This window comes from Anabaena sp. UHCC 0451 (genome assembly GCF_034931405.1).
GTDB lineage: Bacteria > Cyanobacteriota > Cyanobacteriia > Cyanobacteriales > Nostocaceae > RDYJ01.
The window spans coordinates 1-40,611 of sequence record NZ_JAYGHA010000033.1 but is presented as its reverse complement, the minus strand read 5'-3'; the positions used below and the strand labels follow the sequence as shown (position 1 = coordinate 40,611).

The window sequence follows — 40,611 nt, the reverse complement described above, 5'->3', positions numbered from 1 at the left end:
TTACACCGAATGCTTCGCCCTTACACCGAATGCTTCGCCCTTACACCGAATGCTTCGCCCCTACAGATGACAAACCTATCTATAATAATCTTTGGAATAAAGCACCTGCGGCTAAACCTGATAGTGCGAATATGGATGTAAACCAAAAACCTAACTCTCCTTTGAACTCAGATGATTGAAAGTCTATCTTGGCTAAGATAGTCGCTGAGAGGATGAGTAAAGTATCCAAAAATATCCGAAACCATGCAAGCATCAAAAAGAATAGGAAAGCCGCTAAAACGGTGATTCCAAAACTCCTGATGTTGGATTTAAACAAAATACTGTAATACTCTGCTATTTTTGACCAAGGAGTAGTTAAACTGGCAAGTAACAGTAAGATCGAAAATACAACTATTAACCACACAAACCAAAGGGGTTTGGTTTCGGATATTACCCAGCCCAATGTACTATAACTGAGAAGTACGAGTGCTAGGGAAAACCAAGGAATTCTTTTCCAGATTGACATAGATTGGTGTTCCCAGTAATGAGTATAGTTATTTCACAATTTCAAAAAGGTTATAGAGAGTAAGAAATTTTACGCCTCAAAACATTTAGATAGATCCTTGATTTGCCAATCAATCGCCGATATACAGCATATTGCAGCTACATGAAGTATAAAAATTTATACTGACGTTCTGGCTTAACATCTCTACATGATCCCTAAATTCTGCTATATCTCCTAGCCAAGAATGAATTAAATATAAGTGGGTAAATGCTGGATATTTATAGTTTTTTTAACCAAAATATGAATCAACTGTCAATCTTCCCGGATGATTTTGTAAAAATTAGTTAAATTATGATCTTAAACATTTGTAAACTATTAGCAGTCGAGTAGCCGCGTGTCATATTTTAGGAAAATTAAGGACTGATCATGAGAAAACTTTTTATCATTGAGCGCGTATGCCTGATTGGTCATATCGTGTCTATGGTGTTTGGATTAGTAGGGATATTATTAGTTATTCCCAATGCGGAAGTAATTTTCAGCTTATCTGAAATCGGCCAGACTGTCATGCAGTGGAGTATGGCTGGTGGTGGCGTGGCTTATATGATTTTGGGTGCTATAGGTGTGTTCCTGTATGCTTACCGGACTTTGGGCTTAGGCCGTACTTTGTCTTTTCTGCTGCCTTCCTTGTCCATTTCTTTGACGAGTGAGTTATTAGGAACTAGCACAGGTTTTCCTTTTGGTCACTACAGTTATCTGAGTGGGTTAGGTTATAAAATTGCAGGTTTAGTACCGTTTACAATTCCCTTGTCCTGGTTTTATGTAGGATGTGTTTCCTACCTGTTGGCACGTGTGGGTTTAGAGGTAGATAAAAAACCTAGTTTAGTACGTCATGTAGGTGCGATCGCTTTAGGTGCGTTATTACTCACCTCTTGGGATTTTGTTCTTGACCCTGCCATGAGTCAAACTTCTCTTCCCTTCTGGTATTGGCAACAACCAGGGGCTTTCTTTGGGATGCCTTACCAAAACTTTGCTGGTTGGATGGGTACTGGTTCAGTGTTTATGATAGTAGCGGCGCTATTGTGGAGAAATAAACCAATTCAATTGGAGAGATCGCAACTCAATATTCCTTTAGTAGTTTATTTGGCTAACTTTGGTTTTGCGACAGTGATGAGCTTGGCTGCTGGCTTCTCTATCCCTGTATTGCTAGGCTTGTTACTTGGTGTTGCACCAGCAGTAGCATTGTGGCTCAGAGGACCTGTAGCATTGACTCCTGTAGCTGTTGAGCCAGCAACTAAGGAAGTTTCTGTTGCCAGCGTCAAAGTTGCTTTCAAGTAACCTCAATAGTTGACCCACCGTAACGACAGTTCGCACAACGCGGGAAACCCCCGCAAGCGACTGTCTCCTTAGTCTTTTTTCCCAAGAACTCACTACACATCTTAGATAATTGCCTCAACTATCAAGCATTGAAGGAGAACAAACGTGATCTTATCTCGTGGTCGCAGGATTTTAGCCAGTTTATTGTTGTCTGTCTTACTACTCACTACCGCTTGTACTGCAAAAGCACCTAATCGTTTTGATCAGGTACAACAGGAAAGCACAAAACAAAAAAGCGGTCAGGCGGTTTCTAAAAATGCAACTCAAGGTAGCAAATTAAATAAATTCTTTCCGACTGGTGAAGACGACTATGATCGCATCTATACCCAAGAGAAGAAAGGCTTTTCGGAAGCGAATTTGAAAAAGGACGGCAAAGTTGTCGCTCAATTAGCTATTTCTGATACCACCAGCACACCAACAGTCGCTTCTAAATATGCCAACAGCACTAAAGAAATTGATGGTTATCCCGCTGTAGAACTTGGTAAAACTCAAACTTCTGTTTTGGTTGGTAAGTATCAAGTCAAGGTGATTTCTAAAGATCCATTATTTAACTCTAGCGATCGCGAAGATTGGATAGAAAAATTCGATCTTGATGGCTTGGCTAAATTGAAATAACTTGTATTTTCCACCGCAAATAATAAACTATCAATTAGGAGATTTGTGTGAGTAAATCAATATTTGAGTTAGTTGATCAACTACCAACCAGTAATTTGACTGTTTCCATGTTGAATGCTTTGGATTTTGTGGCTCCCGGTGAGTGGCAAAATACTGTGGGCTTTGTTAATACTATTAAAACCGTAACTGGCGAAGATGATGAGGATCTAATTCAGCAAATTGGTGAACGGGCAATTTATCTTTTCAATGACAAATCTCAAGGTTATCAAACCGCTTTATGGCTTTATCAAACTGTAGATGCTACTGATAAAGCTTTAGGTGCAGCAGCTTTAGCTAATAAAGTTGGTGAATCAATCCCTCTATTCGGTTTTTTAAACTCCCTGACTCCCAAACCAGACAAAGCTCAAACTATTGACTTAACTTTGAAAGTTGTGGCTGAATTAGTCGCTTTTTGTCAAATTAATGGTATTCCTGGTGATAGTATTGGCGATTTTGTTAGCTCTTTAGGTGAATATAGTGGTGAGTCAATGATTCGGATGGTGGCTTTAATTTGCGTCGATGGTTTAATACCCCTTGGACCTGATTTCATCCAAAAATCTTTATCTATGATGAGTCAGATGAATCCCCAAGAATTAGACCAAAATTCTACTTTCAAAGCCATGAGCAACTTCATCCCTGGTAGCAGTACCGGTGGTAAACTAGATTTTATTGGTCAGAGCCTTGATTCAGTTAAAGGTTGGATGAATGGCATAGTTTCTGCTAATGCTTTAACAGCACAGAAAGTTCTTGGCAATTTACAAGGCTTTCTCGAATTTAGTGATGACAAATTAGACTATGTAGCGGCGTTTCTAGATGTGGCTACCAATTACTATGAACATACTGGAACCCAAACTTTAGCTCGACGCTTAATTGAACGCGCAGTAGCGGAAATTTAGCTCATCTTGAAGCCTAAATACAAATAGCAATTGTTCATACCCAGATCCCCGACTTCTAAGATCAATTTATCATTTATGGACACAATAAATAACAGAAGTCGGGGATCTTCTCGCCTTACCTGAATTCTTACTTATGGGATTTTCTCTGTTCTACTGAGTTCTGGTAATTTCAATGCTAATTTTACCGTTAAAGTCGGGGATTGGTGCAGATGGTTTGATTACAATAACTTGTACTTGTGTGACGATATCATGCTGTTTAAGAATAGCATCTGCGATCGCACCTGCCAACTTTTCCAACAAATCAAACTTAGATGTCTTCACCAAATTCTGAACTAAATTAATAACGGTGCGATAATCTAAAGTATCTTCAATAGCGTCAGTCTCAGCAGCTTTACAAAGATCCATCCACAATTTCAAATCTATCTCAAACCATTGTCCTAAAACCTTTTCTTCTGGTAAATAACCAATATAACCATAGCAGCGAATCCCTGTTAAATGAATATAGTCCATCATAGTTTGAATATGAATTTTGCCTTTTAGATTTTAAATTAAATAGCTCACAAAAAATCTAAAATTAAACATTGTTTTACCTCTCTATCTTGATTTATATTGATTGAATGCAGCTTACTTTTAATAATGTTAATCAACTTTGGTCTTATGTGATAACAGCAACCCTTAAAAATCTGGGTTTAAGTTGTGCTGTCTTATGTCCTGGTTCTCGTTCTACTCCCTTAACGGTAGCTTTTTCTAAACAAACACCGGATATTGAAGCTATTCCCATTTTAGATGAACGTTCTGCCGCTTTTTTTGCATTGGGAAGGGCAAAAGCAACAGCAAAACCTGTAGTTTTGGTATGTACTTCAGGGACAGCAGGAGCGAATTTTTATCCTGCGGTAATTGAAGCTAAGGAAAGTCGCGTACCATTATTAATATTAACCACAGATAGACCCGCAGAATTGCGAGAGTGTCATTCTGGACAAACTATCGACCAGGTAAAATTATATGGTCATTATCCCAATTGGCAAACTGAGTTAGCTACACCTTATGCAGATAGGAGAATGTTAGCTTATTTGCGACAAACGGTAATTCATGCTTGGGAAAGTTGCCAATTTCCTACAGGGGGAAGTGTACATCTAAATATACCTTTTCGTGATCCTCTCGCACCGATTCCTGATGGTACTGATTTTACATTAGATTGCGAAGATTTTTTTTCTGGGATAGTTTCAACTCCATTACCAATTATCCATTACCAATTACCTAAAGAATGGCAACAATGTCAACGGGGTATTATTATTGCTGGAGTAGCACAACCCAAAGAACCTGAAGAATATTGTCAAGCGATCGCTCGTCTTTCTCAAACTTTACAATGGCCTGTTTTAGCTGAGGGACTTTCCCCAGTCAGAAATTACGCAGACTTAAACCCTTATTTAATTTCTACCTACGACATCATTTTACGTAATCCAAAACTTGCCCAAGCATTAGCACCAGAAATGGTAATTCAAATCGGTGAAATGCCAACTAGTAAAGAATTGCGTAATTGGTTAATTACTACTAATCCTCAACGATGGATAATTGATAATAGTCCTACAAATTTAGATCCTTTACATGGAAAAACTACTCATTTAAAGATAGCTGTAGAAAATTTGGACAATGGGGAATGGGGAATGGGGAATGGGGAATGGGGATTGTATTTACAAAAATGGTGTGAAATTGAAACGAAAATCAGAGCAATTATTGATGAGACTTTTGAAAATATAGAGGATTTAATTGAAAGTAAATCTGCTTGGTTGATTTCGCAAATTCTACCCCCACAAACACCATTATTTATTTCTAATAGTATGCCGGTGAGAGATGTAGAATTTTTCTGGAAACCGAATAATTTAGGGATCAAATCTTGTTTTAACCGGGGTGCAAATGGTATTGATGGTAATCTTTCCACTGCTTTAGGAATAGCACATCATCACCAAATTAGTGTAATGTTAACGGGAGATTTAACCCTATTACATGATACCAATGGTTTTTTAATTAGAAATAAATTTATTGGACATCTAACAATCGTATTAATTAATAACAATGGTGGGGGAATTTTTGAAATGTTACCTATTGCTAATTTTGATCCACCTTTTGAAGAATTTTTTGCCACTCCCCAGGATATTGATTTTGCTCAGTTATGTGCTACATACAATGTAGAATATGAGTTAATAAATTCTTGGAAACAGTTACAAGAAAGATTAAAACTGTTACCAAGTCAAGGAATACGGGTTTTGGAAATTAGGACAAACAGAAAAAGGGATGCTCAATGGAGAAAAGAATATTTGAGAAAGTTTAGCCGTGATTTGTAATTTTTTCCCAAAGATGTGAATGCTTGTACTAAAATTTATCCTTCATTCCCCGAATTTTAGCAAAAGTTTGTACAGGATCGGTACTGTTTACAGCTAATTGTAATGAAGATTGATCCCAACGTAAAAACGGATTTGTCTGCTTTTCAATACCCAGCAGAGAAGGTACTGTAGCTTCCTGACGTTGACGCATAGCTGTTACTTCTGCAAATCGTTTTTGTAAATCCTGGTTTTCACTATCAACTGTTAATGCAAAGCGCAGGTTACTTAAAGTATATTCATGGGCGCACCAAATACGAGTATTATCAGGTAAAGCCCGAAGTTTGCTTAAAGAGTCTAGCATTTGCGCTGGTGTACCTTCAAATAAGCGGCCGCAACCACCAGCAAATAGAGTATCACCACAGAATAACTCTCCTGTCTCACCAGGTGTTATGGGTGGGAAGTAGTAAGCTATATGAGCGCGGGTATGGCCGGGTACAAAAAATACTTCAGCTGTGCGATTGGCAAATTGTACGCGATCGCCCTCTTGCAAAAATACCTGTTGTCCAGGAATCCTACCCCGATCTTCAACTCCAGCATATACTGTTAATTGGGGAAATTGCTGGATTAATTCCTGATTAGCACCTACATGATCATGATGATGATGTGTGTTAAAAATTGCTACTAAATTGCATTTTAGTTGTGCAAGTTGCTGTAAAACTGGGTTAGATTCAGCCGGATCGACAACAGCAGCAATATTGTGCTGTAAATCGTATAGCAAAAATATATAGTTGTCAGAAAGTGCTGCTAGACGGATTACTTGCATGAGTTTTACCTCTGGCATAAATGAATGCTTAACATTTATTTAGTCATCCCATACCCTATTAGGAAAATGGGCTATCATGACAGTTTATATTATAATTACTTGTATCTTGTTTATCTTATTGGTTAATTTTTTTATATGCTATAGTAGTATAATAACACACAGACCACAGAACGCGTCTATGAACAAATAAGTAATTCCTATCTGAATTCAGTATTGTGTAGGAATGGTAGGGATAGTTTCTAGATTTTAATCTTCCAATCTAATAACACTACTTACATCTAAGTACATACATAAATCAACACAAGTTTTACTTACGCGAGGAATAATTGGCAGATGTCTCCACTTGTATCAATTATAGTTAACTGTTTTAATCAAGGTCATTACCTGGAGCGTTCAGTTAAAAGTGTTTTGTCCCAAACATTAACAGATATCGAATGTCTAATTATAGATGACGGTTCAACTGATCATACTCGTCAGGTAGCTGAAAATTTGATGAGTCAAGATAGCCGAGTTAAATACTTTTTTAAAGAAAATAGTGGACTACCATCTTCTCGAAATTTTGGTATTCAACAAGCTCAAGGGGAGTGGGTTCAATGTCTGGATGCAGATGATTGGATTCATGAAAATAAAATTAGATTTCAGTTGGGCTATTTACCAACAGAAAAAACTCACGAAGATATAGTTTTCTACTCAGATTATGAACGTGTATTCTTAGATGATGAAGATAATATTATTAACTCTCAGGAAAATATTATCGGTTCACTAAGTAAAGATCAGCTAATTGAACGTTTACTGCTACCTGACTTTCTCACAACTTCACCTCATCCTTGTCTTCAGCAAGCTATGCTGATGAAAAAAAGTATCGGCAATAAAACGAAGTTTCCTGAACATCTCAAAGCACTAGGAGATAGATATTTTGCAGTAGATATTTTAAAAGCGGGTGCAGAATTCATTTATACTCCTATGATTGGTGCTTACTACACAAAACACCAGACTAATCGCACTAATAACTGGAATTATATGAAAAACTACTATACGGTTTTTTACGAAAATATAACTAAGAATTATCCTGAATTAAACAAACTTTGTCAAAGTGGAATTGAATGTTTACTGGAGGAAGTAATCAGAGAGAAAGATAACCATCTTTTTGATAGACTGGCAGAAATAGTTCCAACACCAGTTTATTTAGTCGATAAAAAGCTAAAAATAAATAATAAACTTTCTCTAAAAATATTGAATGCAGTAAGAAAAATTATGCCAAATTTCTTACTATACGACAAGTATCGAGGACCAAGAACCAAAAAATTGCTATTTTTTATAGCAAATAAGTTACCATCAAATCAAGAAAATTAGTATTTAACTTATTTAAATATTGTTCACTTAATAAATACTTGAACAAGCTTGTAAAATTGTTTTATTGGCGACTAATTAAAAAAATTATTTAGCAATTATGTATGAAAGTTTCATTAGTTGTTAGCGATCTATCTGGTGGTGGAACTGTCCGAGCTTATTTACTAGCTCAAGTTTTAAAACGGCTGGATTATGAAGTAGAAATTGTCGGATTTATTTACGGAAAAGAAATTTATGCAATTCCTCCATCCGGGATAAAAGTTGTTTCTGTCCCTGGTACAAATTATCCTAATTTTTTAGGATCTGTTCAGCAGATTTTAAAGAAAATAGATGGGGATATTATCTATGCAGTCAAACCTAAAGCAACAAGTTTTGGTGTTAGTCTACTTAAAAAATTGAGTAGTTCCCGTCCTTTATTATTAGATATGGATGACTGGGAACTGAGTTGGCATGGAGGTTTTGAATGGAAATATCATCCTGGGATTAAGCAACTTTATCGAGATATTTTCAAAAAGGATGGCGCATTGAGATTTCCTGATCATCCACTTTATCTTCAGTGGATAGAAAATTTGACCTCTTTTGCCAATGAAATTACCATAGATACACAATTTCTTCAAGATCGTTTTGGTGGTGTTTATGTGCCTAATGGTAAAGATACAGAAATGTTTAATCCAGATAAATATAATCCTCAAACTAGCAGAGAACGTTATGGTTTAGGATCTTACCGAGTGCTGATGTTTCCCGGCGCTCCCAGACCACACAAGGGAGTAGAAGATGTATTAATGGCTTTAGATTATCTCAATCAAGAAGACTTTAGATTAGTAATAGTTGGTGGTAGTCCTTATGATGATTACGATCAACGATTGATTGAAAAATGGGGACGTTGGATTATCAAGTTACCAAAGTGTCCTGTAGAGGTGATGCCGGAAGTTGTCGCTGCTGCTCATATCGTAGTTGTTCCCCAAAGAAATAATATTATTGCTCGCGCCCAATTTCCTCTAAAATTAACAGATGGTATGGCTATGGCTAAACCTGTCTTATCAACTAAAGTAGGAGATATACCCAAAATTTTAGACAAAACTGGTTATCTAGTTGATCCTCAATCACCTGAACAAATTGCCGAACAGATTAACTTAATATTTCAAAATTTAGATGCTGCTAATGAGCGTGGAGTTAAAGCAAGAAAAAGATGTGTAGAAAAATATAGTGTTGATTTTATGTCTACTGTGCTTGAATCAGTTATCGCCAAATTGTAATTGAGTGATGATAATTAATTATCATCTGCTTCTTTGTTAAAAAAAACTTTGTTTTCATGTGATCACAACCAATGTCTACAAGAAAGATACTACTAAGATTTGCTAAACCTTATCCAAGGTTAATTGTGATAACAATATTGCTCGGATTTTCTGGAGCTTTATTTAATGGTTTTAGTACCGCTCTAATTGTTCCAGTAATTTTAAGAATAGTGGGACAGGAAGTAAATTTACAAGGCGCTCCTGGTATTTTACAAGTTATCATCAATCCATTTGATGGTGTTCCAGAAAATATACGTGATGGAGTGATGGCTGGCGCAATTTTAGGTATAATCACCTTAAAAAATTTAGCCAATTATGTTAGTTCATTAACATCAAGTTCTCTCAGTCGGGTCATAACTTCCGATATGCGAGAAGCTGGAATTAGTATGTTATTAAAAGTTGATATAGATTACTATACCAAGATGAAAGTTGGCGATTTAATTAACCGTATGGGTGGTGAAATCGGTCGTGCATCTACTATTATAAGTAATACAATTAAGTTAATTACTTTATCAATTACAATACTAGTTTTTGTTGGTTTATTATTGTCAATTTCCTGGCAATTAACAGTTGCGGCAACGGCTTTAATGCTGTTAGTAACCCTGATTAATCAGTATTTTATTAATCGGGCTAAAAAGTTGGGAAAACAACTTAGTGAGTTGTCTAAAGGTTATTCAATTGCTGTTTTAGAAGTTTTATCTGGCATTAGGTTAGTTAAGTCAACTGGTAACGAGATAAAAGAATATGAACGCATTAAAAAATTAATTAAAGTTCGTGAAAAAGCAGATTTTCAAGATCAGGTAAATTCACAAGTAATTGCTCCATTCAGTGAAGTCATGGGAATTGCTTGTTTACTGATAATTGTATTTTTGAGTAAAACTTTATTTTCTGAACAAGTAACGGCTATTTCTACGGTACTTCTGACTTACTTATTGATATTATTGCGATTGTTACCACTGGTTTCTCAATTAAATGGTCTTCGTAGCAACTTTGCCAGCACTGCTGCGAGTGTAGATATGGTAAGTCAATTTTTAAGCCTAGATGATAAGCCTTTTATGGGTAATGGCAAAATTCCCTACAAAAAATTAAAACAGGGAGTACACTTTAAATCTATTTCTTTTGCCTATACGAACAATGATAGACAGGTACTAAAAAATATAGATTTATATTTACCCTGTGGTACAACTCTAGCATTGGTAGGTAGTTCAGGTGCGGGTAAATCCACATTAGCAGACCTTTTACCAAGATTTTATGATCCCACAAGTGGTTGTATTACCTTTGATGGCATAGATTTACGAGAATTTGATTTAGTATCTGTGCGAAAAAATATGGGAATTGTCAGTCAAGATACTTTTTTATTCAATGATTCAGTGCGAAATAACATTGCTTATCCTAAACCAGAAGCTACAGAAGCAGAAATTATCAGAGCAGCAAAAATGTCTAATGCTTATGAATTTATTAGTAAACTACCTCAGCAATTTGATACAGTGATAGGCGATCGCGGTGTCATGTTATCCGGTGGACAAAAACAAAGATTAGCGATCGCCCGCGCACTGTTACAAAATCCAGAAATCCTGATTTTAGATGAAGCTACTAGTGCATTAGATACTGTTTCTGAACGTTTGGTACAATCTGCACTGGATGAACTGAGTCGCGATCGCACTACCTTAGTAATTGCTCACCGACTTTCCACAGTCCGCAAAGCCGATCAAATTGCTGTCTTAGATCAAGGAAGAGTAGTAGAAGTGGGAAACCATGAAGAACTACTCCAAAAAGGTGGTTACTACTCACATTTGTACTCAATGCAGTTTGCTAATAATGCTGATACTGCTGGTAACCGCAACCAAAGCTTACTCCGCATATCTTATGAAATTCGCACACAACTAAACTCACTGATTGGATTGCTACAATTATTAATTGATAATCTTGTAGATGATGCCCAAGAGCGTCAAGAATTACTTGAACAATCTTACAAATCAGCATGGAGAATTCTCAACACCGTCGATGTTTTTGATGATGTCATTAATAGACAAATTAAAGGACAGTTAGTTACAATTGCCGAGCAAAATCACAGTAGTGTTACTGCATATTATCAAAAATTTAGTTCTATATTTGATGAATTTCGATCAGTACTTAATCCTACACTGGCTTGCCTTCGCACAGTAGCAGATAACGTTACAGATAATAATGAATCCCAAAGCCAATTACTTACAGAAGCTTATGAATCTACTATTTATCTTTTGGGTAATTTACAGAAATTTGAGGATAGCATTAAAATCTAAAAATATTTAAGCTATGTCCAAGAAGATATGCGTCCACAAATTATGAGTTAACAAATGACATGATCAAAACAGTAGGTATGATTAGCAGCTATGGCGCTCTGGAATCCAGAGCAGATTGGCTATGGCAACAAACTCCTCACTCATTTGGCATTTGGGGTAATATGCAAATGCAAGCATTAGCAGAAAAACCAGATTTCTTGCTAATGTATCAGTTTGATTTTCCTCAAACATTACCACCACCATCTTTATTAGAACGGTTAAAAAAACGAACACAAAAACCAGCATTAAGTATTGATCATTTATTACGTGGTGTTAGCAAAGAACGGATTATTTATTTATTAAGAGAACCACCTTTAGCAGAAATTGTAGAAATAAATAACCGTAATTATCAACAAGCTAAAAATTATTGTGGCTATATTTCTGGTCCCGATAATTTGGCTCCTGTACCTGATTATATGCCGGCGATTTGGTATCATGCTAATTCCTTTAAAGATTTAAATGAAATGCCCTGCCCAGAAAAAGTTGCCACTTGTAGTTGGATTACTTCAGGAATTAACCGCACAGCTAACCATCGCCAACGTTTAGATTTTTTACAATCTTTACAATCTAGCAGTATGCAAATTAATTTTTATGGACGTGGTTTACAAAAATGGGTAAAAACTTCAGGAGAACTTGGTAATAAATGGCATGGGATGGCACCATATTACTATAATCTAGCAATTGAAAACTATGCTGAAAATAATTTGTATGTGAGTGAAAAACTTTGGGATAGTTTACTAGCTTGGTGTTTACCAATTTATTACGGTGGACCAGCAGCAGATAAACTTTTACCACCAGGGAGTTTTTTAAGATTACCCAGTTTAGATGATAAAGGAATTGCTTATATTCAAGAAGTAACTTCTAGTCTTGATGCTTGGTATGCTGCCAAAGATGCGATCGCCGAAGCTAGACAAATTATCTTACACAAACTAAACTTACTAGAATGGCTATCAGAATTTGTTACCAAATGTTCTTAATTTAATTTAATAAATGTAAATATTAGGATTTATATATGGATGGTATTTGTACTCTTGCTAATGACAAAGTTTATGACCAACTCATTGCTCTACTCAACAGTATAGAAGCAATTTATGGTCAGAAAATGCCTGTATGTATCTATCCTTATGATGACAATACAGAGAAAATTGCTGCTGAACTTGTTCACCGTCCTCATGTAACACTTTATAACAACCAAGATTCCATTCAAAAATGGGATCAATTTGTCAAAGATATTTGGGATACCCATCCTACCGCTCAAACACATTGGCAAAAAATAGGGAGTAGTAAATATCATCGAGTAGGAACTCATCGCCGTTATTGTGCTTTCGATGCACCTTTTGACCGCTTTGTTTATATGGATGCTGATACTTTATTAATGAGTCCATTAGATCATATTTTTAATCAGCTAAATCACAATGATTGGATAGTGTATGATTTTCAATTTAAAGATTTATCTCATGTTTACAGCGTATCATCCACTAAATTAAAAGAATTATTTGCCCCAGAAAGATTGCAAACAGAAATATTTTGTTCTGGTTTTTATGGTTCTAAAAAAGATATATTCCCTAATCAACAGCGAGAAATTTTATTGGATTACTTGCGTCAGGGAGAAGCAGAAGTTCTCTATGATATGGCTCCTGACCAAACAATTCTCAATTATATGGTAATGCGCTCAGGTATTTCTAGCTATAATTTCGCTCTCAGCTTACCTGAAAAAAACGCCACAGGTTGCTGTGTAACTTCCCTACATTTTGAAAATAGAGATCAAATTCTGTACGACCGGGGAAATAAACTTACTTACTTGCATTATATAGGTTTATCTTCCAAATTATTTAGTCGAGTTTGTGCTGGTGAAAATATTGATTTTCCTTATCGAGATACTTTTCTACACTATCGCTATTTGTACGAACCGGAACAGCGTCCAAAATTCACAACCAAAGCTAAAGCTTATAATGCTCCTCCCAGTTTAGGTACACGGATTTTGAAAAAGTTAGGATTAGCTAAAAAATAGAGGTTTAATTGAATGAACAGGGGAATTTATATCATTGCTAATGATAAGGTGACAGATCAAGCGATCGCACTACTCAATAGTATCCGATTACATGATGCTGATACTCCTATCGTCATGATTCCTTATGATGATAATTATCACCACATTGCAGATAGTCTCAGCCAAAATTACGGCGTAAAAATCTATGAAGATTTAGATTTTATCGACCGTCTTTCTCAAAAACTATATGAGACTTTCGGAGGACAATTTTTTGCGCGTCCTAATCAATTCCGCAAACAAGCTTGCTGGTTTGGTCCATTTGATGAATTTTTGTATATCGACACTGATATTGTTGTCTTTGAAAAAATTATTGACAATCTTAATTACTTAGCAAATACTGATTTTATTTGTTGTGATTATCAACATCTAGGAGGAATAAAAAACGTTTTTAGTTCTCAAGTATTAGCAGATAAAGTATTTAACGAAACCGAAGTCAAAGACATTTTTAATGGTGGTTTTTGGGGGTCTAAGAAAAACTTAATTTCGGAAGCAGAATTATATGAAATATTTGCTGAATGTGCAGCAAAAACACAATATTTTGATTTTTCCGAAAAAACCTCTGACCAACCAATTATTAACTATATGTTACTGAAGCGAATTCCCCGCCGCTTTAATATTGTGCGCCGAGAAGGTAAAGCACCTGGAAATTGGGCGGGAACTCCTCATTTTCAAACGCAGGGAAACTTTTTATTTGATCCGACAGTTAACCAACCTTTACAATACCTCCACTGGGCAGGTATTAGAATTCAACCTGGTTGTCCCTACTGGGAAACTTGGGAATATTATCGAAACTTAAATCCAGGCATCCCGACTGCAAATATTCCTGCACCTATACCAAAAAGTAACCTACAACAAACTATTGATGATGTAAAAAATAAACTAAGACAACTGAAAAATCACTTTTGAAAAATCACGTTGTGTCAGCTTAAAACTTTTTCCTTGGAGAGAAATTCAGTTTTACAGTTATTGAGCATTTGCTAAATTATGTATCATTTCAACATAATTAGGTAATAGTTTATCCCAACTAAACCGTTCATAAATAAAGCAATGACGCTCATCAAACTTAGATTTTTCTCCATCAGCGGACAGAACTTGCTTGGTTAATTCTGCTAGGCTACCCTCTTGCGTAAAGTCACCAAAATAACCTTGGTCACCAAAAGCATAACGGGTAACTGAATAATCATGCACAATGCAGGGTAAGCCATAGGACATAGCTTCTAAAAACACTCTTGCTAATCCTTCGCTCAGGGAAGCTAGAACAAATATATCTGCTACTTTGTAATAGTTTGCTACTTCATGGGGTGCTACAGTTTTAGCTTGAAATTTATCAACACCTAATAAATTATTACCTAATTCAATAATTTCTGAAGATTTTCCATCTTGATGACCTAGTAATAAAAGATAGGGGCGTGGTTTAGGTAAACTAGCCACTTCACGAATTAAATAATCCATCCGTTTATGGCTTCTACTAATAGCACCTACTGATAAAATTAAAGGTATTGTTTCAGCCAACCCTAATTTATGTCTTAAAGCCTGTTTTTCAGAAGGTGAAAGTGTTTGTAATTCAGGTGTCATCTCTGCACCATAAGGAATAACAATCTGTTTTTCCTTGGGTATTCCCGCATTCATAGCAGTCTGAAAATGCTTGGGGGCAATTTGGTGTATTAGATCACAGTTCATGAAAATAGGCTCTGTGGGTTTCACTGGTCCGCCATTAGAAAAAAGTAGTTTATACTTTTGCTTTGTCCAACTTCTCCACTTAGCTAATAGATTACCAATGTCATTATCACTAAAGTAAATTACATCGGGTTTATGACGATGGATATAAGGTAGCAAACTCAAGAAAAATGTTACTTGTTCTATAAAATAGGAACTTGTTTTTGTATATTTTGCTATTCGGCAAGCTGTTCTAGTATAGCGGGGTAAATTCCACAAAGGAATTTCTTTTGTTTTGGCTTCACCACCGCCTTTAAACAGGGTAATATCTATGGAGCTTTCTTTTGATAATTCCTGAAATACTTGTGAAGCAAAAGACTCATATCCACGCATTACATGACCAAGACCACTACAAATCAGAAAGACTTTAGTTTTCATTATTTTAATCTCTGTATACTAATACTCATGTTAATTAATTAGCGATAATAAAAATTAAAATCCTTCAATACTATCAGTTTTAAAACAAAGGAACGATAATAATAACTAATAAACTTATTTAGTTTATTAATTATTTTTTGTAGCAAAGTTTTCTGACGGCATTCAATTACTTCATGTTGTTGAAAATATACGAGTGAATCTTCTGGATTTGCTTGACCCTTTTTAATTTTTTGTCTTTCAATCCAGTCTTTAAAATAAACCAGACCATCCATAGAATCCCATCTAACTACTAATCCGGCTTTAGCAGCAGCTAATCCTATTGCATATCCTTCCGCATTATAAAAATTGTTTAATTCACAATAAAGGGCGATTTTTTCCCAATGATTAATAAATTCTCTCTCTTTACCATCTTGCTTGGTAACTACGAATAGCATCTCCATGACAAACTTAATGTTCGTATCTTCTAAGTTTAAATCTAGCTTTTTGGCAATACGATCAATAATCTCTAAATCCTTGAATCTACGTGCTTTAGATGCAGGATCTTTCACTGAACCAATATACTCTTTGTTGTGTTTCACTATGCTGGCACAACTTCTGGCCGTGACTCCAGGTAACCACTCCATATCTGGTGATACTTTCTCTAAAATCCTGATATCTGCATCTACAAATATACAGGTGTTAAAAAGTTCTAGTGCTTGGGCAATAACAAACCTTTTATCATGATAACAACCAATACTATTCTGTTGGTGTTTAAAGGCTAAGATATGAGAATAATTACTAAATTCCTGTGGTTGATCAGTCAAGACTACAAATTTAGTTCCGGGAGAATATTTTTCAATATCTTGAGCTAACAACAAAGTATGAGAACGATACCTCTTACCCAATGCTAACGTACAAAAGCAAAATTCTTGTTCTTGATTCATTTTCTTCTATAAAAACTATAGCTAGTACCGCTTCGCGAAAGTCAAAAGTCAAAAATCAAAAGTCAAAAGTCAAAACAAATACAGAGTAAGCTTTTCAGAGATTGGGAATGGTTGGTTCATTTCCGCCTTACTGTACTAGTGTACTATGTATTTAAATCAGTACCTATTGTAACATAATTTTTTCTACAGGGTAGTCTTTACTGAAAAGTTATCGAAAACTATTGATGATGTCAAAAATCAACTGAGGCAACTGAAAAATAAGTTATAATTATTGCAAAAATAATCTGGGTACTTATACTTATGAGTCAAGAACAAAAAAATTTTTGTTTCTGCACACTAGCCTTGGGTAAGAAATATCGTCTTCTTACTCAGCAACTAGCTGAAGATTTAGAAAAATACTCTCCCGGTACTTATTTGGTCATTTATACAGATGAACCTCAAGATTTTAGCCAAACTCATAATACATTAGCTTTTCAACATCAACAAGAAGGAATTCTCCATTGTTATCATGATAAGCGACTGGTAATAGCAGAAGCTTTCTCAAAATTTGAAACTGTCATTTTTTTGGATGCTGATACCAAAATCGTAGATCATATTCCAGATGATATACAGTGGAACCCAGGATTTAATGTCGGATATCATGAAAATTTGATTGCTCACGTAAGTAAATATACTCCTGAAAGATTAATACCAATCAGAAAGGTAGCATCAAAGTTAAATATAAATTTAGAAACAGCAGAATTTCTGGGAGAATCTTTGTTTATTGTAACTCAAGATCAAGGTAGAGAAATAGAGTTTCTTCAACTTTGGGATATGATTGGCAGGTATTTAAAATTAAACGGTGTTCATGCCGGTCAAGGTAATACTATGGGTTTAGCTGTTGCCAAAATGGGATGGAAGATTAATAATGATGGTTGGCAAGAACTAAAAAAAGTTACTCAACATCTAGATGCTTCCCATGCAAGTAACCAGCTAACTAGTTGGGATAAATTTAAAAAGAGGTTTGGTTATCACTATAGATTAAATAGAGCTAGATTTATGGCCTTAAAGAATTTTAATTTCTATTATATGTAGTGAATTTAGGAAGTAAATAAATAACAATTACTTCCTAAAAACTTATTTTTTCCCTGTAGGAAGTGGGAATAAATGATTATTCTTTGGTTAGAGGGTGTTTGAAAAGTCTAAATTCATACTCTCTGGGCGATTATAAAGATGCCTCCGGCACGCTTCGCGAACGCGGCTACACAGACAAAACCCACCTTCGTGGGTTCAGAAGCCTTGATTTTTCATTAGTCCACGAAGGTGGACTTCGCTTGTGTAGTAGCGAATTATATTCGCCGAAAACTTTTCAAACATCCTCTTAAATCAATTGTTATTTAAGACCAAGAATCTAAATCCAGAGATTGCATTCCTCGACTGCTGGCAAATTCCAGCAAACTGCCTAACTGAAACCACACAAACAAACAAGTTAGCAAACTCAAAGGTAAACCAACCCCTAAAGCCAGTGAAGCAGGAAAACCAAATATCTCTAACCCAGAAGACATAAATAAACAAACGCCAACCGTAATACCAATAAATGGTACTAATAATTGTTTTAAAGAAGCACTAGATTTAATAGTTTCTTGGGGAACACTCGGCCATTTTTGGACAATTACTTTTAAGGTTCCAGACAAGGCTAAACCAGAAGTTAATGCTGTGAAAAATCCAACTAAAAGTAGGATATAAGGCGGTTGCAGAGAGTAATAATACATGAAAAATCCTGATTGTTATTAAATCAATTTTTAGGTTTTTACTGGTTTTCAGTGAAAGAAATCAGAGACGGGGCTTTTGGCAAAATAGCCGCTACACCTTCCCTAGATAACTCTGTTAAAATACCAACGGCTACATCTAATAACCGATTTGGTGGTAAGTCATCTTTAACTAAATCCCACAAACGTTGTACTTCGCCGGTGTGCAAGCGATCATCTTCAGTCAGAGCCAGCACTAACTGACGACGCAGAAATTTACCTTCTTCAGATAATAGAAATTGCAACCCCATTCGCGCTGTCGGTAAAACATCAAATTCTCCATCAGTCCGCGCAATGGAAATTAAATTTTCTAGCCTCTGCCATTGAAATTTACCATCTTTAAATAGCACGTTCAATAACCGCCGTCTTAATGCTGGAGATTCCCCTGTCAATAACCGACGAGCAATGTAGGGATAACCTACTTCCACAATTTTAAAGTTGGGGTTGAGACTCAGAGCAATACCTTCCTGTGTCACCAGGGAACGAATAATTAAAGCAAACTTGGCCGGAACTCGGAAAGGATATTCATACATCAATTCCGAAAATTCATCAGTAATAGTTTTAAAGTTAAATTCCTTAACATTTTTGCCAATGGCATTACCCAAAACCGATTCTAAGGCTGGAACAATTGGGGTAATATTTGTTTCTGGAGCGAGAAAGCCCAGTTTTACGAAGTCTTCCGCTAAGTCGGTGTAATCCTTATTGACAAGATGCACCAACGCATCTACTAATGTTTCTTTTGTGGTTTGCTCCAACTGATCCATCATGCCAAAGTCGATATAAGCCATCCGACCATCGGCAACAGCAAATAAATTGCCGGGATGGGGATCAGCATGAAAAAATCCATGTTCTAACAATTGTTGCAAACCAGAGGTAACACCTATCTGAATAATTGCTTCGGGATCTAAACCTGCTTGGCTGATACTTTGAGTATCGGTGAGTTTAAAGCCGTTAATCCATTCCAAAGTTAAAACTCGGTGACTGGTATAACGCCAGTAAATAGATGGTACTTTTACTTGGAGGTCGTCGCGGAAATTACTCGCAAATTTCTCAGCATTACGACCTTCATTGATATAATCAATTTCTTCAAATAACTTAATACCAAACTCGTCCACAATTAATCTCAGATCATGTCCAATATTGAGGGGCAACCAAGGACTCAGCCAACTGGCTGCCCAACGCATTAAATATAAGTCCTTTGTAATCACTGGACGTAAGTGCGGGCGTTGTACCTTTACCGCTACTTCCTCACCACTGATTAAACGACCCCGATATACTTGACCTAAACTAGCAGCTGCTACAGGTTTGGGAGATAATTCACTAAATATCTCTTCAATGGGTCGATCAAGTTCAGTTTCAATAATGTGTTTCGCTAAGTCATTATCAAACGGTGGTAGCTGATCTTGTAACTTTATTAGTTCTGCTAAAAAATCTTTGCGGATTAAGTCTGGCCGAGTAGAAAGAGCTTGACCGACTTTAATAAATGTAGGACCCAGGTTGGTTAGCAGTTTTCTTAACTGGGTAGCTCGTTTACCCTGATTCTGCTCAACTTGATTTTGCCATTCATCCCACTTGAGGCTGATTATAAAGCCTACAAAAGAGAGTATGATTTTCAGCAGTCTGCCCCAAGCTAACCAGGGACGGTAACGATAGTAACGAGCGATCGCGTCTGGATTATACTGCTTTAGTTGAGCAGGTTGATACTGACCCACGCCTTTTTTTGCCTCTAAAACTGGGAATTTGACAATTTTGGTTGTTTGTTTCTTAACTGACAACCTGATTGTTAGTTAAGTAGTTTAGTAGTATTCAATTTTACTACTGACAAATCTGGGTAGGTTGCTGATTTTCTTTTGGTTTTGACTAAAAGAAATAATGAAGCTTTACCCATATCTAGTTACTGTGTAGCAAACCAAGTCTATATTTTGCCGAACTAGGTTTGTTTATCATTTCCTTAATTATACTTTATAAAAGTACAAATTTCTATCTTACAACTCAAGTATTTTATATTTTCTTAATGATTGATTGGCATAAATACGGGTACTTATCAATCCAAAATTCAAGATTCAGTAGTTATTGGATATAAGATAAGTGGCCATTATTTTGTTATCCTCATACAAATTCTATGCGAGGTTGTGCTACATCAATTCGCTTAGCTTAGTTATTTCCTTTTTATTTAGGTATAAACCTTTTTGTGCTAATTATTTACATTTATAGTAATAATTAAAGCAATTAGTAGCAACTTTTCTTGCCATCATAGCAAGTATGTTTATTAAGTGCTGCAACTCAAATACATATAGCTAAACATTCATGAGTTCATATAGATATTAATACTCACAAAACTTATAGTCAAACAAAAAATCAACTTTGCGACTTGGTGCAAAATAAAAACTTTACCTAAAAATGGCTTAATTAGGACTTACGCAAGTGTCACACCAAAAATCTGTTGTAGGGTGCGTCAGATATCAACAATCTGTTTATTTGCAGGATTTATGCAACCTGACGCACCCTACCAATGTGCCAGTTGCGTAAGTCCTGTTAATAAATAACCCCAACCAAAAATTAGTAGTCCCAATAAAGCAAATTATCGACATAATATTAAGCCTTCAGAGGGAACAGTGAACAAAAAAAATTCATGTTTAAAAACATGAGATTGAAATAATGACACTGTTTTTTCCTGCTACGCATCTTTTAAAAACATCTTTTTTTTGACTGAAGCTCTCAACTCAGAACTAAAGTTTCTTATCAGCTAAACACCTGACTAACATCTAAAAAACTAACTATGTTTATTAATTAGCAACACCAGCAAAAGAGAAACCATGTTTTTATAAATCATTTTTTTTAAGAAGTCTGGGATTGTTTATCAAATTTTATATATGCTCATATCATCAAGTTTTTTTGAAAATGACATAATATATTTTTTTATAAATCTGTTTTTTATAAATTGGGGAACTCTATACGAATTTTGAATCCTGAATTATTATAATGTATAAATTATAAATTCTGAACTATTATGGCCGTTGCGACACTCCACGTAAATTCTGTCATAGGTAATGATACTAATACTGGCTCTCGGTTGAGTCCATTCAAAACTATCACACGTGCCTTAAAAGCTACTACAGCACCTGGAATTATACAGTTAGGATTAGGAACTTATAGCAGTTCTACTGGTGAGGTTTTCCCGCTGATTATTCCTGGGGAAATGCTAGTTGTAGGTAACGAATCTGACAAAGGTCAGGGAATTATCATTTCTGGAAGTGGTAAATATCAAAGTCCCAGTTTTGGGATGCAAAATATCACCCTGTTATTATTAGGTGATGCCAGTCTGTTAGGTGTAACTGTGAGCAATCCTGTTTCTAAAGGTACTGGCATTTGGATTGAATCAACAGCACCGACTTTAGCCAATAATACTTTCAGTAAATGTGGCCGAGAAGGGATATTTGCCACGGGTAAAGCCAAACCTGCAATTTTAGATAATTTGTTTGTACAAAATGCTGCTAGTGGGTTAATGATGGCACGTTATAGCAAAGGGGAAGTGTTGAGAAATGTGTTTGAAAATAACCCTGTAGGGATAGCTCTGAGCGATTTTGCAGCCCCGCTACTGGCTAATAATAAACTTACCAATAATCGGATAGCAGTTGCCCTATCTCGTGATGCTAGTCCCGTATTACGACGAAATTTGATTCACCAAAATACCCAAGGTGGTTTGTTGATAAATGGTAATGCTGTTCCTGATTTGGGTAAACCTCAAGATCCGGCTGATAATATTTTTCGTGATCAAAAAGACTTTGATATTCAAAATTTATCATCTCAAAAAATCACTTCTGTAGGAAATCAGTTGAGTCCTACCCAGGTGAAAGGGTTGGTAGAATTTCTCGCTGCTACAGCTGATACTCCTAGCCAAATTATTAGTACCAGTTTTTCAGATTTAGATGGACATTGGGCGGTTGCTTTTGTGGAAGCGTTGGTAAATAAAGGTTTTATCAGTGGTTTTCCTGATGGCAGTTTTCAACCAGCTACACCAATTACCCGCGCTCAGTATGCAGCCTTAATTACTAAGACTTTTTTGCTATCTGCTAGTAGCAACCTGAATAAATTTAAAGATGTCAGAACCGATTTTTGGGCAGCTTCCGCCATTGCTAATGCTGCTGACGCAGGCTTTTTGAGTGGCTTTCCCGATGGTACTTTTAGACCAGGACAAAATTTAACCAAGGTGCAAGCTATAGTATCAATTGTTAATGGTTTAAAATTCAGTGGTAGCAATCCTAATGGATTAAATGTGTATAGCGATCGCGCCCAAATTCCTAGTTATGCCATTAATGCGGTGACAGTTGCTACTCAAAAACTGCTGATACTCAATTATCCGCAACTAGAACTATTAGAACCCTTACGAGAAATTACTCGTGCAGAAGTAGCAGCGTTAATTTATCAAGCTTTAGTGGCCAGAGGTGCAGCAGAAGTTATTCCTTCTCCCTACATTGTCAAACCAGATACAGAAATTCCCTCATTTTCTGATTTAGTAGGACATTGGGCTGAACCATTTATTCGGGCTTTAGTGAGTATGAATTTAACTCAAGGTTTTGCTGATGGCAGTTACCAACCAGATAAACCCATGACTCGCGCCCAATATACGGCTTTAATCGCGGCTGCTTTTAACCCTACGCCTAAACGCCCAGCAACTGAATTTACAGATGTTCCCGCCAATTTTTGGGCAGCTAAGGCCATTCAAATAGCTGCTAGTGCTGGTTTTGTAGGTGGGTTTAGCGATCGCACTTTTCGCCCTCATCAAAATGTACAGAGAATACAGGTAATTGTTTCTTTAGTCAACGGACTGGGATTACCAGCAGCTAATAGTGATTTGTTAATTGCCTACACTGATAGGAAATCTATTCCTGAATACGCCAAAACAGCGATCGCCACCGCCACCCAACAAAACATTATTGTCAATTATCCAGACAAAAAACTACTTGCACCCACTAGAGATGCCACACGCGCCGAAGTTGCAGCTATGATCTATCAGGCATTAGTCGCCCTCAAGCGTACCAAACCCATTCATTCAGTTCACAGTTAACATTTACACAGATGTTCAGTTACTACCCAGTTCCCATTACCTGCATTTAATGGTAATTTTGTCTAGTGCTTAAGTTATACTTAATTATTTTGCATAATGGCGATTGACAAGTAGAATGAAAAACACTAATTAACAAATTTGCGGCTCGTGAAAACATTATCATGTAGCTAAAAAGACGTTAAGCTAGATGCGATGGGTGAAATATTTATACCTATTGCCTGGAAATAAAATCCCATGCTAACAACATCCCCAAACACCTGCGCCGAATTGGCTGTCAACTTATTAGTCCACTATAGTTTTGACCTCAATGGGTATAGTGCCAGTGAGTTAATTAACTGTTGGCGAAAAGATTACCCACATAATTGGTTACATTTAGCAGTAATTGAAGCTCTGTATCAAGGAAGATATAAAGCGATATCAGTACAACAACTATTAACTTTTTGGCAACGGCGAGGCCAGGTGATTTATCATTTCAACATGGAATTTGAACGGCTAATTTGCAGCAAATTTCCAGAAAGCTTAACCAAAATCTCTCCACCCGTTTTACCATCACTACCACAAGCAAACCCAAGTGAACTAAGGGAAAATACTAGCACTGCACTATTACCACCTAAAGTAGACAATTATTACCTAGAAAGTCATACTACATCCCGATATCTAGGAAATGAGGAGCAACAAGTCGAGGTGTTAACATCTCCCTCATTTAAAGTTGCTGCTACTACTAGCAAAAGACAGTTAGCAGCATCTGTGAGTCAAAAGTTAATGACTCAGGGAAGTTTGTCTAAAGAGACAAATGAAGTACCCCAATTGATGCCAGCAAATGCCAATAATCCCCCAATTGGACAATTTACTCCCCAAAGGAGCGATCGCTCTGAGTCCTTTACATCTAAACTCAAAGCAATGACCAGCGAACAGCCAGAATTTGCTCTTTAGGTAATTGGTAATTGGTAATTGGTAATTGGTAATTGGTAATTGGTAATTGCGGAACAATGACAACTGACCAATTAATTCAACTCGTTAATAATGGCTCTCAAACCCTTGCTATTTAAGATTTGAACCATTTGCAGGGCATTCTCTTGATTGCTAAAAGTTCCCACTTGCATAACTCTAATACCTTGTGAGACTTTAGGAAAAGCATCAGGAGCTACAGAACGCACTAATTCTTGTTGTGCGTCACTTATCACTGGAACTATGACACGATAACGTATACCTGATCTAGCTGTATAACCTCTAGATGCTGTTATTGTTGGGGAATTAGTAATAACAGTAGGGTTGTAGGACTGTTGATTCCTGCTGAGTTGAGGTGCAACAAATTCAATTACTCCCGGTTCAACTTGCACATAATTTAATTGCGGGTTGTTCTGAATTTCCTCAGTGCTAGGTTGGGAATTATTGCTGGGTAAAAAACCCCTTACAGCAGTAACCGATAGCTGTGGTAATTGACTATTTGGGGGTTGATTTCTGCTACTGGATAAAATCATACCAGACGAGTTAAAACTTTTAGGAAGGTTGGGAGCAGCAAAAACTATTTCTCGGTTTGTAGGTATCTCCTGTACAGATCCAGAAATAGATACAGAACTCCTGATAATTGCTGCTGGTGTTCTACCGCTAGTATCTACATTACCAAGAATGCGATTTTTGGCCAGGTTATTACCGAAAGCATAAATTACTTGTTTGGCAGCTTTGGCGTTAATATCGTACCGTCGATTATTTCTAAATTCATTCCCACCAGCTTCTCGACTACTGCCTAAATCTGGTGTAGCTTGGGCAATGATCACCAAACCATCTTCTTGACTACCTTGAATAAGATTATTCCGCAAAACTGGGCTGGTATTCGCTTGAACTATAATCCCTGATCTGTTGTCCAAAATTTGATTACCAACAATTACAGGAGCAGCATTTTGAGCAATATTGATACCGAAACCTGTGCGCTGCAAGACATTCTCCCGAATTTCAGGACGAGAATCACCAGAAACTGTAATTCCATTAGCACCATTGCTATGAAAATAATTTCTGCTAATGGAGGGAGTAGCATTACCAGTAATGGAAATTCCATCTTGGGTATTACTAGTAAATGTATTTTCTTCAACTACAGTATTAGCAGATTCAATCCATAAACCATAACCACGATTGTTGCTATTGGTGACTGTCACACCGCTTAATTTGGCTTGATTTGCACCAACAATAGCCACGCTTTGACTACCAAAGCTGCGACTGAGATAATCACCACCGCCTATAATGTTTACACTTCCACCGTTGTTAGCAGTATTTCCTTGAATAGCTACACCTTGTTTGAGCATCAAAGGAAATATTTCTCCTGTGTTGGGGCTGTAAGTACCAGGAGAAAGCATGATTACAGTATTTGCTTGTGCCAGTTGCAAGGCTTTAGTAATTGTCTTAACAGGAGCGAGTTCACTACCATTCCCACCTTGATCATTGCCAAGATTTGGGTTGACAAATAGAAGGTTAACTGGAGAAATTGTTCTCTCACCGTTGAGTTTCTGTTCTGTTCTGATGGTAATCTGAGCAATGGCGCTGCTAAAATTTGTGTCTAAAAGTGCTATACTCCCTATTCCTAAAGCAACGCTAAAACTTAATATTGAGGAGGGCAAAACTGAAGGTCTGACTAGTTCAGCACACATCAGTTTTGTTGACAGGATATCTACTAAACGCTTATGAAACCATTTAAGGGGAGACATGAACTTTATATAACTCCTGAAAAACACACCATGAATTTTTATACGCCCAACCGATCATGTCGATAATATTCTCATATTTTCACCAATTGGCTATTTTTCATACAGTTTAATTAGTAAATATTTAATCATGCACATATTACGTAACAGGCTAGAGGTTCCTGTGGAACTACAAGCGGGGTTATTTTAATGGTCGAAGCCCACAGCCAAAAACAGCAAATACAACAAGTGGTTTATCGTATTTTAGACGTAAATTTAGACCGCGCTCGTGAAGGGTTGCGAATTATTGAAGAATGGTGTCGTTTTGGTCTAAATGATGCCAATTTAGCTGAAGTCTGTAAGCACCTACGTCAAGAGGTGAGTAGGTGGCATACGTCACAAATTAGATCAGCGCGAGATACACCTGGTGATGCTGGTACTGATTTAACCCATCCCCAAGAAGAACAACGAAGTTCGATTACATCTTTGTTACAAGCTAATTTTTGCCGTGTTCAAGAAGCTTTGAGGGTATTAGAGGAATATAGCAAGCTGGAAGATGCCCAAATGGGTAAAGCTTTTAAGCAAATGCGCTATCAGGTGTATACGCTGGAAAGCAATTTGATGGGTTATCAACGCCATCAATTACTGTGGCGATCGCATTTGTATTTGGTAACATCCCCAGTAGACAATCTGCTGGAAACTGTGGAAGCATCTCTTAAAGGTGGATTAACATTAATCCAGTATCGAGAAAAAACTGCTGATGATGTGATTCGTTTGGAAAGAGCTAGGAAAATTCGGCAGTTATGTCATGATTATGGCGCTTTGTTCATTATCAACGATAGGGTAGATTTGGCTTTGGCTGTAGATGCGGATGGGGTACATTTAGGACAACAAGATATGCCTATTGCTGTAGCACGTCAATTGTTGGGTTCCCAGCGATTGATCGGTCGCTCTACCACAAATCCCCAAGAAATGCAAGGGGCAATTACTGAAGGTGCAGATTATATTGGTGTGGGTCCAGTGTATGAAACCCCAACCAAAGCAGGTAAAGCCGCAGTAGGCTTAGATTATGTGAGCTATGCATCTAAAAATTGTCCAATTCCTTGGTTTGCGATTGGAGGAATAGATGCAAATAATATTAATGATGTCATTAATGCGGGAGCGCAACGGGTTGCTGTGGTGCGATCGCTCATGCACGCCGAACAGCCTACTTTAGTCACACAATACTTTATTTCTCAGTTGTATCGGAAGTAAGCTGGGGATTGGGGATTGGGTAAAAAGTCTTTACCTATTACGAATTACGAATTACGAATTACGATTATGTCTGATCAAATCACTTTACAAGTTAATGGGGAAACTCACAATTGTTTATCCCAAACGCCTTTACCGGAATTACTTCAGCAGTTGGGTTTTAATCCCCGGTTGGTGGCGGTGGAATATAATGGTGAAATTTTACACCGTCAATTTTGGTCAGAAACTAAAATCGCAAATGGCGATCGCTTGGAAGTTGTTACCATCGTCGGTGGAGGTTAATCAGTTATTAGTTGTCATTTTTCCCCAGTCCCCAATCCCCAGTCCCCTAATTTAACAAACAAGAATAACGAGATTCGGGATTATATAACCAACGGTGATAGGTTTTGCGTTTGGCTAGTTCTTGTCCTTGACGACCGAGTTTTTCCCGTAGCTGTTTATTTTGACACAAACGTTTGAAAGCTTGTAAAACTTCATAACCAGAATCGGGATTTACCAACAAACCGTTTTCTTCATGATGGATTGCATCTAAAATACTCCCTAAGCGAGAGGCAATCACAGGTTTACCAAAGTATTCTGCTTCTAGGTGAACCATTTCCAAATTGTCTATACTGTTGGTTTTGTCTTCCTCCAAAGTCAGCATCGCAAAAATGTCACAAGCTGCATAATAATCGGCTAATTCCCGTTCAGGGACATGGCCAGCAAAATGCACTCTTTTTTCTACTCGCAAACGTTGGGCTTGCAATTTTAGCTTTTGTTCATAAAGTCCCTGTCCGCAAATTATGTAATGAACATCGACACCAACAGTTAATAATAAAGGGATATTATCTATTACTTGGTCAAAGTTTTTATGTTTAACTAATCTACCAACAGAAAGAATGACAATTGCAGTTTCGGAAATATTGTAAGTCTGACGTAAGCGAACACGTAAATCATCCAGATGACTGAGACTACTGGAAGTACCAAATTTTTCTGGTCTAACTACTGGATTAATTACATGAGTAGGAGTATCTAACCGAAAAGTAGTTCTTAAATTTTCTCTAATAGAGGAACTGTTACAAACAATTCCTTCGGCTCGTTTGAGGGTAAATTTAAATAGCGATCGCCATAAAAAATGACGAGAAATATCAGCTAAATCATTACCGTGGAGGTAGATAAAAAAGCGAATAGGTAAGATATAACTGAGTAATAATAGGGCAGGAAAATCGTAACCATGACACCATTCAATGTAGCGATAATGGTAGCGAAAATATAGTTTGATAGCAAGTAATAAAGAAAAAACAATATTGAAAAAAGGCTTGAATATTTTGCTGAAAAATTTTCCAAAAAAGAAATCTCTTCCAGGACAAAAGTTAGGCCAACGGTAAACTGGAAACTGTTGTGCTTGATCAAATATTTTATCTCCACAGCAGCCAGCAGCCATTACAATCACTCTATCTGGATCTTGCAAACAACGATTATAGACATATTCTCCAATTACAGCTTCTTGGGGCTGAAATGTATGGGAGATAACTAGGATATCTGGATAAGCAGTTTTCTCCCTAATCTGTGTCCCTAGTTGTGAAATATGTTCCATGATTCAAGTTGATAAATAAACTTCAAATCTTTAACCTATTTTTTGATTGTTTATATTCAATTCTGTTCAATCAAAGAAACAATACAATACTTGCTTAGATGATAGGGTAAGTTTCATCTCAAAATCCAATTATTATCAGGATGAAAATGCCTTATCAATTTAACATCTTGAAAATTCTCAAATATTCACTACCCCAAATTTGGTTTCAAAAATTGGTAATATCTAAGTCAAAAATTGATTTTTCTGCCAATTTATTACCCAATGAGGATTGTTCATAATGACGAAACGAAGCTAGATTGTATCACTGTATAGTCCAGATAATTATTGAGAGAATGCTGGATAAATTACTAAGTCTAGCTGATATTAATAAATTAGCTTGAATTTCGCTAAAATTCATGCCAAAATGCCAGATAAAATTTGATATTTGATACTTTATATCATAGGTTTTAGACCAAAAGAATGATTTTTCTATACTTCTAAGAATTTTAAGTTAAGATAATTGCCACCATTATTATTTGTGTTAACTTTACTACAAAACTAGTACCAGGAATCCTTTTATAAGGTATCAATTACGAAGACTGTAAATCAAGTCATAAAACTTTTAACTGATGGCTGATAAATGATAACTGATTACTTAAACCCCCTTGCCAATATGTGCTGAATATTCTTTTCCTATCCGGAAAAAAATAGTCCAGATTAGAAATAATTTGACTAAAAGTTTGTCAGTATTCTGTTAAAATTATTGCTAATGAATATGGTATGACCCTGAGAAGGGAATAATTAATTGATTCCCAAGTTTTCCTATTGCTAGGATGTTTTACAGTACGGTTATCAACCAAGGAATCACCCCTCTATTCACTGCCAAGCTGAGAGAATAAGCGGTAGATTAAATATATGGCTGACAATCTCTTCCTTGATGTGATTGTGGCTATTGTGTCCCACCTGTTCTAATTCCTAGCAGTGGGAGAACAATCTTAAAAATACTGTTTTTCCCCAATTGATTATGCGTAAAAAAATACAACAAATCCTGAAACCCCTGTTCAAAATTTCCTGTGTCTTGGGTTTGGTGCTGGCGTTAGCTTTAGGTAATGCTGATGGTGCTTTAGCCGCACGTTCTGGTGGACGTATCGGTGGGGGTTCTTTTAGAATGCCTTCTAGCCGAACTTATGCACCACGCACCTATGCGCCTCGTGGCGGTGGGGGATATTATCCTGGTGGTGGTTTTGGCTTTCCGTTCCTGATTCCTTTTTGGGGTATTGGGGGAGGTTTTGGTAGTGTATTTACAATTTTGATCTTCTTGGCGATCGCTAACTTTTTAGTCCAAACCTTCCGCCGTGTCAGCAGTGGAGACACTGAAGAAATAGCTTACAACAGCAACCCCACAGTTTCCGTAACCCGGTTACAAGTTGGTTTATTAGCACAAGCTAGAGGTTTACAAACAGAACTCAACCAAATAGCTGAAAAAGCTGATACCAACACCCCAGCAGGAAAAGCAGAAATCTTACAAGAAGCCAGTCTAGCTTTACTGCGTCATCCTGAATATTGGGTATATGCTGGTGGTGGTACGCAACAAGCCAAGTTAAACTCCGCAGAATCTCAATTTAACCGCTTGTCACTAGCTGAACGCAGCAAATTTAGCGAAGAAACCCTTTCTAATGTCAACAACCAGCTAAAATCTGTTTTGGTTCAAGAATTACCAGGTGATGTGGATAACCCTACCCGTCTGATTAGTGAAGGACCAGGAGAATATATTATTGTCACCTTATTAGCTGCAACCTTGGGTAAATGGGAGATTCCCCCAATGAACAACGCCGATGATTTACGTCAAGCTTTGCGGCAAATTGGTAGTCTTCCTGGTGAACAACTTTTAGCACTTGAAGTTTTGTGGACTCCCCAAGCTGAAGGTGATACTTTGACTACTGATGATTTGTTTGCTGAGTATCCTGATTTAAAGCTGGTTTAGAGGTCAAATCGTCGTCCGATTTTAGATTTTGGATTTTGGATTGACCTCACGGATAAATCTGGGGGCTTGTACCATCAAGGAATTATCGGTCATCACCCAAAACAAAAATTTATCCCACGCTTACCAGCAGGTGAGACGTGGGACTTCGTTTTATTTGCGGCTTTGAGGCTAAAATTTTTTTCCCTTGTATTTCTATCTCTCCCCTGAAAGAGAGAAAACTTTGTATGCTGAACTAATAAAGGTCTTTATATTTCTTATTAAAACTGGTGCAAGAAGATTTTCGCTTAATTGTCGATTTGGTTTCGGTTTTTGCTGTTGCTGCTTGTGGCGGATTGTTGGCCTCCCTCCTCAAACAACCTGTCTTGCTAGGATATCTAATTGGCGGTATGATTGTCGGTCCTGCGGGACTGGGATTAATTAAAGAAGTTGTCCAGGTAGAAACCTTAGCACAGTTTGGGGTAGCCTTTTTGCTATTCGCTTTGGGTGTGGAATTTTCCCTAGCAGAACTGAAAAAGGTGAAGGCTATAGCTTTAGGCGGTGGAGGACTACAAATTCTGCTCACCATTCTCATCACTGTTGTCGTGTGTGGGTTAACTGGTGCTTGGGGGGCTTTACCAGCTAAAGGCGTATTTTTAGGTTGTATTCTTTCTTTGTCTTCCACTGCGGTTGTTCTCAAATGTTTGATGGAACGCAACGAGACAGAAACACCTCACGGCCAAGTGATGCTAGGTATTTTGGTAGTTCAGGATTTAGCCCTGGGATTAATGCTGGCTGTATTACCTGCTTTGCATGAACCAGGAGAAGTCATTGGGATAGCAGTGCTGACGGCTTTGGTACGCATTGGTTTATTTGCTGCGGGTGCTGTGGTAGCAGGTATTTGGTTAATTCCGCCCTTGTTGCGACTCTTGGCAAGCACGGAAAGCCGGGAGTTATTTTTGTTGGGGGTGGTGACCTTATGTTTATGTATTGCCCTATTAACTGAATATTTAGGTCTTTCTATCGAGATGGGGGCGTTTGTGGCGGGGTTGATGATTTCGGAGGTGGAATATGCTGACGAAACCCTGACTATTGTTGAACCTTTGCGGGATATCTTCGCTAGTTTATTTTTTGCTGCCATTGGAATGTTAATTGATCCGGTGTTTTTGTGGAATAACCTGGAATTGATTCTCGGTTTGGTGGCTTTGGTTTTTTTAGGCAAGTTTTTAATTATCACTCCCCTGGTGAAGTTATTCCGCTATCCTTTGAAAACAGCTTTGATTGTTGGGTTAGGATTAGCACAAATTGGAGAGTTTTCCTTTGTTTTAGCCAGTGAAGGTCAGGCTTTGGGCTTGGTTTCCCGCCGAGTATATCTATTAATTTTGGGAACTACCGCCGTGACTTTGATGCTGACTCCCTTTGTATTGCGGTTAGTACCATTTTTATTTGATTTTGCCGAGTCAATGCCTTGGTTAAAACCTTATTTGGTGGAAGAACAAGCGCGTGATTTCGCGGAAGATTTACCTCGAAAAGACCATATTGTGGTTTGTGGGTATGGTCGCATTGGCAAGAATTTGGTGCGCTTGTTACAGCAAAACGATTTACCTGTGGTGGTGATTGATCAGTCAGAAAGTCGGATTCAGCAGTTACGAGAAGCAGGTATACCTTATGTTTATGGTAATGGGGTGAGTTTTCATGTCTTGGAAACTGCGGGAGTGAATCATGCTAAGGGGATGGCGATCGCACTTCCAGATCCTGCTAGTATTCGTCTATGCTTAAAACGCGCTTTGGAATTATCCCCGGAATTAGATTTGGTTGTCCGCGCTACCCAAGATAAAAATATTGAGTTGCTTTACCAATTGGGTGCAAGGGAAGTAGTGCAACCCGAATTTGAAGCTAGTCTGGAAATGGCTGCCTATTTACTGACAGATGCGGGATTATTGCCAGAGGTGGTACAACAGAAAATGCAGGAAATTCGCAAAGACCATTATTTAGATTTGCGTCCTGAACGTTCTGCTGCTGAGGTTTCCCAACATTTAGAGCAAGTAACCCGCGATTTAAATCGTCGTTGGTATGACTTACCCTCTAATTCCCCATTAATTGGTATGACCTTGGAAGAAGCGGATATGCGCTATCTCATCGGGGTGAGTTTGATGGCTATTCGTCGTGCTGATGGGAAAGAGATTGATTATCCCAACAGTCAAATTAAACTAGAGATTGGCGATCGCTTGTTAGTTGTGGGTGCAACAGAAGAATTAGCCGCTTTAGCGGAGTTTGCAAAAGGTAATGCTGCTGCTCCAGGAGAAACAAATGCTTGTCAGTGGTTAAATCTCCAAGCTAACTGTCCTATTATGGGTAAAACTTTGGCAAATTTAGCCAGTGATGACCAGTATGGGGTCAAAGTACAGGCTATTCGGCGAGATGGCAAATTTATCCGTTCTCCTCATGGCAACATGGAGTTAAAAACAGGTGATCAAGTGCTGCTGTGCGGTAGCTTACCAAGCCTGAATCAACTCCAACAAGTGTTTACAGCTGCTTGCGGTTTTCCTCTGGTAGTTCCCATCATCAGAGATGAAACAACAGAAACCGTTGAATAGTTTCTAAGAGCAGATAATTGGCGGGAATAGTCGAAATAGTTTTTGGATCAAGCGGCTTCATGGCGAAGTTTCATATAGGCGATCGCAAGTTTATAAACGATAATTTGCTCGTTGTTACCGTCTAAAATACATACACAATTGCCATCTTGCCAAAAAACCTTACCTGTGATTAAGTCACCAGTCATCAGTTTAAATTCGACTGCGGCTTTTTGTTTGATCCAATTTTGTATTTGTCTAATACTAGGTAGGGTTGTATCAAATTCAGTTGCTGCCATTTTTGGTAAGGATGTATGTAAGGGGACTGGGGACTCTTTACTGGGGACTAGGGACTGGGAAAGAAGATTTTAGATGGGAGTGAAATTAAAGACAAACCAAAATCCCAAATCCCAAATTGAATTACCCATTACCAATTATTCCCAACCACCAATCATGTTGGACAATGTTTAAATCACCAGTAATGTATCTTTAATAATTCATCTAGGGGAAAATGGCAATAGAATTTACTAAGTATCACGGTTTAGGAAATGATTTCATCCTTATTGATAACCGTTCTTCATTGACACCAGTAATTACACCACAACAAGCGGTGAAATGGTGCGATCGCCATTTTGGCATTGGTGCTGATGGTGTAATTTTCGCACTTCCAGGTCAAAATGGTACTGACTACACCATGAGAATTTTTAATTCTGATGGTTCAGAACCAGAAATGTGTGGTAACGGGATTCGTTGTTTAGCAGCTTTTTTAACTGATTTAGAAGGAATAGCCCGCACTAAAGACTATTATCACATTCATACCTTAGCTGGTGTGATTACGCCTCAACTTACAGATGATGGTCAAGTGAAAGTAGATATGGGTTTACCCCGGTTACTAGCACAGGAAATTCCTACTACCCTTGCACCTGCTGACAGCAAAGTAATCAATTTACCTCTAGAAGTTGCAGAAACAAGCTGGGATGTTACTTGTGTCAGTATGGGAAATCCTCACTGTATCACTTTTGTTGAAGATGTGGCAGCTATTCCCCTAGAAAGCATCGGTCCAAAATTTGAACATCATCCCGTTTTCTCCCAAAGAATCAATACAGAATTTATTGAAATTATCAACCGTAATTACTTAAAAATGCGGGTATGGGAAAGGGGTGCAGGTATTACCTTAGCTTGCGGTACTGGTGCTTGTGCTGCCTTAGTTGCTGGAGTATTAAATGATAAATGCGATCGCACAGCCACAGTAGAATTACCTGGAGGACTCTTAGAAATTGAATGGTCTCAAACAGACCAACGAATTTATATGACAGGTCCAGCAGAACGGGTTTTTACAGGTAAAATATAGGATTTAGATCCCCAAACCTTGAGAGAAATTGGGGATCTATCTTATTTTTTTTATTTTTTAGTGGTGAGGATAGTTGTAAACATCATCACCATTCCACCCACAAGAATTGCGATCGCCAATCCTCCTGTTACCAAGTCTAAAGTATCACTATCTATACTCATGATCCCACTTTAAAGGTTAATGATTTCGCAGATAAATAAGACTTATCCACCAATAAGAATTACAGTCTTACATGATGATCACTGATATCTCATCTCTGGATAAGTCTATTTAAGTTTTATCACTCAGCAAAGCCCATTTTAAACTTTTATCAATAGACATCTCCGGAAATTAAATACGCGTATCCTAGAACTCTTGTAGAGACTTTCCAGGGAACGTCTCTACATTCTTTTCCGGAGATGTCTAATACAAAGATTTAACCCACTCCCATTCCTGTTGCAAACCTTCCCTCAGAGAAACCTGTGGTTGATAACCGAGAATTTTTTGCGCTTTAGATACATCAGCCGCAGTATGACGCGCATCTCCCATAGCCTTTTCAATGTAGTTGCGTTTAATCGGCTTACCAACAATTTCCGCCATCGTATCTAAAACGTGTGCCAAAACCACCCTACTACCACCACCAATATTAAAAATTTCCCCTACCGCTTCCGGTACAGTAGCAGCTGCTAAATTAGCAGCAATTGTATCACTAACAAATGTAAAATCTCGCGTTTGCTGTCCATCACCATACACAGGAATAGCCTCATCTGCTAAAACAGCTTTAAAAAACTTATGAAATGCCATATCTGGCCGTTGTCTTGGTCCATAAACAGTAAAATAACGTAATGAAACAAAAGGCACACCAAAATTTTGATGATACAGTCCACATAACCTTTCTGCCGCTAATTTGGTGATACCATAGGGTGAAACTGGCTTGGGCGCAATTTCCTCATGAGTCGGTAAAGTTTCCGCATCACCATATACACTAGACGTAGAAGCAAAAACTAACCTTTTGAGTTTGGCAGCATCTTTAGCAGCTTCTAGCAAAACTTGTGTGGTGTTAATATTACGTTCAGTGTAAGCCCGAAAACCTTTACCCCAGGAATTTCTGACCCCAGCTTGGGCAGCCTGATGATAAACTATCTCTACATCTTGAAAAAGTTTTGGCAAATCTAAAAATTGAATATCCCCTTCAACTAAAGTAAAGTTTGCTAATTTTTCAAAAGTAGCAATATTTTTTCGCTTAAACAGCGGATCATAGTAATCATTAAATTCATCAATCCCAATTACTTGTTCTCCCCTTTGCAATAAAATATCGACTAGGTGAGAACCTATAAACCCAGCAGCCCCAGTAACGATAACTTTAGTCATGTTCCTTATTTTTTGATCTTTGTGTGAATTTTTTTAGCAGCGTTATCCTAACTATTAATAAGTTAGGCTAGTGTAGTGATAAATGTTTAATTAACCATTTTCAATTTATGTAAAAAACATATAAATTTACAAAAATTTGATAATTTTGATTTATTGTAGTTAATTTTACTTTCAAATAACTATTTACCGTTTCTTGTTCCCTATTTACCATGTTTTCTCACCATAAAACCTTGATTAGTAGGATAATTAGTAAAAAAATTGGTCAGCGAGTATCTTTACGGGCATTCGCATTTTACAAGGAAGGCACGAGGAAATAAGTGAAGGTTTTAGTTGTCGGTAATGGGGGACGTGAACACGCTCTAGCGTGGAAACTGCTACAATCCAACAAAATTGAGCAAGTTGTTTGTGTACCTGGAAATGGCGGTACAGCAACTATGGAACGTTGTCAAAACTTGCCTTTAGCGGTAGATGACTTTGAAGGCATAAGCCAATTTGCCCTCAAAAATACCATTTCCTTGGTAGTAGTCGGACCAGAAGTACCTTTAGCCAATGGCATTACAGACTATCTGCAAAATCAAGGACTGATGGTATTTGGTCCAGTTAAAGCAGGAGCGCAAATTGAAGCCAGTAAAGCTTGGGCTAAAGCTTTGATGCAGGAAGCGGGAGTTCCCACAGCTAAAGCAGCCGTGTTTACAGAAGCAGCAGCGGCAAAATCTTATGTACGAGCCGAGGAAACGCCAATAGTTGTTAAAGCTGATGGCTTGGCTGCTGGTAAAGGTGTGACGGTTGCTCAAACTATACAAGAAGCAGAAACCGCTATTGATGCCATTTTTCAAGGACAGTTTGGCAGTGCGGGTAATTTTGTGGTCATTGAAGAATGTTTGCTAGGACAGGAAATTTCTGTTTTAGCATTAACAGATGGATTAACGATTCGTCCTTTGTTACCTGCTCAAGATCATAAGCGTATTGGGGAAGGAGATACAGGAGAAAATACCGGAGGAATGGGAGCATATAGCCCAACACCCATCGCTACACCGGAATTGATGGCACGTGTGCAAACAGAAGTTTTAGACAGAACTCTTACAGCTTTAAGGAATAGAGGCATTGATTACCGGGGCATCCTGTACGCTGGTTTAATGGTTGCACCAGATGGCGAGTTTCAAGTTTTAGAATTTAATTGTCGCTTTGGTGATCCAGAAACACAAGTGATTTTACCATTATTAGAAACACCCTTAGAAGATTTAATGTTGGCTTGCATCCAGCAGCGTTTAGAAAAAATGCCACCTATAGCGTGGAAACCAGGGTCTGCCGCTACTGTAGTTGCCTCTTCGGGCGGTTATCCTGGAGATTATGAAAAAGGCCAAGTTATCACTGGTATTGAGGAAGCAGAAGCGACAGGGGCAACAGTTTTTCATGCTGGCACGAAGTTAAACACCACCGAGCAAATTGTGACAGACGGTGGTAGAGTTTTAAATGTCACCGGATTGGGTGAAGATTTTCAGCAAGCGATCGCTCAAGCTTATGCTGGGATCAAAAACATTCAATTTTCAGGGATGTATTACCGTAGAGATATCGGTCATAGAGTGCTGAAAACAGATTTATGAGTTAGACAGTTAGTAGTTTTGCTATCTCCCCACCACCCCATCTCCCCATCTTCCCAATTTCTCCCTAACACCTTTGTGGAATTAACTGTTAATTTTTAAGTGGTTGGGCAGAAAACAAACAACTACTAACAACCATATATAAATATATTTAAGATGCTAGTTTTTTTAACAACAATCCGAGATGCGATTAATCATTGGTGGTACGAGTTCACCCTCCAGACTAAACTCTTAGCTGTTGCTACTTTGGTTGTTTCCTTAGTGATGAGTGGACTAACTTTTTGGGCAGTGAATACAATTCAGCAAGATGCGCGTTTAAATGACACCCGTTTTGGTCGTGACTTGGGACTACTACTAGCCTCTAACGTTGCACCTCTTATTGCTGAACAAAATCTTACCGAAGTCGCCCAATTTTCCCAACGTTTCTACAGCAGCACATCAAGCGTGCGTTATATGCTTTATGCTGATGAAACTGGCAAAATCTTTTTTGGCATTCCTTTTTGGGAACCAGAAGTAGAAAACTCTCTCACCATCAAGCGAAAAATCCAATTACCAGAAGATTATCCTGATGATGATGACCAGCCTATGGTACGCCAACATACTACCCCATCTGGAATAGTCACCGATGTATTTATTCCTCTGATGGCAGATAAAAAATACTTAGGTGTGTTAGCCATTGGCATCAACCCCAACCAAACAGCAGTCATTTCCACTAACTTTACCCGTGATGTTACTATTGCCGTCTTTATCACAATTTGGGTGATGGTGATTTTGGCGGGGGTTATTAACGCTTTAACTATTACTAAACCAATAAAAGAACTTCTAGTAGGGGTAAAACAAATTGCAGCGGGTAATTTTCAACAGCGGATTGATTTACCGCTGGGAGGGGAATTAGGAGAGCTTATTTTGAGTTTTAATGAAATGGCAGAACGCCTAGAACGCTACGAAGAACAAAACATTGAGGAACTAACAGCCGAAAAAGCCAAGTTAGAAACATTGGTTTCCACCATTGCCGATGGTGCAGTATTAATTGATAACAATATGCAAATAATTTTAGTCAACCCCACAGCACGGCGAATTTTTGCTTGGGAAGGGGTTGATGTCGTCGGTAAGAATGTGCTGCATAACTTACCACAAAGCGTACAAATAGAAATTACCCGCACCCTGTACGAAATGGCCGCAGGTGAATGTGAAAGCGCCGAATTCCGTATCCCTCTGCACCAACCCACCAAACGGACTATCCGCATTCTTTTAACTACAGTTCTCAACCTGCAACGGGAAAGTATTAAGGGTATCGCTATTACTGTTCAAGATATCACTCGTGAAGTTGAACTCAATGAAGCCAAAAGCCAGTTCATCAGCAATATTTCTCACGAACTACGCACTCCTTTATTTAATATCAAAACCTATATTGAAACTCTGCATGACTACGGTGAAGACCTAGATATAGAAGAACGCCAGGAATTCCTTGAAACTGTCAATCATGAAACTGACAGACTTACCCGTCTAGTTAATGATGTTTTAGATTTATCAAAACTTGAGTCCGGTCGCACCTACAACTTTGATGGTGTTGATTTGGCACAAGCATTAGAACAAACATTACGTACTTACCAACTCAATGCTAAAGATAAAGGAATTGAACTAGTTCAAGAACTGGACTCTAACTTACCCCTAGTAATGGGAAATTACGATTTATTACTGCAAGTGTTTGGTAACTTAATTGGTAACGCCCTAAAATTCACATCAGCCGGAGGTAAGGTAGTCATCCGCGCCTATCAGCTAAATCCTCAACCCGACTCTTCTTTTTCCTATCATCATGGAAACCCTGCATCATTAGAAAATTACGCCAACGGCACACCCTACGAACACAATCATCTCGCTCAAGTGCGGCTTGAGATTAGTGATACAGGTATTGGTATTGCCCTAGAAGACCAACAAGCAATATTTGACCGCTTTTTCCGGGTGGAAAATCGAGTTCATACCCTTGAAGGTACAGGCTTGGGTCTATCGATTGTCAGAAACATCATGGAAAGGCATCACAGCCAAGTTCATTTAGTTAGTGAAGTTGGCGTTGGCACTACTTTCTGGTTCGACTTAACTGTATTTGATGAAGAAATACCACCCGTATTGCTGACAACTACTAATGAAATATCTCAAGTAACAAAGATTTGAGGCTCAAGCACCGTACTTAGGATGTTAACAGAGCAATTAATAAACAGAAAAATAATAGAGCTATTACCAGCACTAGACCCTGATGACGTTTGACCCAGCTTTTTACGTTTGCACTCAAACGACTATTATTTTTGTGCTGTCCCAGTTCTGACTTACTTTCTTCCACGCTTTGGTAAAGAGTACAATTTTGAGCATAGGGTCGTTGAGGAAAGTTACAGCTATCATCCTGTTCATAAACACAGGTTTCACACAGATAGTTATTCTCCACAGCTTGGTGTAAAGGAATTCCTGGATGTCCATAAGCCTTGAGTGTTATACGGCAATGGACGCAAATGATAGCTTGACTGTCAATAAGTTGACGGCAACGAGGACAAGATATAGTAGCCAAAACCTGAGATCAAAAAATTAGGTTCAACATTCCAATTCTAACCACTGAGACCAGAAAAAGAGACACGACCCAACACTACACTCAGTTAATAACCTCAAAATTGTAAGTTGCTTCGGGAAAAGTCCCACTAGATTCTAGTCAAAGTTGTTTCTTTCCCTTGCCGCATATGGCTAGGTTTCTGCTCAACTTAACCATAGTTCTAAAATCTAAAAAAAATTATCCGCCTCTTCAGCAGGTAATCTACCAAAGTTCCAAATCCTATCAACGCAAGGGATTCAGTGGGAAAAAATAAAAA

Annotated in this window: 32 protein-coding genes; 20 read left to right on the top strand and 12 right to left on the bottom strand. The window is 37.7% G+C overall.

Annotated elements, in window-relative coordinates:
• Positions 1-79 precede the first annotated feature (79 nt).
• Positions 80-505: a hypothetical protein gene (locus VB694_RS20630; RefSeq protein WP_323362208.1), complete on the bottom strand. Its 426-nt coding sequence runs from the start codon at positions 503-505 to the stop codon at positions 80-82.
• 405 nt (positions 506-910) lie between these two features.
• On the opposite strand from VB694_RS20630, the gene cruF reads away from it, so the two are divergent.
• The 3 genes from cruF to VB694_RS20615 all read left to right on the top strand — a co-directional run bounded on the left by cruF (position 911) and on the right by VB694_RS20615 (position 3,408).
• On the top strand, positions 911-1,819 hold the full coding sequence (cruF, locus tag VB694_RS20625; RefSeq protein WP_323362207.1) for a gamma-carotene 1'-hydroxylase CruF: 909 nt from the start codon (positions 911-913) through the stop codon (positions 1,817-1,819).
• 144 nt (positions 1,820-1,963) lie between these two features.
• Complete coding sequence (locus VB694_RS20620; protein ID WP_323362206.1) at positions 1,964-2,473, top strand: hypothetical protein; 510 nt, start codon at positions 1,964-1,966, stop codon at positions 2,471-2,473.
• A gap of 47 nt (positions 2,474-2,520) precedes the next feature.
• A complete protein-coding gene (locus VB694_RS20615) occupies positions 2,521-3,408 on the top strand; it encodes a hypothetical protein (RefSeq protein WP_323362205.1) in 888 nt (295 codons plus the stop codon).
• A 150-nt stretch (positions 3,409-3,558) separates the two neighbouring features.
• Here VB694_RS20615 and folB read toward each other — a convergent pair whose 3' ends face one another.
• The gene (folB, locus tag VB694_RS20610; RefSeq protein ID WP_323362226.1) at positions 3,559-3,918 is read right to left on the bottom strand and encodes a dihydroneopterin aldolase; all 360 of its coding nucleotides are present in this window, start codon (positions 3,916-3,918) and stop codon (positions 3,559-3,561) included.
• A gap of 107 nt (positions 3,919-4,025) precedes the next feature.
• Here folB and menD point away from each other — a divergent pair, with 107 nt between their 5' ends.
• Positions 4,026-5,750 (top strand): 2-succinyl-5-enolpyruvyl-6-hydroxy-3-cyclohexene-1-carboxylic-acid synthase, encoded by a 1,725-nt coding sequence (gene menD, locus VB694_RS20605; protein WP_323362204.1) that lies wholly within the window; start codon positions 4,026-4,028, stop codon positions 5,748-5,750.
• A gap of 28 nt (positions 5,751-5,778) precedes the next feature.
• On the opposite strand, the gene gloB is transcribed toward menD, so the two are convergent.
• Positions 5,779-6,552, bottom strand: coding sequence for a hydroxyacylglutathione hydrolase (gene gloB, locus VB694_RS20600; protein WP_323362203.1), 774 nt, complete (start codon positions 6,550-6,552; stop codon positions 5,779-5,781).
• Between the two features lie 333 nt (positions 6,553-6,885).
• Between gloB and VB694_RS20595 the strand changes: the two genes are divergently transcribed.
• From VB694_RS20595 to VB694_RS20570, 6 genes are all read left to right on the top strand, one after another.
• Positions 6,886-7,905: a glycosyltransferase family 2 protein gene (locus VB694_RS20595; RefSeq protein WP_323362202.1), complete on the top strand. Its 1,020-nt coding sequence runs from the start codon at positions 6,886-6,888 to the stop codon at positions 7,903-7,905.
• A gap of 101 nt (positions 7,906-8,006) precedes the next feature.
• The gene (locus VB694_RS20590; protein ID WP_323362201.1) at positions 8,007-9,158 is read left to right on the top strand and encodes a glycosyltransferase family 4 protein; all 1,152 of its coding nucleotides are present in this window, start codon (positions 8,007-8,009) and stop codon (positions 9,156-9,158) included.
• A gap of 71 nt (positions 9,159-9,229) precedes the next feature.
• Positions 9,230-11,479 (top strand): ATP-binding cassette domain-containing protein, encoded by a 2,250-nt coding sequence (locus VB694_RS20585; protein ID WP_323362200.1) that lies wholly within the window; start codon positions 9,230-9,232, stop codon positions 11,477-11,479.
• Positions 11,480-11,538: 59 nt separating this feature from the next.
• Positions 11,539-12,495, top strand: coding sequence for a glycosyltransferase family 10 domain-containing protein (locus tag VB694_RS20580; RefSeq protein WP_323362199.1), 957 nt, complete (start codon positions 11,539-11,541; stop codon positions 12,493-12,495).
• 35 nt (positions 12,496-12,530) lie between these two features.
• Positions 12,531-13,529: an Npun_R2821/Npun_R2822 family protein gene (locus VB694_RS20575; protein WP_323362198.1), complete on the top strand. Its 999-nt coding sequence runs from the start codon at positions 12,531-12,533 to the stop codon at positions 13,527-13,529.
• 12 nt (positions 13,530-13,541) lie between these two features.
• Complete coding sequence (locus VB694_RS20570; RefSeq protein ID WP_323362197.1) at positions 13,542-14,474, top strand: Npun_R2821/Npun_R2822 family protein; 933 nt, start codon at positions 13,542-13,544, stop codon at positions 14,472-14,474.
• Positions 14,475-14,531: 57 nt separating this feature from the next.
• Here VB694_RS20570 and VB694_RS20565 read toward each other — a convergent pair whose 3' ends face one another.
• Both VB694_RS20565 and VB694_RS20560 read right to left on the bottom strand, forming a co-directional pair.
• Positions 14,532-15,662, bottom strand: coding sequence for a glycosyltransferase family 4 protein (locus tag VB694_RS20565; protein ID WP_323362196.1), 1,131 nt, complete (start codon positions 15,660-15,662; stop codon positions 14,532-14,534).
• A gap of 38 nt (positions 15,663-15,700) precedes the next feature.
• Positions 15,701-16,585 carry a hypothetical protein gene (locus VB694_RS20560; protein WP_323362195.1) on the bottom strand — a complete coding sequence of 295 codons (885 nt, stop codon included), beginning with the start codon at positions 16,583-16,585 and terminating at the stop codon, positions 15,701-15,703.
• A gap of 300 nt (positions 16,586-16,885) precedes the next feature.
• Here VB694_RS20560 and VB694_RS20555 point away from each other — a divergent pair, with 300 nt between their 5' ends.
• Entirely contained in the window at positions 16,886-17,659 is a 774-nt protein-coding gene (locus VB694_RS20555) for a hypothetical protein (protein ID WP_323362194.1), read from the top strand.
• A gap of 302 nt (positions 17,660-17,961) precedes the next feature.
• Here the strand turns inward: VB694_RS20555 and VB694_RS20550 are convergent, their stop codons facing one another.
• Entirely contained in the window at positions 17,962-18,336 is a 375-nt protein-coding gene (locus tag VB694_RS20550) for a hypothetical protein (RefSeq protein ID WP_323362193.1), read from the bottom strand.
• Positions 18,337-18,374: 38 nt separating this feature from the next.
• Positions 18,375-20,084: an AarF/ABC1/UbiB kinase family protein gene (locus VB694_RS20545; RefSeq protein WP_323362192.1), complete on the bottom strand. Its 1,710-nt coding sequence runs from the start codon at positions 20,082-20,084 to the stop codon at positions 18,375-18,377.
• A gap of 1,298 nt (positions 20,085-21,382) precedes the next feature.
• On the opposite strand from VB694_RS20545, the gene VB694_RS20540 reads away from it, so the two are divergent.
• On the top strand, positions 21,383-23,440 hold the full coding sequence (locus tag VB694_RS20540; protein WP_323362191.1) for an S-layer homology domain-containing protein: 2,058 nt from the start codon (positions 21,383-21,385) through the stop codon (positions 23,438-23,440).
• Between the two features lie 234 nt (positions 23,441-23,674).
• On the top strand, positions 23,675-24,373 hold the full coding sequence (locus VB694_RS20535) for a hypothetical protein (RefSeq protein WP_323362190.1): 699 nt from the start codon (positions 23,675-23,677) through the stop codon (positions 24,371-24,373).
• A gap of 71 nt (positions 24,374-24,444) precedes the next feature.
• Here VB694_RS20535 and VB694_RS20530 read toward each other — a convergent pair whose 3' ends face one another.
• The gene (locus tag VB694_RS20530) at positions 24,445-26,139 is read right to left on the bottom strand and encodes a DUF1565 domain-containing protein (protein ID WP_323362189.1); all 1,695 of its coding nucleotides are present in this window, start codon (positions 26,137-26,139) and stop codon (positions 24,445-24,447) included.
• 186 nt (positions 26,140-26,325) lie between these two features.
• Here VB694_RS20530 and VB694_RS20525 point away from each other — a divergent pair, with 186 nt between their 5' ends.
• Positions 26,326-27,369, top strand: coding sequence for a thiamine phosphate synthase (locus VB694_RS20525; protein WP_323362188.1), 1,044 nt, complete (start codon positions 26,326-26,328; stop codon positions 27,367-27,369).
• Between the two features lie 66 nt (positions 27,370-27,435).
• Positions 27,436-27,648: a sulfur carrier protein ThiS gene (gene thiS, locus VB694_RS20520; RefSeq protein WP_323362187.1), complete on the top strand. Its 213-nt coding sequence runs from the start codon at positions 27,436-27,438 to the stop codon at positions 27,646-27,648.
• A gap of 46 nt (positions 27,649-27,694) precedes the next feature.
• Here the strand turns inward: thiS and VB694_RS20515 are convergent, their stop codons facing one another.
• A complete protein-coding gene (locus VB694_RS20515) occupies positions 27,695-28,942 on the bottom strand; it encodes a glycosyltransferase family 4 protein (RefSeq protein ID WP_323362186.1) in 1,248 nt (415 codons plus the stop codon).
• Positions 28,943-29,945: 1,003 nt separating this feature from the next.
• Between VB694_RS20515 and VB694_RS20510 the strand changes: the two genes are divergently transcribed.
• On the top strand, positions 29,946-30,905 hold the full coding sequence (locus VB694_RS20510; RefSeq protein WP_323362185.1) for a DUF1517 domain-containing protein: 960 nt from the start codon (positions 29,946-29,948) through the stop codon (positions 30,903-30,905).
• A gap of 266 nt (positions 30,906-31,171) precedes the next feature.
• Positions 31,172-33,478 carry a cation:proton antiporter gene (locus tag VB694_RS20505; protein ID WP_323362184.1) on the top strand — a complete coding sequence of 769 codons (2,307 nt, stop codon included), beginning with the start codon at positions 31,172-31,174 and terminating at the stop codon, positions 33,476-33,478.
• Between the two features lie 47 nt (positions 33,479-33,525).
• Here VB694_RS20505 and VB694_RS20500 read toward each other — a convergent pair whose 3' ends face one another.
• A complete protein-coding gene (locus VB694_RS20500; RefSeq protein ID WP_323362183.1) occupies positions 33,526-33,753 on the bottom strand; it encodes an Hfq-related RNA-binding protein in 228 nt (75 codons plus the stop codon).
• A 212-nt stretch (positions 33,754-33,965) separates the two neighbouring features.
• Here VB694_RS20500 and dapF point away from each other — a divergent pair, with 212 nt between their 5' ends.
• Positions 33,966-34,805, top strand: a complete 840-nt coding sequence (gene dapF, locus VB694_RS20495; RefSeq protein ID WP_323362182.1) for a diaminopimelate epimerase — start codon at positions 33,966-33,968, stop codon at positions 34,803-34,805.
• A gap of 402 nt (positions 34,806-35,207) precedes the next feature.
• On the opposite strand, the gene VB694_RS20490 is transcribed toward dapF, so the two are convergent.
• Positions 35,208-36,155, bottom strand: a complete 948-nt coding sequence (locus VB694_RS20490; RefSeq protein WP_323362181.1) for an NAD-dependent epimerase/dehydratase family protein — start codon at positions 36,153-36,155, stop codon at positions 35,208-35,210.
• A gap of 317 nt (positions 36,156-36,472) precedes the next feature.
• Between VB694_RS20490 and purD the strand changes: the two genes are divergently transcribed.
• On the top strand, positions 36,473-37,759 hold the full coding sequence (gene purD / locus VB694_RS20485; RefSeq protein ID WP_323362180.1) for a phosphoribosylamine--glycine ligase: 1,287 nt from the start codon (positions 36,473-36,475) through the stop codon (positions 37,757-37,759).
• A gap of 153 nt (positions 37,760-37,912) precedes the next feature.
• Positions 37,913-39,928, top strand: coding sequence for a two-component system sensor histidine kinase NblS (nblS, locus tag VB694_RS20480; RefSeq protein ID WP_323362179.1), 2,016 nt, complete (start codon positions 37,913-37,915; stop codon positions 39,926-39,928).
• Positions 39,929-39,944: 16 nt separating this feature from the next.
• On the opposite strand, the gene VB694_RS20475 is transcribed toward nblS, so the two are convergent.
• Positions 39,945-40,316, bottom strand: coding sequence for a hypothetical protein (locus VB694_RS20475; protein WP_323362178.1), 372 nt, complete (start codon positions 40,314-40,316; stop codon positions 39,945-39,947).
• Positions 40,317-40,611 lie beyond the last annotated feature (295 nt).

Excerpts from the sequence above, each read along its gene's own strand:
- folB (WP_323362226.1), bottom strand. The coding sequence starts at position 3,918 with ATGGACTATATTCATTTAACAGGGATTCGCTGCTATGGTTATATTGGT.
- VB694_RS20555 (WP_323362194.1), top strand. The coding sequence starts at position 16,886 with ATGAGTCAAGAACAAAAAAATTTTTGTTTCTGCACACTAGCCTTGGGT.
- VB694_RS20490 (WP_323362181.1), bottom strand. The coding sequence starts at position 36,155 with ATGACTAAAGTTATCGTTACTGGGGCTGCTGGGTTTATAGGTTCTCAC.
- VB694_RS20510 (WP_323362185.1), top strand. The coding sequence starts at position 29,946 with ATGCGTAAAAAAATACAACAAATCCTGAAACCCCTGTTCAAAATTTCC.
- VB694_RS20535 (WP_323362190.1), top strand. The coding sequence starts at position 23,675 with ATGCTAACAACATCCCCAAACACCTGCGCCGAATTGGCTGTCAACTTA.
- menD (WP_323362204.1), top strand. The coding sequence starts at position 4,026 with ATGCAGCTTACTTTTAATAATGTTAATCAACTTTGGTCTTATGTGATA.
- VB694_RS20565 (WP_323362196.1), bottom strand. The coding sequence starts at position 15,662 with ATGAAAACTAAAGTCTTTCTGATTTGTAGTGGTCTTGGTCATGTAATG.
- VB694_RS20595 (WP_323362202.1), top strand. The coding sequence starts at position 6,886 with ATGTCTCCACTTGTATCAATTATAGTTAACTGTTTTAATCAAGGTCAT.
- dapF (WP_323362182.1), top strand. The coding sequence starts at position 33,966 with ATGGCAATAGAATTTACTAAGTATCACGGTTTAGGAAATGATTTCATC.
- VB694_RS20540 (WP_323362191.1), top strand. The coding sequence starts at position 21,383 with ATGGCCGTTGCGACACTCCACGTAAATTCTGTCATAGGTAATGATACT.
- VB694_RS20570 (WP_323362197.1), top strand. The coding sequence starts at position 13,542 with ATGAACAGGGGAATTTATATCATTGCTAATGATAAGGTGACAGATCAA.
- VB694_RS20515 (WP_323362186.1), bottom strand. The coding sequence starts at position 28,942 with ATGGAACATATTTCACAACTAGGGACACAGATTAGGGAGAAAACTGCT.
- VB694_RS20630 (WP_323362208.1), bottom strand. The coding sequence starts at position 505 with ATGTCAATCTGGAAAAGAATTCCTTGGTTTTCCCTAGCACTCGTACTT.
- nblS (WP_323362179.1), top strand. The coding sequence starts at position 37,913 with ATGCTAGTTTTTTTAACAACAATCCGAGATGCGATTAATCATTGGTGG.
- VB694_RS20575 (WP_323362198.1), top strand. The coding sequence starts at position 12,531 with ATGGATGGTATTTGTACTCTTGCTAATGACAAAGTTTATGACCAACTC.
- VB694_RS20585 (WP_323362200.1), top strand. The coding sequence starts at position 9,230 with ATGTCTACAAGAAAGATACTACTAAGATTTGCTAAACCTTATCCAAGG.
- VB694_RS20500 (WP_323362183.1), bottom strand. The coding sequence starts at position 33,753 with ATGGCAGCAACTGAATTTGATACAACCCTACCTAGTATTAGACAAATA.
- VB694_RS20525 (WP_323362188.1), top strand. The coding sequence starts at position 26,326 with ATGGTCGAAGCCCACAGCCAAAAACAGCAAATACAACAAGTGGTTTAT.
- VB694_RS20530 (WP_323362189.1), bottom strand. The coding sequence starts at position 26,139 with ATGTCTCCCCTTAAATGGTTTCATAAGCGTTTAGTAGATATCCTGTCA.
- VB694_RS20590 (WP_323362201.1), top strand. The coding sequence starts at position 8,007 with ATGAAAGTTTCATTAGTTGTTAGCGATCTATCTGGTGGTGGAACTGTC.
- thiS (WP_323362187.1), top strand. The coding sequence starts at position 27,436 with ATGTCTGATCAAATCACTTTACAAGTTAATGGGGAAACTCACAATTGT.
- cruF (WP_323362207.1), top strand. The coding sequence starts at position 911 with ATGAGAAAACTTTTTATCATTGAGCGCGTATGCCTGATTGGTCATATC.
- gloB (WP_323362203.1), bottom strand. The coding sequence starts at position 6,552 with ATGCAAGTAATCCGTCTAGCAGCACTTTCTGACAACTATATATTTTTG.
- VB694_RS20560 (WP_323362195.1), bottom strand. The coding sequence starts at position 16,585 with ATGAATCAAGAACAAGAATTTTGCTTTTGTACGTTAGCATTGGGTAAG.
- VB694_RS20550 (WP_323362193.1), bottom strand. The coding sequence starts at position 18,336 with ATGTATTATTACTCTCTGCAACCGCCTTATATCCTACTTTTAGTTGGA.
- VB694_RS20580 (WP_323362199.1), top strand. The coding sequence starts at position 11,539 with ATGATCAAAACAGTAGGTATGATTAGCAGCTATGGCGCTCTGGAATCC.